This is a genomic window from Luteimonas sp. A611, assembly GCF_054072715.1.
Genome location: NZ_JBSVRP010000002.1, coordinates 1 through 54,530, shown reverse-complemented (window position 1 = coordinate 54,530; position 54,530 = coordinate 1). Strand labels below are relative to the sequence as shown.

Annotated in this window: 54 protein-coding genes and 4 tRNA genes; 29 read left to right on the top strand and 29 right to left on the bottom strand. The window is 69.9% G+C overall.

The window, feature by feature from the left end; translation table 11 throughout:
- Positions 1-48: 48 nt before the first annotated feature.
- Both ubiH and ACW5EG_RS10640 read left to right on the top strand, forming a co-directional pair.
- Positions 49-1,266, top strand: a complete 1,218-nt coding sequence (gene ubiH / locus ACW5EG_RS10645) for a 2-octaprenyl-6-methoxyphenyl hydroxylase (protein ID WP_457021792.1) — start codon at positions 49-51, stop codon at positions 1,264-1,266.
- The gene (locus tag ACW5EG_RS10640; RefSeq protein ID WP_457021442.1) at positions 1,263-2,441 is read left to right on the top strand and encodes an FAD-dependent oxidoreductase; all 1,179 of its coding nucleotides are present in this window, start codon (positions 1,263-1,265) and stop codon (positions 2,439-2,441) included. The genes ubiH and ACW5EG_RS10640 overlap by 4 nt, the downstream gene beginning before the upstream one ends.
- Positions 2,442-2,468: 27 nt before the next feature.
- Here the strand turns inward: ACW5EG_RS10640 and ACW5EG_RS10635 are convergent, their stop codons facing one another.
- From ACW5EG_RS10635 to ACW5EG_RS10610, 6 genes are all read right to left on the bottom strand, one after another.
- Positions 2,469-3,410 (bottom strand): DUF808 domain-containing protein, encoded by a 942-nt coding sequence (locus ACW5EG_RS10635; RefSeq protein ID WP_457019496.1) that lies wholly within the window; start codon positions 3,408-3,410, stop codon positions 2,469-2,471.
- A 159-nt stretch (positions 3,411-3,569) separates the two neighbouring features.
- The gene (locus tag ACW5EG_RS10630; RefSeq protein WP_457021441.1) at positions 3,570-4,319 is read right to left on the bottom strand and encodes a hypothetical protein; all 750 of its coding nucleotides are present in this window, start codon (positions 4,317-4,319) and stop codon (positions 3,570-3,572) included.
- Positions 4,320-4,416: 97 nt separating this feature from the next.
- A complete protein-coding gene (gene rlmM / locus ACW5EG_RS10625) occupies positions 4,417-5,487 on the bottom strand; it encodes a 23S rRNA (cytidine(2498)-2'-O)-methyltransferase RlmM (protein WP_457021440.1) in 1,071 nt (356 codons plus the stop codon).
- Positions 5,488-5,538: 51 nt separating this feature from the next.
- Entirely contained in the window at positions 5,539-6,117 is a 579-nt protein-coding gene (locus tag ACW5EG_RS10620) for a nucleoside deaminase (RefSeq protein WP_457019501.1), read from the bottom strand.
- Complete coding sequence (locus tag ACW5EG_RS10615) at positions 6,117-6,494, bottom strand: hypothetical protein (protein ID WP_457021439.1); 378 nt, start codon at positions 6,492-6,494, stop codon at positions 6,117-6,119. The genes ACW5EG_RS10620 and ACW5EG_RS10615 overlap by 1 nt, the downstream gene beginning before the upstream one ends.
- Before the next feature lie 11 nt (positions 6,495-6,505).
- Positions 6,506-8,269, bottom strand: coding sequence for a glutamine--tRNA ligase/YqeY domain fusion protein (locus tag ACW5EG_RS10610; RefSeq protein WP_457021438.1), 1,764 nt, complete (start codon positions 8,267-8,269; stop codon positions 6,506-6,508).
- A gap of 450 nt (positions 8,270-8,719) precedes the next feature.
- Here ACW5EG_RS10610 and ACW5EG_RS10605 point away from each other — a divergent pair, with 450 nt between their 5' ends.
- On the top strand, positions 8,720-10,699 hold the full coding sequence (locus ACW5EG_RS10605; protein ID WP_457021437.1) for a diguanylate cyclase: 1,980 nt from the start codon (positions 8,720-8,722) through the stop codon (positions 10,697-10,699).
- Positions 10,700-10,768: 69 nt separating this feature from the next.
- Positions 10,769-11,422: a peptide-methionine (S)-S-oxide reductase MsrA gene (msrA, locus tag ACW5EG_RS10600; protein WP_457021436.1), complete on the top strand. Its 654-nt coding sequence runs from the start codon at positions 10,769-10,771 to the stop codon at positions 11,420-11,422.
- A 120-nt stretch (positions 11,423-11,542) separates the two neighbouring features.
- Here msrA and ACW5EG_RS10595 read toward each other — a convergent pair whose 3' ends face one another.
- The 5 genes from ACW5EG_RS10595 to ahpC form a co-directional block, all read right to left on the bottom strand.
- Positions 11,543-12,190, bottom strand: coding sequence for a hypothetical protein (locus ACW5EG_RS10595; protein ID WP_457021435.1), 648 nt, complete (start codon positions 12,188-12,190; stop codon positions 11,543-11,545).
- Between the two features lie 6 nt (positions 12,191-12,196).
- Positions 12,197-12,607, bottom strand: coding sequence for a nucleoside diphosphate kinase regulator (rnk, locus tag ACW5EG_RS10590; protein ID WP_457019510.1), 411 nt, complete (start codon positions 12,605-12,607; stop codon positions 12,197-12,199).
- A 145-nt stretch (positions 12,608-12,752) separates the two neighbouring features.
- The gene (locus ACW5EG_RS10585; protein ID WP_457021434.1) at positions 12,753-13,706 is read right to left on the bottom strand and encodes a LysR substrate-binding domain-containing protein; all 954 of its coding nucleotides are present in this window, start codon (positions 13,704-13,706) and stop codon (positions 12,753-12,755) included.
- A 4-nt stretch (positions 13,707-13,710) separates the two neighbouring features.
- Entirely contained in the window at positions 13,711-15,309 is a 1,599-nt protein-coding gene (ahpF, locus tag ACW5EG_RS10580) for an alkyl hydroperoxide reductase subunit F (protein WP_457019513.1), read from the bottom strand.
- Between the two features lie 190 nt (positions 15,310-15,499).
- Positions 15,500-16,063, bottom strand: a complete 564-nt coding sequence (ahpC, locus tag ACW5EG_RS10575; protein ID WP_457019515.1) for an alkyl hydroperoxide reductase subunit C — start codon at positions 16,061-16,063, stop codon at positions 15,500-15,502.
- A 403-nt stretch (positions 16,064-16,466) separates the two neighbouring features.
- On the opposite strand from ahpC, the gene prmC reads away from it, so the two are divergent.
- Both prmC and pip read left to right on the top strand, forming a co-directional pair.
- Positions 16,467-17,327, top strand: coding sequence for a peptide chain release factor N(5)-glutamine methyltransferase (gene prmC / locus ACW5EG_RS10570; RefSeq protein ID WP_457019517.1), 861 nt, complete (start codon positions 16,467-16,469; stop codon positions 17,325-17,327).
- 198 nt (positions 17,328-17,525) lie between these two features.
- Complete coding sequence (pip, locus tag ACW5EG_RS10565) at positions 17,526-18,467, top strand: prolyl aminopeptidase (protein WP_457019518.1); 942 nt, start codon at positions 17,526-17,528, stop codon at positions 18,465-18,467.
- Positions 18,468-18,489: 22 nt separating this feature from the next.
- On the opposite strand, the gene ACW5EG_RS10560 is transcribed toward pip, so the two are convergent.
- The 4 genes from ACW5EG_RS10560 to ACW5EG_RS10545 are packed head-to-tail and all read right to left on the bottom strand — an operon-like array spanning position 18,490 to position 21,395.
- Entirely contained in the window at positions 18,490-19,290 is an 801-nt protein-coding gene (locus tag ACW5EG_RS10560) for an N-formylglutamate amidohydrolase (RefSeq protein ID WP_457019588.1), read from the bottom strand.
- Positions 19,271-19,825: an NUDIX hydrolase gene (locus ACW5EG_RS10555; RefSeq protein WP_457019519.1), complete on the bottom strand. Its 555-nt coding sequence runs from the start codon at positions 19,823-19,825 to the stop codon at positions 19,271-19,273. Before ACW5EG_RS10555 ends, ACW5EG_RS10560 begins: the two co-directional genes overlap by 20 nt.
- On the bottom strand, positions 19,822-20,805 hold the full coding sequence (locus ACW5EG_RS10550; protein ID WP_457019521.1) for a 5'-3' exonuclease: 984 nt from the start codon (positions 20,803-20,805) through the stop codon (positions 19,822-19,824). Before ACW5EG_RS10550 ends, ACW5EG_RS10555 begins: the two co-directional genes overlap by 4 nt.
- Entirely contained in the window at positions 20,802-21,395 is a 594-nt protein-coding gene (locus ACW5EG_RS10545; RefSeq protein ID WP_457019522.1) for a nitroreductase family protein, read from the bottom strand. The genes ACW5EG_RS10550 and ACW5EG_RS10545 overlap by 4 nt, the downstream gene beginning before the upstream one ends.
- 67 nt (positions 21,396-21,462) lie before the next feature.
- Between ACW5EG_RS10545 and ACW5EG_RS10540 the strand changes: the two genes are divergently transcribed.
- Positions 21,463-23,910: a DUF1631 family protein gene (locus ACW5EG_RS10540; RefSeq protein ID WP_457019524.1), complete on the top strand. Its 2,448-nt coding sequence runs from the start codon at positions 21,463-21,465 to the stop codon at positions 23,908-23,910.
- Between the two features lie 119 nt (positions 23,911-24,029).
- Positions 24,030-25,124 (top strand): NAD(P) transhydrogenase subunit alpha, encoded by a 1,095-nt coding sequence (locus ACW5EG_RS10535; protein WP_457019526.1) that lies wholly within the window; start codon positions 24,030-24,032, stop codon positions 25,122-25,124.
- Between the two features lie 165 nt (positions 25,125-25,289).
- On the opposite strand, the gene ACW5EG_RS10530 is transcribed toward ACW5EG_RS10535, so the two are convergent.
- The 3 genes from ACW5EG_RS10530 to ACW5EG_RS10520 are packed head-to-tail and all read right to left on the bottom strand — an operon-like array spanning position 25,290 to position 26,616.
- Entirely contained in the window at positions 25,290-25,730 is a 441-nt protein-coding gene (locus ACW5EG_RS10530) for a DUF3106 domain-containing protein (protein WP_457019528.1), read from the bottom strand.
- A gap of 5 nt (positions 25,731-25,735) precedes the next feature.
- Complete coding sequence (locus tag ACW5EG_RS10525) at positions 25,736-26,113, bottom strand: hypothetical protein (RefSeq protein ID WP_457019529.1); 378 nt, start codon at positions 26,111-26,113, stop codon at positions 25,736-25,738.
- A complete protein-coding gene (locus ACW5EG_RS10520) occupies positions 26,110-26,616 on the bottom strand; it encodes an RNA polymerase sigma factor (protein ID WP_457019590.1) in 507 nt (168 codons plus the stop codon). Before ACW5EG_RS10520 ends, ACW5EG_RS10525 begins: the two co-directional genes overlap by 4 nt.
- A 257-nt stretch (positions 26,617-26,873) precedes the next feature.
- Between ACW5EG_RS10520 and ACW5EG_RS10515 the strand changes: the two genes are divergently transcribed.
- Positions 26,874-27,173: an NAD(P) transhydrogenase subunit alpha gene (locus ACW5EG_RS10515; protein ID WP_457019531.1), complete on the top strand. Its 300-nt coding sequence runs from the start codon at positions 26,874-26,876 to the stop codon at positions 27,171-27,173.
- Positions 27,170-28,570, top strand: a complete 1,401-nt coding sequence (locus tag ACW5EG_RS10510; protein WP_457019533.1) for an NAD(P)(+) transhydrogenase (Re/Si-specific) subunit beta — start codon at positions 27,170-27,172, stop codon at positions 28,568-28,570. The genes ACW5EG_RS10515 and ACW5EG_RS10510 overlap by 4 nt, the downstream gene beginning before the upstream one ends.
- Positions 28,571-28,576: 6 nt before the next feature.
- On the opposite strand, the gene ACW5EG_RS10505 is transcribed toward ACW5EG_RS10510, so the two are convergent.
- Positions 28,577-28,942: a hypothetical protein gene (locus ACW5EG_RS10505; protein WP_457021433.1), complete on the bottom strand. Its 366-nt coding sequence runs from the start codon at positions 28,940-28,942 to the stop codon at positions 28,577-28,579.
- A gap of 143 nt (positions 28,943-29,085) precedes the next feature.
- Here ACW5EG_RS10505 and sufT point away from each other — a divergent pair, with 143 nt between their 5' ends.
- The 4 genes from sufT (at position 29,086) to ACW5EG_RS10485 (ending at position 35,693) form a co-directional block, all read left to right on the top strand.
- Entirely contained in the window at positions 29,086-29,637 is a 552-nt protein-coding gene (gene sufT / locus ACW5EG_RS10500) for a putative Fe-S cluster assembly protein SufT (RefSeq protein WP_457019537.1), read from the top strand.
- A gap of 254 nt (positions 29,638-29,891) precedes the next feature.
- Positions 29,892-32,243 (top strand): S8 family serine peptidase, encoded by a 2,352-nt coding sequence (locus ACW5EG_RS10495; protein ID WP_457019538.1) that lies wholly within the window; start codon positions 29,892-29,894, stop codon positions 32,241-32,243.
- 234 nt (positions 32,244-32,477) lie between these two features.
- Complete coding sequence (locus ACW5EG_RS10490) at positions 32,478-34,676, top strand: proprotein convertase P-domain-containing protein (protein ID WP_457019540.1); 2,199 nt, start codon at positions 32,478-32,480, stop codon at positions 34,674-34,676.
- A gap of 588 nt (positions 34,677-35,264) precedes the next feature.
- Positions 35,265-35,693, top strand: a complete 429-nt coding sequence (locus tag ACW5EG_RS10485; protein ID WP_457019542.1) for a hypothetical protein — start codon at positions 35,265-35,267, stop codon at positions 35,691-35,693.
- A 15-nt stretch (positions 35,694-35,708) separates the two neighbouring features.
- On the opposite strand, the gene ACW5EG_RS10480 is transcribed toward ACW5EG_RS10485, so the two are convergent.
- The 3 genes from ACW5EG_RS10480 to wrbA all read right to left on the bottom strand — a co-directional run bounded on the left by ACW5EG_RS10480 (position 35,709) and on the right by wrbA (position 37,211).
- Entirely contained in the window at positions 35,709-36,197 is a 489-nt protein-coding gene (locus ACW5EG_RS10480) for an asparaginase domain-containing protein (RefSeq protein WP_457019544.1), read from the bottom strand.
- A gap of 79 nt (positions 36,198-36,276) precedes the next feature.
- Positions 36,277-36,621, bottom strand: coding sequence for a DUF2069 domain-containing protein (locus ACW5EG_RS10475; RefSeq protein ID WP_457019545.1), 345 nt, complete (start codon positions 36,619-36,621; stop codon positions 36,277-36,279).
- Positions 36,621-37,211 carry an NAD(P)H:quinone oxidoreductase gene (gene wrbA, locus ACW5EG_RS10470; protein WP_457019547.1) on the bottom strand — a complete coding sequence of 197 codons (591 nt, stop codon included), beginning with the start codon at positions 37,209-37,211 and terminating at the stop codon, positions 36,621-36,623. The genes ACW5EG_RS10475 and wrbA overlap by 1 nt, the downstream gene beginning before the upstream one ends.
- Positions 37,212-37,296: 85 nt before the next feature.
- Between wrbA and ACW5EG_RS10465 the strand changes: the two genes are divergently transcribed.
- The 3 genes from ACW5EG_RS10465 to ACW5EG_RS10455 are packed head-to-tail and all read left to right on the top strand — an operon-like array spanning position 37,297 to position 39,460.
- Positions 37,297-38,571 carry a YihY family inner membrane protein gene (locus tag ACW5EG_RS10465; protein ID WP_457019548.1) on the top strand — a complete coding sequence of 425 codons (1,275 nt, stop codon included), beginning with the start codon at positions 37,297-37,299 and terminating at the stop codon, positions 38,569-38,571.
- Positions 38,568-39,194, top strand: a complete 627-nt coding sequence (locus ACW5EG_RS10460) for a TlpA family protein disulfide reductase (protein ID WP_457019550.1) — start codon at positions 38,568-38,570, stop codon at positions 39,192-39,194. Before ACW5EG_RS10465 ends, ACW5EG_RS10460 begins: the two co-directional genes overlap by 4 nt.
- Positions 39,194-39,460 (top strand): acylphosphatase, encoded by a 267-nt coding sequence (locus ACW5EG_RS10455; protein WP_457019551.1) that lies wholly within the window; start codon positions 39,194-39,196, stop codon positions 39,458-39,460. The genes ACW5EG_RS10460 and ACW5EG_RS10455 overlap by 1 nt, the downstream gene beginning before the upstream one ends.
- A gap of 230 nt (positions 39,461-39,690) precedes the next feature.
- Here ACW5EG_RS10455 and ACW5EG_RS10450 read toward each other — a convergent pair whose 3' ends face one another.
- The 7 genes from ACW5EG_RS10450 to hemA are packed head-to-tail and all read right to left on the bottom strand — an operon-like array spanning position 39,691 to position 46,055.
- On the bottom strand, positions 39,691-40,134 hold the full coding sequence (locus tag ACW5EG_RS10450) for a hypothetical protein (protein ID WP_457019552.1): 444 nt from the start codon (positions 40,132-40,134) through the stop codon (positions 39,691-39,693).
- 3 nt (positions 40,135-40,137) lie between these two features.
- Entirely contained in the window at positions 40,138-40,935 is a 798-nt protein-coding gene (ppk2, locus tag ACW5EG_RS10445) for a polyphosphate kinase 2 (RefSeq protein ID WP_457019554.1), read from the bottom strand.
- Positions 40,932-41,456 carry a molybdenum cofactor biosynthesis protein B gene (gene moaB, locus ACW5EG_RS10440; RefSeq protein WP_457019556.1) on the bottom strand — a complete coding sequence of 175 codons (525 nt, stop codon included), beginning with the start codon at positions 41,454-41,456 and terminating at the stop codon, positions 40,932-40,934. The genes ppk2 and moaB overlap by 4 nt, the downstream gene beginning before the upstream one ends.
- A gap of 34 nt (positions 41,457-41,490) precedes the next feature.
- Positions 41,491-43,212 carry an O-linked N-acetylglucosamine transferase, SPINDLY family protein gene (locus tag ACW5EG_RS10435; protein ID WP_457019557.1) on the bottom strand — a complete coding sequence of 574 codons (1,722 nt, stop codon included), beginning with the start codon at positions 43,210-43,212 and terminating at the stop codon, positions 41,491-41,493.
- Between the two features lie 34 nt (positions 43,213-43,246).
- Complete coding sequence (locus ACW5EG_RS10430; RefSeq protein ID WP_457021432.1) at positions 43,247-43,693, bottom strand: N-acetyltransferase family protein; 447 nt, start codon at positions 43,691-43,693, stop codon at positions 43,247-43,249.
- 3 nt (positions 43,694-43,696) lie between these two features.
- Positions 43,697-44,782: a peptide chain release factor 1 gene (gene prfA / locus ACW5EG_RS10425; protein ID WP_457021431.1), complete on the bottom strand. Its 1,086-nt coding sequence runs from the start codon at positions 44,780-44,782 to the stop codon at positions 43,697-43,699.
- A complete protein-coding gene (gene hemA / locus ACW5EG_RS10420; protein WP_457021430.1) occupies positions 44,760-46,055 on the bottom strand; it encodes a glutamyl-tRNA reductase in 1,296 nt (431 codons plus the stop codon). The genes prfA and hemA overlap by 23 nt, the downstream gene beginning before the upstream one ends.
- A gap of 98 nt (positions 46,056-46,153) precedes the next feature.
- On the opposite strand from hemA, the gene ACW5EG_RS10415 reads away from it, so the two are divergent.
- The 12 genes from ACW5EG_RS10415 to ACW5EG_RS10360 form a co-directional block, all read left to right on the top strand.
- Positions 46,154-47,833: a tetratricopeptide repeat protein gene (locus ACW5EG_RS10415; protein ID WP_457021429.1), complete on the top strand. Its 1,680-nt coding sequence runs from the start codon at positions 46,154-46,156 to the stop codon at positions 47,831-47,833.
- Positions 47,830-48,816 (top strand): lipoprotein insertase outer membrane protein LolB, encoded by a 987-nt coding sequence (gene lolB, locus ACW5EG_RS10410; protein WP_457021428.1) that lies wholly within the window; start codon positions 47,830-47,832, stop codon positions 48,814-48,816. Before ACW5EG_RS10415 ends, lolB begins: the two co-directional genes overlap by 4 nt.
- Positions 48,817-48,820: 4 nt before the next feature.
- The gene (ispE, locus tag ACW5EG_RS10405; RefSeq protein WP_457021427.1) at positions 48,821-49,696 is read left to right on the top strand and encodes a 4-(cytidine 5'-diphospho)-2-C-methyl-D-erythritol kinase; all 876 of its coding nucleotides are present in this window, start codon (positions 48,821-48,823) and stop codon (positions 49,694-49,696) included.
- Positions 49,695-49,770, top strand: a tRNA-Gln gene (locus tag ACW5EG_RS10400). The genes ispE and ACW5EG_RS10400 overlap by 2 nt, the downstream gene beginning before the upstream one ends.
- A gap of 127 nt (positions 49,771-49,897) precedes the next feature.
- A complete protein-coding gene (locus tag ACW5EG_RS10395; protein ID WP_457019564.1) occupies positions 49,898-50,857 on the top strand; it encodes a ribose-phosphate diphosphokinase in 960 nt (319 codons plus the stop codon).
- Positions 50,858-50,936: 79 nt separating this feature from the next.
- Complete coding sequence (locus ACW5EG_RS10390) at positions 50,937-51,593, top strand: 50S ribosomal protein L25/general stress protein Ctc (protein WP_457019565.1); 657 nt, start codon at positions 50,937-50,939, stop codon at positions 51,591-51,593.
- Positions 51,594-51,715: 122 nt separating this feature from the next.
- The gene (gene pth / locus ACW5EG_RS10385) at positions 51,716-52,300 is read left to right on the top strand and encodes an aminoacyl-tRNA hydrolase (RefSeq protein ID WP_457019566.1); all 585 of its coding nucleotides are present in this window, start codon (positions 51,716-51,718) and stop codon (positions 52,298-52,300) included.
- A 149-nt stretch (positions 52,301-52,449) separates the two neighbouring features.
- A complete protein-coding gene (gene ychF, locus ACW5EG_RS10380) occupies positions 52,450-53,541 on the top strand; it encodes a redox-regulated ATPase YchF (protein WP_457019568.1) in 1,092 nt (363 codons plus the stop codon).
- A gap of 135 nt (positions 53,542-53,676) precedes the next feature.
- Positions 53,677-53,762: transfer RNA gene (locus tag ACW5EG_RS10375), tRNA-Tyr, on the top strand.
- Positions 53,763-53,797: 35 nt separating this feature from the next.
- Positions 53,798-53,871 (top strand) — tRNA-Gly (locus tag ACW5EG_RS10370).
- Positions 53,872-53,903: 32 nt separating this feature from the next.
- Positions 53,904-53,979 (top strand) — tRNA-Thr (locus ACW5EG_RS10365).
- 88 nt (positions 53,980-54,067) lie between these two features.
- The coding region (locus tag ACW5EG_RS10360; RefSeq protein ID WP_457021426.1) for a GTP-binding protein at positions 54,068-54,530 on the top strand (463 nt) is incomplete at its 3' end.

Below are 54,530 nucleotides of genomic sequence, written 5' to 3'. Positions count from 1 at the left end.
CCGGCCTTCGCGCTGGCGGCCTGGCCGCTGCCGGTATCATGCCGCGGCATGACAGACCCGCAGATCCACGACGTGCTGATCATCGGCGGCGGCCTCGTCGGCGCCAGCCTGGCGCTTGCGCTCGACCGTGCCGGCGTGCCCGCCACCCTGCTCGAAGCCACGCCGCCGGTCGCGATGCCGGAGGTGTTCGACCAGCGCAACCTCAGCTTCGCCGAGGCCACCGTCAACGCGCTCGGCGCGTTGGGCGTGATGGCGCGCCTGCAGCGGCCCGCCGGCGTGATCCGCCGCATCCACATCAGTCGCGAGGGGGACTTCGGGCAGGCCTGTCTGCAGGCGCCGGACTTCGGGCGTGACGCGTTCGGGCAGGTGGTGGTGGCGCGCGATTTCGGCGAAGCGCTGGAGTCGCGGCTCTCCGAATCAGGCCACCTCACGCGCCTGCGGCCGGCGCGCTTCCTTGGTTTCGACGGCTCACGGGACGAAGCGGTGCAGCGGGTGCGCGTGGCCGATGCCGACGGCGAGCGCGTGCTGGCCGCGCGCCTGGTGGTGGCGGCCGATGGGGCCGCCAGCCTGGTGCGCCAGAACTTGGGCATCGAGGCGGCGACGCACGACTACGGCCAGCGCCTGTTCGTGGCGCGCCTGCGCACGCAACGGGCGCCCGATGGCACCGCCTACGAGCGCCTGCGCGATGCCGGTCCCACGGCGCTGCTGCCGCGCGGCGACCGCTGCTACGGCATCGTCCACGGCGTGGCGACGGAGGAGGCCACCGCGGTGGCGGCGCTGGATGCGCGCGGGTTTCTCGCGCGCGTGCAGGAGGCATTCGGCTGGCGCGCGGGACGTTTCCTGGAGGTGGGCGAACGCAGCGTGTATCCCGCGCTGCGCGTCGTCGCCGAGCGCACCATCGCGCGCCGCGTGGTCCTGGTCGGCAACGCGGCCCAGGCCCTGCATCCGATCGGCGCGCAGGGCTTCAACCTCGGGCTGCGCGATGCCCTCACCCTGGCCGAACTGGTGGCCGGCGCGGAGGACCCCGGCGCCGAAGCGCTGCTCGAGGTCTACGTACGGCGTCGACACGAGGACCGCAGCCGCACCCTTGCGTTTTCCGACGGACTGGCGCGGATCACCGCCAATCCCGCGCCCCTGCTGCGGCCGCTGCGCAGCCTGGGCCTGATGGCGATCGGGGCGGTGCCTTCGTTGCAATCGCTGCTGGCCGGCGGCGCGATGGGCTATCGCGGCGATTTGCCGGCCCTGTGCCGCGGCAGCGCCGCATGAGCCGCCGCGATCCGCACGACGTGGTGGTGGTGGGCGGCGGCGTCGTCGGCGCTGCCTGCGCGCTGGCGCTGACGCAGATGGGGCTGGACACCTGCCTGGTCGAATCCAGGCGTCCGCCGGACTGGTCGCGCGACACGCCCGACCTGCGCGTCTACGCGCTCGCGCCCGACAACGCCGCGCTGCTCGATTCGCTCGGTGCATGGCGGGCGGTGCGCGAGGCGCGCGCGCATCCCTACCGCCGCATGCACGTCTGGGACGCGGCCGCCGGCAGTCCCATCGTGTTCGATGTCGATGCACTGGCCCGCACCAGCCTGGGCTGGATCGTCGAGCACGGCCTGCTGGTGGACGCGCTTTGGCAGCGGCTGGAGCAGGCAGGCGTACGCCTGCGCTGTCCAGCGGCGGTCGAAACGCTGGAGGACGACGCCGACGGCGTGCGCCTGCGCCTGGACGACGGCAGCCGCGTCGACGCGCGCATCGCGGTCGCCGCCGACGGCGCGGCCTCGCGCCTGCGATCCCTTGCAGGCATCGAGGTGGACGCACGCGACTATGCCCAGCAGGGCGTGGTCGCCTACGTGCGCACGCAGCAGCCCCACGAAGACACCGCCTGGCAGCGCTTCCTGCCGACCGGACCGCTGGCGCTGCTGCCCTGCGCCGACGGCAGCTGTTCGATCGTCTGGACGCTGCCCGATGACGAGGCTGCGCGCGTGCTGGCGCTGGATGACGACGCGTTCGGGCGCGAACTCACCACCGCCTTCGAGGCGCGCCTTGGAGCCATCGTGGCGCTGGGTCGTCGCGTCGCCTTCCCGCTGCGGCGCCAGCTCGCGGCGAGCCAGCAGCGAGGCCGCGTGCTGGTGATCGGGGATGCGGCCCATGCCGTGCATCCGCTTGCGGGGCAGGGCGTGAACCTCGGCCTGCGTGACGTCGCCGCGCTGCGCGCGAGCGTGCTGGAGGCGCGCGATCGCCGCGCCGCCTGGGATGCGCCGCAGCGGCTGGCGCGCTGGGCGCGTACCCGGCGCAGCGAGAACGCGGTCGCTGCCTACACCTTCGAAGGCATCAACCGGCTGTTCTCCAACGACGCGCTCGCGCCGACCCTGCTGCGCGGGCAGCTGCTCGGCATCGCCGGGCGCATGCCGCCGCTGCTGGACCTGTTCTGGCGCCGCGCCGCGGGCGGATGACCCGCTGCTGCAGGCCTGGCGGCAGCCTCAGTGCGCCGCCGGTGCCGTGCTGCCGCGCAGCCGCTGGACCAGCGTGACCACGCCGACCACCAGGGCACCTGCCACGATGCCGACCGCCGCGTTGATCAGCATCGGCGTGAGCGCGCCCAGCACCACGCCTACGCCAGGCACATGCGTGGCCTCGACCGCTGCGTCGCCGATCCACTCGCTGACCGCATGGAAACCGTGTGTCAGGATGCCGCCGCCCACCAGGAACATCGCCGCGGTGCCGGCCACTGCAAGGCCCTTCATCAGCCATGGCGCCATGCGCAGGATGCCGGTGCCCACTGCGCGTGAAAAGCCGCTATTGCCGCGGCTCAGGTACAGGCCGAGGTCGTCGAGCTTGACGATGCCGGCGACCAGTCCGTAGACGCCGACCGTCATCAGCACCGCGATGCCGATCAGTACGCCCACCTGCACCGAGAACGGCTGGTTGGTGACGGTGCCCAGCGAGATGACGATGATCTCGGCCGACAGGATGAAGTCGGTCCGCACCGCACCCTTGATTTTGCCCTTCTCGATGGCGACCAGTTCGGTGTCGGTTTGTTCCAGGGCCGCCGCGTGTGCCACGTGGCGCTGCTGGTCTTCATCGCGGCTGTGCAGGAACCGGTGCAGCAGTTTCTCCGCGCCCTCGTAGCAGAGGAATAGCCCGCCGACCATGAGCAGCGGGGTCACCAGCCAGGGCAGGAAGGTGCTGATCGCCAGCGCCGCGGGCACCAGGATCAGTTTGTTGCGCGCCGAGCCCTTCGCCACGGCCCAGACCACCGGCAGCTCGCGGTCGGCGCGCACGCCACTGACCTGTTCGGCGTTGAGCGCCAGATCGTCGCCGAGCACGCCGGCGGTTTTCCTGGCTGCCACCTTGGTCATCACCGACACGTCGTCGAGGATGGTGGCGATGTCGTCGAGCAGGACAAGCAGGCTGGAGGCCATGGAGGGTGCCGGAACCGGGGAGGGCGATTGTAGGGCCGCGCGCGTATCGGGAAGGGTGATGGGCGGCAGGCTGACGGCATGACGCCGCCGGATGCCGGCGGCGTCGGTCACGGTATGGCGCTGGAAGCCTGTCTCGCAGCCTCGACGCCAGGCGGGATGTCAGCGCAGGCGCGCGGTGTACTCGTCGCGATCGATGCGGCCGTCGCGATTGCTGTCCACCGCCTCGAATCCGCTGGCGAGCGCGGACTCCGCCGCCGCCTCGGCAGCGGATACCGCACCGTCACCGTCGACATCGAGCTGCTCGAAAGCGCGGCTTGCCGCGACCATGGCTGGATCCGATACGTGCGAGATGACGGTGACGTCCGGCTCAAGCTGGGCGGCGGTCGGCGTGCGCGGCTGCGGCGGCGGTGCGGGCGGCGCGTTGACCGCTTCGACCGCCGCGCGCGAAGACACCACTGCCTCGGCTGCCGCCTGCTGCGCGATCAGCCCCGCCGCCTGCGCGCGCTGGCTCTGGACCCGGGCATCGACCAGGGCGTCGACCGGCTGGGCAGTGCCGCCATGCGCGACGCTGCGCGCGGCGCCGGTATCGTTGGCTGCCTCGGCGGCCAGCTGCGCCGATTGCTGCGCCTGGACGGACGCCTGATGGGCGACGTGGGCGTGATATTCGGCGCTCGCCTCCCCGCGTGCCGTCATCGCATCTGCCTGCGCGGCCATTGCGGCATGCGAAGCCGCCTCGCGGGCTTCCTGCGCGACTTCTTGCGCTGCTGCGGCCTCGGCGCGTGCCGATTCCGTCGCCCCATCGCTCACGGCCTTTGCCTGGGCAGTGCCCACGGCCTGGGCGCCCGCGGCGGCGGTCGCCAGCGCCAGCGCAGTGGTCAGCACGCTACGGTGCAGGATGGATCGGTTCATGGTGGACTCCGGTGTGGTACGGGGGTCCATCCTCGACAGGCACGCATGAAACACGCGTCAATCGTCGCCGACTCGCGGCTGAATGCGCTGGTCGGGTTCAGCTGCCGCCCGTGCGTCGCGCGAAGACGGTGATTTCTTCCCGGTCGTGATACAGCTGGCGCGCATGCACCGTGACCGGCGTTGCGGCCGCTTCCATGAAACCGTCCAGGCTGCGGCGCGTTTCCAGCCAGCGCTTCTTCATCGGCAGCTTGAGGTTGAAGATCGACTGCCGGCACCAGCCTTCGCGGAACCAGTCGCCCATGCGCCGCGCGACGCGCGATGGCTGTTCGACCATGTCGCAGACCATCCAGTCGAGCGGACGCGACGGCTGCCAGCGGAATCCGTCCGCGCGCAAGTGTTCCACCAGCCCGGTGTCGAACAGGTGTTCGCGCAACGGGCCATTGTCGATGGCGATGACGCGCAGACCCTGCCGCGCCAGCACCCAGGTCCAGCCGCCGGGCGCGGCGCCAAGGTCGGCCGCGGTCATGCCCGGGCGCAGCAGGTCGCGCCGCTGCACTGGATCAAGCAGCACATGCAGCGCTTCCTCGAGCTTGAGCGCCGAGCGCGATGGCGCGTCCGCATGCAGCTTCAGCCGCGGCACGCCGAGCGGCCAGGGCGAGCTGTGCGCGGGGTCGGCGCTGGCGAGCAGGGCGTGGTCGCCGTCGAGGAAGCACACGTGCAGCCGCGGCAGCGCCGGATCCTCGACCTGGCTGAGCAGGCCGCGCTTGCGCAACGCCGGACGCAGGGCATTGCCGAAGCTGCGCGCCAGACCCGACAACGGCTTGCCGGCATCGGAATCGGGATGCTCCACCCACAGCGTGCCATGGCGCCGCCAAGCCCGGTTCTCGTCTACAGCCGCCTCGATCGCCTCGATCATGGGGGCGATGCGGTCCTTCGGGTCGAGCCCACGCAGTTCCGCGAACAGCGGCAACGACTGCCTGGCGAACACCAGCGATCGCCACGGCAGGCGCTTGGCCATCGCCTCGTCGTCGCCGAGGAAAAGCACGTAGCCGCTGCCTCGCTCGGCGCGCGCATAGCCGACGACGCCCGCCTCCGCGGCACGCTCGCCGAGTTCGGCGGCCAGATCGGGTTCGAAGCCGGCACGGCAATAGCAGAGCAGGCCGTTCATGGACCGCAGGCGCCCGGGCTGCATCGCGCGCGGTCTAGCGGGTGGCCGGATTCAGTAGCGGCCGGCATTGGACTCGCCGTAGCTGCGCAGCACGTCGCAGGCGGCGCTGCGGTGGATGTCGCGCACCACCTCGATGCCGCGCCGCTGCAGCTCGCCGGTCCAGTCGGTCGGGAGCGGGCCTTCGTCGAAGGGCGTCAGCGCCTCCACGTCTTCCGAGCGCGCGCCGATCAGCAACCGGTCGATGCCGGCCCAGACCGTCGCGCCGTAGCACTGGCAGCAGGGCTGGGCGGAAGTAGCCAGCACGAATCTTCCGACCACGTTGTCGTCCAGGTCGCGGTTCAGGCGCGAGCGCTGCAGGCGCTGCTGCGCGAGCATGTACGCCATCGTCTCGGCGTGCGCCACCGAGCAGCTCTGCGGCAGCACACGGTTGACGCCGATCGAGACGATGCGATCGTTGTCGGCGTTGAACACCGCCGCGCCGAACGGTCCGCCGCTGCCGGCGTCGACGTTCATGCGTGACAGTTCGATCGCGAACGCGACCTTGTCTTCGTCGCCCGCATACGCGCGCGAGATATCGACGTGCTCATGCACCCACGCCGGCAGGGTCAGGTGGACCTGTGCGTACAGCATCAGCGCTCCACCGGCAGCGTGCCGCCGACCGCGCGGCACTGGTTCTGCACGCAGTCGCAGGACTGGATGTCCTGCCAGCCGCAGACCGAAGCCATGCCGTTGCGTTCGCACTGCGCGCGCACGGCGTCCGGGTCCACCGTCGCGTCCTTGTTCACGCAGGCAGGAAAATGGCCGCAGCAGTTGCCGACGTTCTTGACCTCGCAGTCGCTGGCGACGCGGCAGGACGCGTCCGGCGTCCCGGGCACAGTCGGCGCTGCCGGGGAAGACACCGGCGCCGGCGTGGGCACAGGCGCCGGACTCGCCGCCACGTCTGCGCGCGGCGCGCAGGCCACAAGCAACAGCGCGAGGCAGGTGCCGACCAGACAGCGCAAGCGCACGGTCGCCATGCTCAGGCCTTCGCCGCCCAGGTGTCGCGCAGCGAGACGCTGCGGTTGAACACCGGTGCATCGCCGCCGTGGTCGCGGCGGTCCGCGACGAAGTAACCCAGGCGTTCGAACTGGAGTGGTTGTTCGGATGCCACGACCGCTGCCCCGGGCTCGACGTAGCCGCGCACGCTGCGCTTCGAATCCGGGTTGATGTGGTCGCGGTAGCCCTTGCCCTCGCGCTCGTCGTCCGGATCGGCGACCGAGAACAGGCGGTCGTACAGCCGGATCTCCGCCTCCACCGCATGCCGTGCGCTGACCCAGTGGATCGTGCCCTTGACCTTGCGGTTGGCACCTTCCATGCCCGGCCGCGATTCCGGATCCAGCCAGCCGCGCAGTTCGACGATGTTGCCGTCGGCGTCCTTCACCACCTCGTCCACGCGGGCGATGCCGGCGCCGCGCAGGCGCACTTCCCCGCCAGGAACCAGCCGCTTCCAGCCCTTGGGCGGGATCTCGGCGAAATCCTCGCGTTCGATCCACAGCTCGCGCGAGAACGGCACTTCGCGCATGCCGAAGGACTCGTCCTTGGGATGGTTGGAGAACGACAGCGTTTCCTCGTGGGCGTCGGGCAGGTTGGCCAGTACCAGCTTGAGCGGATCGACCACCGCCATGCGCCGCGGCGCGGAGGCGTCGAGATCCTCGCGCAGCGCGCCCTCGAGCACAGAGAAGTCGATCACCGAGTTCTGCTTGCTGATGCCGATCCGGTCCACGAACAGGCGCAGCGCGGACGGCGTGTAGCCGCGCCGGCGCAGGCCCTGCAGGGTGTACATGCGCGGATCGTCCCAGCCATCCACCAGGCCGTCGGCCACCAGCTGGGTGAGCTTGCGCTTGCTCATCACCGTGTAGTTGATGTTGAGCCGCGAGAACTCGATCTGGCGCGGCCGCGCGGCCACGTTCGGCACGCCCGTGGCGACCAGTGGTGCCAGCAGCTCCGGCGAACCAGCCAGGTCCACCTTGTCCACGCACCAGTCGTACAGCGGCCGGTGGTCCTCGAACTCCAGCGTGCACAGCGAGTGGGTGATGCCTTCCACCGCATCACCCAGCGCATGGGCGATGTCGTACATCGGATAGATGCACCAGCCGGCGCCCGCGATCGGATGCGGCATGTGCTTGATCCGGTACAGGGCCGGGTCGCGCAGGTTGATGTTGCCGCTGGCCATGTCGATCTTGGCGCGCAGGGTGCGCGCCCCGTCGGGGAACTCGCCGGCGCGCATGCGGCGGAACAGGTCGAGGTTCTCCTCGACCGACCTGTCGCGGAAGGGCGAATTGCGACCCGGTTCGGTCAGGCTGCCGCGGTACTCGCGCACCTGCTCGGCGGTGAGGTCGCAGACGAAGGCGTCGCCCTGGGCGATCAGCTTCTCCGCTGCCAGGTAATAGACCTCGAAATAGTCCGAAGCGTGGCGCAGCTCGGCCCAGTCGAAGCCCAGCCAGCGCACGTCGTCCTGGATGGCCTGGACGAACTCGGGGTCTTCCTTCGCCGGGTTGGTGTCGTCGAATCGCAGGTTGCACACCCCGCCGAACTCTTCGGCAATGCCGAAGTCCAGGCAGATCGCCTTGGCGTGGCCGATGTGCAGGTAGCCGTTGGGCTCGGGCGGGAAGCGGGTGCGGATCGCGCTGTGCCTGCCGCTGGCCAGGTCATCGCGGACGATCTGGCGGATGAAATCCTGGCGGGCCGCGATGGGCTCGGCGGTCGGCGGCGTTGCGGCCGCGGCCGGGTCTGGAGGGGTCATGACGCGCATCGGGGGAAAACGCCAGTGTAGCCGAGCGGCCAACACGACCCGAGCGCCCCGGCTACCCCCGCAAGCCAATGCGGGCAGCGCTATTCTCACCGGCACGATGCTTGCTTACCATTCGGGAGCGCACTGAGCGCAGGAGAAGCCCGGCATGTCCGCTGTCCGACCCTTCGCGGCGTCATCGCCCCCTTCGCGGCACCGCCCTGCCCGGCAGCCGTCGCGCGGTGCGGGGGGCGTGCCCTGACCGTCCCCCGCGAAGCAGGCCCGCGTCACGAAGGACTGGTCACGGTCTGCCTGGCGCTGCTGCTGGGGCTGTTTGCCGCGGCGGTGGCCAGCGGCGTGCCGCAGCCGCAGGGCGTGTCGGTCGCACTGTCGCCACTGCCCGAGGCGACGGCGGCTGCGGACCCTGGCGCTTTGTCGCAGCCGCAGGCGGCAGGACACTCGTCGGTGCGGCTGCGGTTCGAGTTGCCGCCGCCGGCTGAAGGCGAGCGCTGGGTCGTGCGCCTGGAGCGCGACGCCCTCGAAGAGGTGTGGCTGCAGCGCGGCCAGTGGCAGAGCCCGACGCAGCGCTTCTTCGTGCCGGGGGAGGGTGCCGGCACCCTGCCCAGCAGCTTCCTGTTCCCGCTGCCCGCGCACTGGCAGGGACCGGTCGAACTCGAACTGCACGCCCATGGCGCCGGCGGCCGTGCGCTGCGTCCGGAGGTGATGGGCCAGGCCCAGGCCATGCACCTGGAGCATTACGGCGTCGCCGCCAGCGCGATGATCTACGCCAGCCTGTTCACCATCGGCCTGCTGGCGCTGGCCCTGTACTCGGCCGCGCGCGACCGGCTGTTCCTGGGGCTGTTCGGCTTCACCCTGGTCGTCCTGCTCACCCTCTCGGCCGGCAACGGCCATCTCTACCAGCTGCCCGGCCTGCGGCTGTTCGCGTTCTGGCGCGGCCAGGGCGTGATCGCGCTGTCGCTGCTGCTGTGCGCGGCCTGGCTGCAGATGCTGCTGAAGTACGCGGGGACGCGGCAGGGGGTCACGGCCTGGAAGACCTGGGTCGACGGCGTGTCGCTGGGCGTGGCGGCGCTGGCGGCCCTGTGCCTGCTCAACCTGGCGCCGATTGCGGGGGTGATGGAGCAACTTCAGCTCCTGCCCTACGGGATCTCGCTGCTGCTGGGCGTGGCGCTGCTGGTCGATGCGGGCAGGCGGCGGATCGCCATGGCCTGGCCGCTGGCGGCGCTGGCCCTGCTGACGTTTGCCGGCGTGGTCCTGGCCGACCTGGCAACCCGCGGCCACCTGCTCGACACCGTGGTGGTGCGCTATGGCTACCAGCTGGCGATCGCGATGGGCGTGGCGTTCCTCGCGGTGGGCCTAGTCGGCAGGATCCGCGAATATCGATACCAGCGCGACCGCGATCTGCTCGCGCGTGCCGACAGCGAACGCCGGATGGCACGCGAGGCCGCGCGCTCGGACCTGGCCTCGGAGCTGCAGGCACAGCTGCGGACGCTGCCGGTGGCCGAAATCCAGGCCACCGCCTTCCGCCTGCTGATCGAGCGGCTGATGCCGCTGCTTCCGGTGCAGTCCTGTATCGCGGTGGTGCAGGGCTACCACGGCCACGACCTGGTGCTGGTCGAGCCATCGCACCAGCTGGTGGCCATGCAGCCGCAGTTGGCCAGGCGCCAGCTGGCGCTCAAGCGGCAGGCGGCCAGCGGCATTCCCCTGCAACAGCCGGTGACCGAGGAAGGGCACCAGTCGATCGTGGCGATGGAGGCGGTTGTGCCGCTGCAGATCCGTGCGCCGGCCTGGGGCGCGCTGCTGCTGCGACGCACGGGTGGCGACGGCTTTGCCACCGAGGAGCTGACCTTGGCGGGCGAGTTCGTGCGGCTGGCGGTACAGCATGTCGACCAGGCCATCGCTGCAGTCCACCTGCGCCGCTCGGCCGAGCTCGACGCGCTGACCGGCAGCCTCAACAGGCGCACCATCGACCATTGGCTGGCGCGCGCCTTCAGCGAGGCCGCCAGCGAACAGCAGCCGGTCTCGTTGCTGTTCATCGATCTCGACCACTTCAAGGCCGTCAACGACCGCCACGGCCACGCCGGCGGCGACTTCTGCCTGCGCCACGTCGCCGTCGCCCTGCGCGGCGCGCTGGACGAAGGCGACCTGTTCGGCCGCTACGGCGGCGAAGAATTCATCGCCATCCTGCCGGGGCGCAGCGGGGCCGCCGCGCGCGTGACGGCCGAGCGGCTGCGCATGGCGGTTGAGAACCTCGGGCCGGTCTGGAACGGCCAGCAGCTGCGCCTGACCGTGAGCGTGGGCGTGGCCACGCGGCTGGAGGCCGAGGACACGCCCGAAGGCGCGCTGGCGCGGGCCGATCGCGCCCTGTACGCCGCGAAATCCCACGGGCGCAATTGCGTGCAGGTGGCGCCCGCGGTATTCAGCTGACCTCGCGCCGACGGGTTGAAGACGCGCCGCAAGGCCGCACATTCCCAGGTCCCCATCGGAGTTGCGGCAATGACTGGAATCGGAGCCTGGAAACAACGCCTGCCCCAGCCCGGCGAGGCACTGCCGGGGCGGTCCACGGCCATGCCGCTGCACGAGAACCGCCACCACGTGCTCGGCACGCCGCTGCGCGAAACCTTCGACGGGCTCGCCCAGGTGCAGTTCGGCATGGGCTGCTTCTGGGGGGCGGAGCGCAAGTTCTGGTCGCTGCCGGGCGTGTTCTCGACGGCGGCCGGCTATGCCGGGGGGCAGACGCCGAACCCGACCTATCGTGAAGCGTGTTCCGGCCAGACCGGCCACGCCGAAGTGGTGCTGGTGGTCCACGACGAGGCGAAGCTGCCGTTCGCGACCCTGCTGCAGACCTTCTGGGAAAACCACGATCCCACCCAGGGCATGCGCCAGGGCAACGACGTCGGCAGCCAGTACCGCTCCGCGATCCACTGCCGGACCGAAGCCCAGTACGCGGAGGCGCTGCGCAGCCGCGACGCCTTCCAGCACCGCCTGCGGGACGCGGGCCATGGCGAGATCACCACCGACATCGTGTTCCCGGGCCCGGCCTTCTACTACGCCGAGGACGAACACCAGCAGTACCTGTCGAAGAATCCGGGGGGTTATTGCGGACTGGGTGGGACGGGGGTGAGTTGCGCGGTCGGAATTGCCGGCTAGTCGAGGCGGGAGCGAGGCGGGGGGCTTGGTCGGGCCTTGTTGAGCATCTGTCGCGGCTGAAGCCGCTCCTACAGAGGCGTATTCGAGCCGAACAGGATCTGTTCGCGGCTGCCGCTGCGCCTATGGCGTGGCGTGGATCGCGCAGACGTAGACCAGTTCGCAGGCGCCGTTGCCGGTGTCTTCGCGGGTCAGGGAACTGCGCCAGCGCCAGCCGTCAGGCGCTTGCGCCTGCACCAGCCAGCCGTCGATCCGGATGCGGTCGTCCCTGCGCACGGCGCGCAGCGCACGCGCCACCTCGGGGCTGGACGGGATCATGTGCATGTTGGCGCTGCTGCGGATGATCTCGCGCGGTGGCAGCGGCGGTGCGTCCCGCCAGCGGTAGCGGTACCAGCGCGCCGACTGGGCGACCTCGAGGTGCGCCAGCACCGCATCCTCGCGCATGCGCTGCCAGCCCAGGGCGAGGTCGGTCGGTGAGAAGTGGGCCTCGCGGCCCAGCATGTAGTCCTCGCGCGACAGCACGCGCGCATCGATGCGAAAGCCCGCCAGCGGCACCAGCGTCCCGGCTTCCAGGCTGAATGGCGCCAGCCCCGGCGGGACTTCGGTCTGTTGTGCGCCATCGGAGGGCGGCGTGCCGGCGGGCGTTGGACACCGCTGCGTCGTGCCGACGGCAGGTGCTGGCGCGTCCGGCGTGCGCGGGGACCAGGGCGAATACCACCAGCCCAGGCCCCCAAGCAGCAGGCCGGCAAGCGCCAGCGTGCGCAGCGACACGCGGGATCAGGCGGCGGCGGGGTGCACGTCGGTGACGCGCAGCTTCAGCGGACGGCCCTGCGGCGTGCTCCAGTCGATCGACTGCCCGACCGACAGGCCAAGCAGGGCAGAGCCCACGGGGGCCATGATCGAGATCCGCCCGGCGCCGGCGTCGGCCTCGTGCGGGAACACCAGGGTCAGCGTGTGCTTCTCGCCGCTGTTCTCGTCCACGCACTCGACCCGCGAATGCATGCCGACCACGTCGGTGGGCATGGCGTCGTTGTCGACGACCTCGGCACGGGTCAACTCGCCCATCAGCGCCGCGGCGGTCGCGTCGTTCTGCCAGCGCGGCGAATCAAGCAGGGCGTCCAGCCGCGCCGCGTCGCGGCGTGAGACGACGATCGGGGGCGGCAGGCCGCCGCTGGATTGGGGGGTCATCTCGGTCTTGCTCCATGGCAGGTCGGGGCGGCGGCGAATGCCGAGGCCCAAAGAAAAACGGACGGCGCGTCCAGCGCGTCGCCCGCTCGTGGTGCCGCTAACGTAGCGCTCCCGGCGGCCCGCATCAAGTGGGCGGGCCGGGCCTTCAGAGCATATCGGGAGGCGGTGGCGTCGCTGCCCGCCCGGTGTCGGGGTCCGGCGGGGCGAGCAGGGAGGGCGGCAGGGCGCGGAACACGGTCGCCAGCCCGGCCAGGAACCCGGACATGGCCGAACTGCGCCGCCAGAACATGGCGATCTGGCGGCTGGGCTGCGCGCCGGTGAACGGCAGCAGGCGGATATGGCGCGGCTGCGCCACCGGCGGCTGCACGGCCAGCGCCGGCAGCAGGGTGATGCCGACGTTCGCCGCGACCATCTGCCGCAGCGTCTCCAGGCTGGTGGCGCGGAACTCGCTCTTCTCTTGGGCGCCCGCAAGGTGGCAGACGTCCAGCGTCTGCCGGCGCAGGCAGTGGCCGTCCTCGAGCAGCAGCAGGTCCTCGCTGGCGAGTTCGTCGATGCCCAGCGTGGCCTGCGCAGCGAGGCGATGGCTTTCCGGCACCGCCAGCAGGAACGGCTCCTCGAACAGGAATTCGTGGTGCAGCTGGTCGTCGTGCACCGGTAGCGCCAGGATCGCCGCGTCCAGGCGTCCGTCGCGCAGGCGCGCCAGCAATTCGTCGCTCTTTTCCTCCACCAGCAGCAGCTGCAGGTCGGGATAGCGCTCGCGGATTGGCGGAATGACGTGCGGCAGCAGGTACGGGCCCAACGTGGGGAAGATGCCCAGCCGCACCACGCCGGCCTCGGGCCGCTGGCTGCGCCGCGCGGCCTCCTTCATCTGTTCGATCTCGGACACGACCCGGCGCGCACGCTCGACCATCTCCACGCCGATCGGGGTGAGCATCACCTTGCGCGGCGCGCGCTCGATCAGCGACACGCCCAGCTCGTCCTCGAGCTTGCGCACCTGGGTCGAAAGCGTGGGCTGGCTGACGAAACTGGCCGCGGCGGCGCGGCCGAAGTGGCGATGGTCGGCGACCGCAATCAGGTACTTGAGGTCGCGCAGGTTCACCCGGTCAGGCCGTATGGGCTTCGAGCGCAGCTGGCGCCGGCGCCGGCGCCGAAGCCCGGATCAGGTGGTCGAACGCGGCCAGCGCCGCCTTCGAACCCTCGCCCATCGCGATCACGATCTGCTTGTACGGCACGGTGGTGCAGTCGCCGGCGGCGAACACGCCCGGCACGTTGGTCTGGCCACGGTCGTCGACGAGGATCTCGCCGCGCGGCGACAGGCCAATCGTGCCCTTGAGCCATTCGGTGTTGGGCAACAGGCCGATCTGCACGAACACGCCCTCCAGTTCGATCCGGTGCACATCGCCGCCGCTGCGGTCGCGGTACACCAGGGCGGTCACCCTGCTGCCGTCGCCCAGCACTTCGGTGGTCTGCGCGCTGATGATGATGCGCACGTTGTCCAGGCTGCGCAGCTTGCGCTGCAGCACTTCGTCGGCGCGCAGCTCCGAATCGAACTCGATCAGGGTGACGTGGGCGACGATGCCGGCCAGGTCGATGGCCGCTTCGACGCCGGAGTTGCCGCCGCCGACCACCGCCACGCGCTTGCCCTTGAACAGCGGGCCGTCGCAGTGCGGGCAGTAGGCCACGCCCTTGTTGCGGTACTGGTCCTCGCCGGGCACGCCCATCTGCCGCCAGCGCGCGCCGGTCGACAGGATGACGGTCTTCGACTTCAGCGAGGCGCCGCTTTCGAGCTTCAGCTCGACCAGGCCATCGGCACCGGCCGGCACCAGCTGCGTCGCGCGCTGCAGGTTCATCACGTCCACGTCGTAGTCGCGCACGTGCTGCTCGAGCTGCGCGGCCAGTTTCGGGCCCTCGGTGTGCGGCACCGAGATGAAGTTCTCGATCGACATGGTGTCGAGCACCTGGCCACCAAAGCGCTCGGCCGCCACGCCGGTGCGGATGCCCTTGCGCGCGGCGTACACCGCGGCGGCGGCACCTGCAGGACCGCCACCGACGACCAGCACGTCGAACGGATCCTTGCCCGCGATCTTCGCCGCCTCGCGCTTCGCGGCGCCGGTGTCCAGGCGCGCGACGATCTGCTCCAGGCTCATGCGGCCCTGGTCGAAGACTTCGCCGTTGAGGAAGATGGTCGGCACCGACATCACCTGGCGCGCCTCGACTTCGTCCTGGAACAGCGCGCCGTCGATCGCGACATGCGAGATGCCGGGGTTCAGCACCGCGGCGAGGTTCAGCGCCTGCACCACGTCCGGGCAGTTCTGGCAGCTCAGCGAGTAATAGGTTTCGAAGCGGAACTCGCCTTCCAGCCCGCGCACCTGCTCGAGCAGCTCGGCCGCGGCCTTGGACGGATGCCCGCCCACCTGCAGCAGCGCCAGCACCAGCGAGGTGAACTCGTGGCCCATCGGCAGGCCGGCGAAGCGCAACGAGATGTCGTGGCCCGGGGAGGTCAGCGCGAACGACGGCTTGCGATGCGCATCGTCGTGGCGCACCTCCACGGTGACCATGTCGGACTGGCTGCGGATGTCTTCCAGCAGCTCCAGCATTTCCTTCGAGCTGTCGCCATCGTCAACCGAGGCGATGATCGCGACGGGGCGCTGCAGCCGTTCGAGATAGGCCTTGAGCTGGGCCTTGAGGTCGTTGTCGAGCACGGAAACTCCTGGGGGAGGCAATGCGGAAGCGGATCGGAACCGACGCCGGCTGGCTTGCGGAGGGGAGGGGAGGGAGGACTTCCACCCGCTGGCTGGCCGGCATCGGCTCCGATCCGCTCCCGCGCCGCACAAGCGGCACGGGGCGGGGTGGAGCGTGGAGCAGTGACTCAGGCGATCACGCGCTGCGTGGTCAGATCTTGCCGACCAGGTCGAGCGACGGCTTGAGCGTCTTCTCGCCTTCCTTCCACTTGGCCGGGCAGACCTCGTTGGGATGCGCGGCGACGAACTGCGCGGCCTTGAGCTTGCGCAAGGTCTCGGAGACGTCGCGGGCGATCGCGTTGTCGTGGATCTCAGCGGTCTTGATCACGCCTTCGGGGTTGATCACGAAGGTGCCGCGCAGGGCCAGGCCTTCTTCCTCGATGTGCACGCCGAAGGCGCGGGTCAGCTTGTGGGTCGGGTCTCCGACCAGCGGGAACTGGGCCTTGCCCACCGCGGGCGAGGTCTCGTGCCACACCTTGTGCGAGAAGTGCGTGTCGGTGGTGACGATGTAGACCTCGGCACCGGCCTTCTGGAACTCGGCGTAGCTGTTGGCGGCGTCCTCGACCTCGGTCGGGCAGTTGAAGGTGAAGGCAGCCGGCATGAAGATCAGGACCGACCACTTGCCCTTCAGGCTCGCGTCGGTGACTTCGATAAACTCACCGTTCTGGTAGGCGGAGGCCTTGAACGGCTGGATTTCGGTATTGATCAGGGACATGGACACCTCTGTGGTTGGCAGGACTGGCTTGATCCGACCCGTAGGCGGGTCGACGGAAGAATCATAGGCACGGGCTATCGATATGTAAAATCGATTGGATTAATCGAAACGATAGTTATTATCTATCAAACTAGGCGGAATTTCCACCTGTTTGCACTGCGGAAACGCTTGCATCCGGTTTTGCAGTGCAGCATATTTCGATCACGCACTGCAGTCCGCGGCAGTCGAAAGTTCGAACCGCGGGGCAGGGCCGGGCATCGGACCTGGCGTCGCAATGGCGCTGGTCCTGTCGAGTTCCGTATCCGTTCCTCCCTCCCACACGCATACGGAATCTTTGAAGGCGGCCTCGGCCGCCTTCATTTTTGGTCCCGCGGCGGCGGGCTGCGGAGGTGCAGCCGCTACGATGCCCGCGATGACCGATCCTCGACCCGTACCCACCGTCCGCAGCCTCCTCGACTCCGCCCGCGGGCGGATCGCTCCTGACGAGGCCGGGCTGCTGCTGGCCCACGTGCTGGGCCAGTCCCGCGGCTGGCTGTTTGCCCACGACAGCGATGCCATCGAGGCCGGGGCAGAGGCCAGGTTCGAGGTCTTGCTGGCCCGTCGCGAAGGCGGAGAGCCGGTGGCCTATCTATGCGGGCAGCGAGGATTCTGGACGCTGGACCTGGCGGTCACGCCCGATACGTTGATCCCGCGGCCGGAAACGGAACTGCTGGTCGAACTGGCCCTGGCGCGCCTGCCGCGCGATCGCGAGCTGCACATCGCCGACCTTGGCACCGGCAGCGGCGCGATCGCGCTGGCCCTGGCCAGCGAGCGCCCGCGCGCACGGGTGTTGGCCACCGACGCCAGCCCCGGCGCGCTCGGGGTGGCACGTGCCAACGCGGGCCGGCTCGGGCTGGGCAACTTGGAGTTCCGTCGCGGCGACTGGTTCGACGCGCTGCCGGGCCTCCGCTTCGACCTGATCGCCAGCAACCCGCCCTATATCGCCGCGGACGATCCGCACCTGGTGCAGGGCGACCTGCGCTACGAGCCACCGGGCGCACTGGCCTCCGGAGCGGATGGCCTCGATGCCATCCGCACCATCGTCGCCGGCGCAGCAGCGCACCTGCTGCCCGGCGGCTGGCTGCTGCTCGAACACGGCTGGACCCAGGGCGCCGCGGTGCGGGAGCTGCTGGAGGCGGCCGGGTTGTCCGAGGTCTCCACGCACCGCGACCTCGAGGAGCGCGACCGGGTGAGCCTCGGGCGCTCTGCTGGACTGCGGGGATGACGGTCTGGTCCGGAGGAAGGCTTCAGGCCCAACGCGAGGCCGAGGCGGCGTGCTGTCATCTGGACCGCAGCTAGAACTCTGCCCGATGCGGATCGGACCCGGCGTTGGCCCGGAATGAGACGGTGTCGTCCAGATCACGGTGTCGCACCCATGCGACGGCCCCACTAGACTGGCACGACTCTTTACCGGAGGCGCCGCATGCGCACGCTTTACCCCGAAATCGCGCCGTACGACACCGGCAGCCTGCAGGTCGACGACCGCCACACGCTGTACTTCGAGCAGTGCGGCAACCCGAAGGGCAAGCCGGTAGTGCTGTTGCACGGCGGCCCCGGCGGCGGCTGCAACGCGAAGATGCGCCGCTTCCACGACCCGTCGAAGTACCGCATCGTGCTGTTCGACCAGCGCGGCTCGGGCCGCTCGAGGCCGCATGCAGACCTGGTCGACAACACCACCTGGCACCTGGTCGCCGACATCGAGGCGCTGCGTGAGCACCTGGGCATCGAACGTTGGCAGGTGTTCGGCGGCTCCTGGGGGTCCACGCTCGCGCTGGCATACGCCCAGGCGCACTGCCTGCGCGTGACCGAACTGGTGCTGCGCGGCATCTTCATGCTGCGCCACTGGGAGCTGCAGTGGTTCTACCAGGAGGGCGCCTCGCGCCTGTTCCCCGAGGCCTGGGACCACTACATCGCCGCGATCCCGGAAGACGAGCGCGACGACCTCGTCGGTGCCTTCCATCGTCGCCTGACCTCGGATGACGAAGCCACGCGCCTGGCCGCCGCGCGCGCATGGAGCGTGTGGGAAGGCGCGACCTCGTTCCTGCACGTCGACCAGGATTTCGTCAGCGGCCACGAGGACGCGCAGTTCGCGCTCGCGTTCGCGTGCATCGAGAACCACTACTTCACCAACAAGGGCTTCTTCGAGGTCGACGACCAACTTCTGCGCGATGCCTACCGCATCGCCGGCATCCCCGGCGTGATCGTGCATGGCCGCTACGACGTGGTCTGCCCGGTGCAGAACGCCTGGGACCTGCACAAGGTCTGGCCCAAGGCCGAACTGGTGATCACAGCCGCGTCGGGTCACTCGGCCTTCGAGGCGGAAAACATCGACGCGCTGGTGCGCGCGACCGACGGCTTCGCCTGAGGCGCGCCACCGGCGTTGGTGCTCAGCGCGCGGCGAACCGCTCCTGCAGCGCGCCGAACAGGCGCGCCAGCCGCTCGGCCCAGGCCTGCTGTCCGGCCGCATCGGCGATCAGATCCTGGCGGATTTCAAGCTCAACGTGCGGCAGGCCGCGCCGTTCGGCGTGGACTGGAATCGCGTAGTCGGTGGCGTCGCTGACGGCATAGGGTTCGTTGTCGCCGACTACCAGGTCGCCTTCCTCGCGCAGCATGTCGCGCAGCGCGTGCGCCAACCGCGCGTCGCGCTGGTACAGCACGCCCGCGTGCCACGGCCGCGCGATCCCGGACATCTCCGGGGTGAAGCTGTGCATCGCGACCAGGATCGTCGGCTGGCCGGCGTGCGCACGCCGATCGAGCTCGGCCTCGATGCGCGCGTGGTAGGGCGCGAAGATCTCGCCGATGCGGCTGTCGCGTGCATCGGCATCCAGCGCGGCATTGCCCGGGACATCGGTGCCGTCGCTGCGGGCCACGATCGAGCCCGGCGCGTCGAGCGGGCGGTTGCAGTCGATCACCAGGCGCGAATACGCCTGCAGGATCGCGCAGGCATCCAGGCGTTCGGCCAGGCCTGTGGTGACGCCGGCGATGCCGATGTCCCAGCCGATGTGGCGGTCGAGCTCGTGCTGCGGCAGGCCGAGCCGGTCGAGCTTCGCCGGAACCGCCTGGCCCGCGTGGTCGGAGATCAGCAGCCAGGGCGAACTGGCGCCCGCGCGCAACACCTGCACCGGTGGCGGATCGCCTGCGGCCAGCAGGGAGGGTGCGCGCACGGGCTCAGCGGCGCGGCGAGCCATCGGGCTCATGGTCGATCATCCACAGTCCGGCCCAAAGCTTGAGGTCGAGTTCGTAGCCTTCGGCATGCTTGCGCATCAGCCAGGCCGGTGCCTGCGTCCGCGGCACGGCGTGGACGATGATGTCCTCGTCGCCCACGCCGCCACCTTCGCCGACCTTGCGCAGGTCGAGCGCGCGGGCAAACGCAATGCGCTCGTTGCTCATGCCAGACGAGGTCGGCCCGACCAGCAGCACGTCCACGCGCCCGGCCTCCCAGCCGGTTTCCTCGATCAGCTCACGCCGCGCAGCGGATTCAAGCGTGTCGTGGCTGTGGTCGTCGCCGACCAGGCCGGCCGGCATCTCGATGGTGCGTGCGCCCAGCGGCACGCGGTACTGGTCGACGAACAGCACCTCGTCGTCCGGCGTCACCGCGATCACCAGCACCGCCAGGCCGTCGCGGCCGTGGGTGCGCTCGCATGATTCCCAGTGGCCGCGGCGTACCAGCCGCAGCCATTGGCCTTCGTACAGCAGCTCGGCGTCCTGCGCAGGCGTGTTCATGCCGGCATGGTACCTGCGATGGCCGCATCCATCGGATCGGCGTCGGCCTGCGGCGGCTGGTACTCCAGCCCCGCCGCGGCGTATAGCCGCCGGCGCGTGAGCGGGCCGAACCGCAGCCGTTCGCACAGCGCGGCGACCGCTGCGCCGTCGGCGGCCGCGCGCGCGAACGCCGGCGCCGCATCGCCCACCGGCGCGTCGCAGGCGATGGTCGCCAGGCGCCGGCACAACAGCGCCTGCTCGCGATGCTGGCGCAAGCGCACCGCCGCCTGCGCGGCACCGCGAAAGCGCAGGAACTGGACCTCGTCGATACGTGCAAGCAGCGCATCGAGCGTGCCGAAATGCGCCAGCAGCACCGCTGCGGTCTTTGCACCGATGCCCGGCACGCCCGGGATGTTGTCCACCGCGTCCCCGCACAGCCCCAGGTAGTCGGCGACCTGTCGCGCCTCGACACCTTGGCGCGCCTTCACCCCGGCCGCGCCCCAGCGCTGGCCGCGGGCGAAGTCCCACTGCTCGTCGTGTGCGTCGAGCAACTGCGACAGGTCCTTGTCGGCAGAGACGATCACCCCGCGATGTCCCTGCGCACGCGCGTGGTGCAGCGCGCTGCCGATCAGGTCGTCGGCCTCGTATTCGCCGTGGGCGAGCACGTTCAGGCCAAGCGCGTCGGCCAGCGCCTTGCAGTGGGTGAACTGGTGGCGCAGCTCGTCCGGCGCGGGCGGGCGATTGGCCTTGTAGGCCGGATACAGGGCGTTGCGGAAGCAACTGTCGAGCGCCTCGTCGAAGGCCACGGCGATATGCCGCGGGCGCTCGCGCTCGAGCAGCTCCAGCAGGAAGCGCGCGAAACCGTGCACGGCGTTGCTGGGCCGGCCGTCGGCATCGTGGAACTGGTCGGGCATCGAATGCCATGCGCGGAACACGTACAGGCTGGCGTCGACCAGATAGACCGGCGTTCCCGGCTTCAGGTTGTCTGCGGGAACGTTCATGGCGTGAAATCGGTGAGCAGCGCGGCCGGATCGGGGCGGCCGCGTTCGGGCGCCTCCAGCAGTGGCGTGCCGATATGGATGAAACCAGCCACGCTCTCGTCCGCGCCCAGGCCCAGCAGCGCGCCAACCTCCGCGTCATAGGCCGGCCAGCCGGTCAGCCAGCAGGCGCCGAAGCCCAGCGACTGCGCGGCCTGCAGCAGGGCGAAGCAAGCGCAGCCCGCGGTCAGCAGCCGTTCCTGCGGCGGGATCTGCCGGTCCTCCGGGTCCTGCACCGTGACCACGGCGATCACCAGCGGCGCGTGGCTGAAACGCTGGCGGTCCTTGTCCAGCGCCGCTTCCGCAGCGTCGGGATCGCGCTCCAGCGTCATCTGCGCCAGCGCCTCGCCCAGGCGCTGCCGTGCGCCACCGGCGATGCGCAGGAAGCGGAACGGCACGCGCTTGCCGTGGTCGGGCACGCGCACCGCCGAACGCAGCATGCGCAGCAGGGTGGCGTCGTCGGGTCCAGGCTCACTGAGCTGGCGGGCCGGGACGGAGCGGCGCTGATCCAGCGGGATCGGGCCGGTGGGGGAGCTATTTGCGGAGGCAGTCACAGACTCTGGCCGGTTAAAACTGAATGATGTGATGGCGATTCAACTCTGCAGTATTGTCCCCTAGATCATGCCTCGTTCCGTTCCGACAGGTCAGTCAGCCAGCCGGGCAGGTCCCGCGCGCGCCCCTGCTCGCGTTTTGGAGACGCTGAAGCACGACGCCATGACCGAACTGGGCGGGGTCCTGTCCGGGTTCTGGAGCTCGATCGAGGAGCAGGTGCGACTGGCCGCGCTGGCCGGGCACGACTACGTCGCCGCGCAGGAAGACCGGGTCTCGGTCATGGCGCTCAGCCATCGCGCGCTGGAACTCGCAACGCGGTTCCGCGAATCGATCGAAAAAGAGTTCGCGCGCTGGCAGGATCCGGACGACACGCCGCAGCGGGAGCGCTCGCTGACGCTGATGTCCGAGTCGGAGTTGGAGATCCACCTGGCCGGGCAACAGATCGCCGAACTGCTCGACCACCAGTTCCTGCACCCGCTGGCCCAGCTCGACGAACGCCTGGGCCAGCTGTCCGAGGCGCTGGGCGTTCGCCGCCGCCGCCCGAACCCGATGCGTCCGGAAGTGGCGGTGACTGCGTTCGTGGCGCTGTTCGAACCCGACGACCTCACCGCCGGGCTGCGCTCGATGGTGTTCCAGCAGTTCGACAAGCGCCTGCCCAAGGTGCTGGGCGAGCTGTACGACAAGGCCAACGCGGTCCTGGACGCCGCCGCATTCAGCGCCGGCGCGCCGGTCCGCCGGCAACGCGGTGCGCCCGCGTCGGCTACGTCGCAGGCTCCGGCCAGCACGGCCGGGTCCGGCGAATCCGGCGAATGGGTCCCGGACGGCGGGGTGGTGCCGCACGCCGGGGCAGCCTTCGCGTCCGGCGCGACCGCCGCGCAGGCGGCAGGCGACTTCCATGCCGATCATCCCGGCGCGGCGGCTTTCTCCGGCGCGTGGGCGGACTCCCCGGCTGCCGACCATGGTGGCGAGAGCGCGGCGACCAGCCGCGTGCGCGAGCAGGTTGTCGCCGAGGCGCTGGCCAGCGGCCGCCCCCTGCGCTACCGCGACCTGGTGCGCGACCAGTTGCGCGCCTGGCGTGCACGCGCGCCAGCGCCTGACGTCGGGCCGCGCATGCAGGGGCGTTCCGGACTGCCGGACGATCCAGTGGACACGTCCCGATCGGGCGGCCACGTACTGGACACCCATGAGCTGGTCAGCCTCGCCTCGCTGCTGCAGGGCGATGATCCGGCGCCGTTCGAGAAGGTCCTGGCCGGCGAGGACACACGGCGCCTGGCCGACGTGATCCGCCATTCGCTGCTCGACGGCGTGCGCCAGATCGGCTTCGATCCGGCCAATACGCATTTCAGCGGCGACGAGGAGGACGCGATCGACCTGATCGGGATCCTGTTCCAGTCGCTGTTCGACGCCAACGACCTGGTCGGCGACGCGCGCCAGCTCTACGGCAAGCTGGTGGTGCCGTACCTGAAGGTGGCGCTCACCGACGATTCGCTGTTCAACCGCCGCAGCCATCCCGCGCGGCGCCTGCTGGATGCGGTCACCGAGGCCTGCGACGGCAACGCCGGCAGGACCCCGCAGGACCAGGAGACGCTCAACCAGGCCGGGCACGCGGTCGACCGGGTGGTCGAGGAATACCAGGACGACCAGGCGATCTTCGAACTGGCTGCTGCCGAACTGCGCGACCACCTCGACCAGCAGCGGCGCCGCGCCGAACTGACCGAAAAGCGCGCCGCCGAGGCCATCCACGGCCGCGAGCGCCTGCAGCAGGCGCGGCGCAGTGCGGCCGACCTGGTCGCCTCGCGCCTGTCCGGTCGGCCGTTGACCGCGGCGGTCGCGCATTTCCTCGACCGCCACTGGCGCCACCACCTCACCCAGACCTGGCTGCGCGACGGCGCCGATTCCCAGCGCCACCTGGCCGCCGTCAACCTCGGCGACGCGATGGTGCAGGTGGACGCCGACGCGGCGGAAGTGCGCGGCGCGGTCGTCGCCCGGCAGTTGCTGGCGCTGCAGGTGCCGCTGGGCGAGTGCTACACCAGCTGCGGCATGGAGGCGGGCGCCGCCAGCGACGCGATGGCCCGCATCATCTCGGCGCTTGCGCTGCCCGACACGTCTCGCACCGTGCACCAGCCCCAGCTCGAGGACGTGGCGGGCGAGGCCGACGGCGTGCTGCGCGTGGCCGGCGGCAGCGCCCAGATCGAGTTCGACCCGGGCATCGCCACGCGCATGCGTCGCCTGCGCGTGGGCCAAGGCCTGCGCCTGGTCGACGAGGAAGGCCAGGACAGCGCCGGGCGCGTGGCCTGGATCAGCCCGCTGACCGGCCGCTTCCTGATCGTCAACCGCCGCGGCCTGCGCAAGACGGTGGTCTCGCCGGAGGAGCTCGCGGTGATGGTGGCCGAAGGCCGCGCCCAGGTCCGCTCGGTGGATTCGCCGTTCGACGAGGCGATGAAGCAGCTGTGGCAGCGGATCAACGTCGCCTCCGACGAGGTATCCGCCGTGAAGCAGGAACGCAGGCACGGCTGAGCAGCCGGGCGTCGCGCCTGGGCGAACTGTCCTCGCTGTCGCGCGCCAGGCGGCGCGCGCACATCGCGCCCGCGGTGTCGATTCGCTACGATGGCGCGACTTTCGCAGGGGATGGATGCATGGCGGTGATCATTGCGGTCGCGCGCGAAAGCGCGCCTGGCGAACGGCGTGTGGCGCTGACCCCCGAAACGACGAAGAAGCTGGTGGGCGCCGGTGCCACGGTGCGCGTGCAGCAGGGCCTGGGCGCGCTGGCGCACTTCCCCGACCAGGCCTATGCCGATGCAGGCGCGGCGCTCGTCGATGGCGACGGCTTCGAAGAGGCCGACATCGTGCTGTGCGTGCAGCCGCCGCCGCCCGCGGCGATCGCGCGGATGCAGCGCGGGGCGGTGCTGGTCGGCGCGCTGCAGCCGCAGGCCGACGAAGCGCGTGCCGAAGCCATCCGCACGGCCGGCGTGCTCGCCTTCCCGCTCGAGCGACTGCCGCGCACCACGCGCGCGCAAGCCATGGACATCCTCAGCTCCCAGGCCGGTATCGCCGGCTACAAGGCGGTGCTGATCGCGGCGCAGCTGGTGCCGCGCTACTTCCCGATGCTCACCACCGCGGCCGGGACCATCCGGCCCTCCAAGGTGCTCATCATCGGCGCCGGCGTCGCGGGCCTGCAGGCGGTGGCGACAGCGAAGCGGCTGGGCGCGCAGGTCGAGTGCTTCGACGTGCGTCCGGAGACGCGCGAGCAGATCGAATCGCTGGGCGGCAAGTTCCTCGATCTCGGCGTCAGCGCCGCAGGCGAGGGCGGCTACGCCCGCCAGCTCACCGAAGAGGAGCGCGCGCTGCAGCAGCAGCGGCTGGCCGAACACCTCAAGGGCATCGACGTGATCGTCTGCACCGCGGCCGTGCCGGGTCGCCCGGCGCCGAAGATCATCACCGCGGCGATGGTGGCCGGCATGAAGCCCGGCAGCGTGATCGTCGACCTCGCTGCCGAGACCGGCGGCAACTGCGAGCTGACCGTTCCTGGCAAGACGATCGAAAGCGGCGGCGTGACCATCGCCGGTCCGCTCGACCTCGCCAGCCAGGGTGCGCTGCACGCCAGCGAGATGTATGCGCGCAACCTCTACAACTTCGTGTCGCTGCTGCTCAAGGACGGCGCGGTCGCCTTCGACTGGGACGACGAACTGCTGGCCAGGACGGTGTGGCCGGAGCGGAGCGGGACGGACTGAGGCCGGCGTCTGGCGTTTCGAACGGAGCCAGTCATTTGACCGAAATCTGTCATTTCGACCGAAGGGAGAAATCTCTGGCCGACCCTGGCGACAACGCCGTCTGACTCGCGACACTGCGGCCGGCGCGCCGCACCATGATCGACGGGCCGAAGGACTGCGGCAGGACTACCTCGGGCGTTCCAGCGCCTGCGGCGGATGCGCGTCCACCCACTCCTTGCGCTGGTCTGGCGTCATCGCCTTCCAGCGCTGGATCATTGCCTTGCGTTCGGCTTCGGGCATCTCGCGGGTGTGTTCGAACAGGGCGCGAGCCTGCTCGCGCTTTTCCGGCGGAAGGTCGCGCCAGCGCTTCATGCCGTGCCGCGCGTGCTCGCGCTGTTCCGGAGTCATCGACTGCCAGCGGCGCGCGTGCTCGAGCATGTGCGTGCGCTTTCCGGGTTCGCTGCGGTTCCAGCGTTCGCGCACGGGCGCGAGCAGCAGTTCACGCTGTTCGCTGCTGAGCTGATCCCAGGCCGGCAGCGGTGCAGGGGCGGTGGACTGGGCCTGTGCAACGGCCGCAAAGAGGGCCAGGGCAAGGAGCAGGGCAAGCAGGCGGGTACGGGGCGACATTCGTCTTACTCCATCGCGATCAGGTCGGCATCGCCCGAGGCGAGCCAGACGTAGAAGTCGGGGTTCTGGGCAAGGTCGTCGAGCACGGCCTCGATGCCGGGCTCCGCGCCGGCCGCGGCGAGTGCCGGCGCGGCGGGGATCGGTGGTGCCTCGTCGGCCATGCGCAGGCCGAAGCCGAGTCCGACCGCGACCACCAGCAGCGAAGCGAACGCCGCCGCCGGCAGCGGCCAGCGCCATCCGCGCGCCGGCGTCGATGCCAGCGCGGCATGGCGACGGCGATGCAGCTGGGCCATGGTTGCGGCGGACACATGGGCCAGCGCATCGGCATGCGCGGCACGTGCGGCCTGGTCGAAACGGTCGTGGCCCGGGTCGGGGGTGTTCATCGGAAATCCTCCAGTTGTTTCTGCAGGGCCTCGCGGGCGCGGAACAGGTGGGTTTTCACCGATCCGGCGCTGCAGCCCATCACTTTTGCGGTCGCCTCGACGTCCAGCTCCTCCAGCACCCGCAGCGTGAACGCCTCGCGCTGGCGCGTCGGCAGGCCGCGCAGTGCGGACGACAGCTGGCCCCAGGCTTCGCGGCCGTCGTGGGCGCGGGACGGGTCGGGCGTTGATTCATCGGCCCAGTCGATCTCGCCGCCATCCGGGTCACGCGCATCGGTCAGCCATTTCAGCCGGAACGTGCGCCTGCGCTGCACGTCGATGATCCGGCTGCGCAGCACCGACCAGAACAGCGGTGTCCACTCCGCCGGGCTGCGGTCGCGATAGCCCAGCATCTTCGCCATCGCGTCCTGCACGGCATCCAGCGCATCCTCGCGGTGGCGCAGACCCAGCTCGGCGAAGCGGAAGGCACGGGTCGAAACGCCGGCAAGGAACGCCTCGAGCGTCATGGCGACCGCGGGCGGAGGTGCGGCGGCGGGTGCTGGGCTGTCCACGCCGTCCAGCCTAACCGCTGCCGCATCCGCGGGCGCGGCCTGCGCCGTCGCGTTCCGCCTCATGTCGTATCCGCCATCGCTCATCTGGTTGCAGCCGGAACTCCCGAAGGGTCGGGGATGACAACGCGCAAGGCGCGGTCCGGTTGACCGCCGCCCGCCGGGTTCAGCCGCGGTTATGATGCTGACCTCACGCAGCGGTTCCGGGGGACGGGATGATCGACGGGTTCGTGGCCTTGTACATCTTCATGCTGGCGGCGATCGCCGGCCACGTGATCATCTCGCGGGTGCCGGTGATCCTGCACACGCCGTTGATGTCGGGCAGCAACTTCATCCACGGCATCGTGCTGATCGGCGCGATGGTGGTGCTGGGCCACGCCGACACCACGCTGGAGAAGGCGATCGGCTTCATCGCCGTGCTGATGGGCGCGGGCAACGCGGCCGGCGGCTACGTGGTTACCGAGCGCATGCTGGACATGTTCAAGTCGTCCAGGAAGCCGGGGTCGAAGGCATGAGCGGCGCGGACATCCTCGACCTCGTGGTCAAGACCAGCTACCTGGTCGCGGCCACCCTGTTCCTGCTTGGCCTGCAGCGCATGGCTTCGCCGATGACCGCGCGCAGCGGCATCCGCTGGGCTGGCCTGGGCATGGTGATCGCCACCGTCGCCACCTTCTTCCTGCCCGACCTGCACAACATTCCGCTGATCCTCGCCGCGCTCGCGATCGGTACCACACTGGCCTGGGTGTCGGGCAAGCGGGTGGCGATCACCGACATGCCGCAGATGGTGGCGCTGTACAACGGCCTGGGCGGCGGCTCGGCCGCGGCCATCGGCGCGGTCGAGCTGTTGCGCTGGTCGGCGCTCGGCCAGGCCAGCGGGCCGGTGCCGCTGACGCTGGCGGTGCTCGGTGCGCTGATCGGCTCGGTGGCGCTGTCGGGTTCGATCATCGCCTGGGCCAAGCTCGACGGGCGCATGGACAAACGCTACTCCTTCCCCGGCATGCAGGCCTTCAACGCGCTGGTGGCGCTGGGCACGGTGGTGCTGGGCGGGCTGGTGATCTGGTCGCTGGGCGTGCCTTGGATCGTGGCGTTCTTCGTTGCGGCGCTCGCGCTGGGCGTGCTGATGACGCTGCCCATCGGTGGCGCCGACATGCCGGTCGTGATCTCGCTGTACAACGCGATGACCGGCCTGGCGGTGGCCTTCGAGGGCTATGTGCTCGGCAACGAGGCACTGATCATCGCCGGCATGATGGTCGGCGCGGCCGGCATCCTGCTGACGCGACTGATGGCCAAGGCGATGAACCGCTCGATCAAGAGCGTGCTGTTCTCCAACTTCGGCGGCGGCGGCGGCGAGGCGCAGGCGATCGAGGGCGCGCAGAAGCCGATCGAGGCCGGCGACGTCGCGGCGATGATGGCCTACGCCGAGCGCGTGGTGATCGTGCCCGGCTACGGCATGGCCGTGGCCCAGGCGCAGCACAAGATCTGGGAGCTGACCCAGCGGCTGACCGAGCGCGGGGTCAAGGTGAAATTCGCCATCCATCCGGTCGCCGGGCGCATGCCCGGGCACATGAACGTGCTGCTGGCCGAGGCCGGCGTGCCCTACGACCTGATCGCCGACATGGACGACATCAACCCCGAGTTCGCCAACACCGACGTTGCGCTGGTGATCGGCGCCAACGACGTGGTCAATCCGGTGGCCAAGACCGATCCGGCCAGTCCGATCTACGGCATGCCGATCCTGGACGTGGTGAACTCGAAGAACACCATCGTCATCAAGCGCGGCAAGGGCACGGGATTTGCCGGCATCGAGAACGCGCTGTTCTATGCCGACAACACGCGCATGCTCTACGGCGACGGCGCGGAGATGGCCAGCGCGCTGGTGAGCGAACTCAAGGCGCTCGACAGCGGGCACTGAGCCGCATCAGCGCGAGGCAACGGCGGCCACCACGAGGGCCGCCGCCATCCAGGCCAGGTCGGCGGGGCTGTTGGACAGGCGCACCAGCAGCGTGCCGAACCCCGGGCCCAGCTTGACCATCGATTCCCACGGCAGCAGGCCCATGTGCCGGCCCAGCCAGCTCGCCACGATCAGCCAGTTCGCCGCGAGGATCGCCACCAGCGTCGCCAGCACGCCCAGCAGCATGCGCAGTGTGCCCGGACGCATCCGCAGCAGTCGCACCACCAGGGCGGCGTCGGCCGCGGCGACCACCGCCATCCAGCTGCACTGGCTATCCAGGCGCATCGACAGCAGCACCCAGACCGCGGCCACGCCGAGGCTCGCCAGGGTCAACACTGCTGCGGCCAACACGGGGGAAACAGGACGGCGCGATGGCGGCATCGGGAGGCTGCGTTGCGGACGGTCGCACAGGATACCGGGCGCGCGGCGGTACAATGGCGCATTGCACTTCGGGCCGGCGGCCCCATCTTCCCAACATGTATTCCCGCAGCAGTGAACCCGTGCGCTTCGAGCGCGATTGCGATGCCGTCCTTGTCCCGCAGGGCGACGAGGTGACCCTGCCCGCGGGCAGCGTCGGCTACATCACCCAGGCGCTGGGCGGCAGCTGGACGGTATTCGTGGAGGGCAACCTGTTCCGGATCGCGGGCAGGGACGGCGACGCCATCGGCAAGGAGCCGCCCGAGCCACTGGCGCTGCCGGAGGGCGCCGACGATGCCGCGGTCGAGCAACTGGTGTGGAAGCAGCTGCGCACCTGCTTCGACCCGGAAATCCCGATCAACGTGGTCGACCTGGGCCTGGTGTACGAAGCCCAGGTGCGCCCGCTGGGAGACGAGCGGCGGGCCGTGGACGTACGCATGACCCTGACCGCACCCGGCTGCGGCATGGGCGACATCCTGGTCGAGGACGTGCGCAGCAAGCTCGAGCTGATCCCCACGGTCGAAGAGGCCGATGTCGAGCTGGTGTTCGATCCGCCGTGGAACCGTTCGATGATGTCGGAAGCCGCGCGCCTCGAAACCGGGATGCTGTAGGGCAGCAGACAGCGCACGACATTTTGGATTCGTGACGGTAGTCTCGATTTCACATGCAACTGATTCTCGTCATCCCGTTGCGGCACGGTTCAGCTGTCGTGTAGCGTCAGTTTGCGGACGATTTTGTCAGTCCGCACACGTCCGACTGACGCGAGAGACACAGGGATGTTCCACGCATCGTCCATCTATCTGGTCCCGTGCCCGCCGGCATTTCGCCGCACAGGCGGCTTGCTCCGTTTCCGGGGGTCATCCAGATGAATCACTCTTCCAGGCGGCAGATCCGCCTGCATGCGCTCGCGGCCGCGACCGCCGTCGCCCTGTCCGCCCTCGCGATGGCACCGGCGTCCGCCGGCCAGGCCAATCTCGAGGGCCTGCAGTCGGACGTCGCGTTCGACCAGTTCATCGTCAAGTACCGCGCCGGGGCGCCCGAACACGCCGATGCGGCGCTGCGCAGCCGTGGCCTCGACAACGCCGCCGCTTCGCTGGTCGGCATCTCGTCCAGCCTGCAGCGGCAGGGCGTGCGCGCCGGCGCGCTGCGCGTGGCGCATGAGCGGCGGCTGGCGGTCGGCGCCGACGTGGTCCGCGTCAACCGCAAGCTCGACCGGGCCGACGCCGAGATCCTGATGCGGCAGCTCGCGGCCGACCCGAACGTCGAGTACGTCGAGGTCGACCAGCTCATGCGTGCGCTGATGACGCCCAACGATCCGCGCTACGCCGAGCAGTGGGGCTTCCACAGCAGCGCCGGCGGCATCCGTGGGCCGGCTGCGTGGGACAAGTCCACCGGCGCCGGCGTGGTGGTGGCGATCGTCGACAGCGGCATCATCGCCCACCCCGACCTGGACGCGAACTCGGTCGGCGGCTATGACTTCGTCAGCTCGACCAGCTCCGGCAATGCAGGCTCGGGTGACGGCAATGGCCGCGACCCGGACCCGACCGACGCGTCCGGCGTGCTGCACGGCACGCACGTGGCCGGCACGGTGGCGGCGGTGACCAACAACAGCACCGGCGTGGCCGGCACCGCGCCCAACGCGAAGCTGCTGCACCTGCGCGTGCTTGGCAACAGCGGCTACGGCAATACTTCGGACATCGTGGATGCGCTGGTCTGGGCCTCGGGCGGCAGCGTGTCCGGCGTGCCGGCCAATGCCAATCCCGCCGAGGTGATCAACCTCAGCCTGGGCGGCAGCGGCTCGTGCAGCGCCACCTACCAGAACGCGATCAACAGCGCGGTCTCGCGCGGCAGCACGGTGGTCATCGCCGCAGGCAACAGCAACGTCAACGTCTCCGGCGCGTCTCCGGCCAATTGCAACAGCATCCTCTCGGTGGCGGCCAACGACCAGAACGGCGCGCGCTCGATCTGGACCAGTGGACAGGCGTCCAACTACGGCGCGCTGATCGACATCGCCGCGCCCGGCACCAGCATCCTGTCGACCTACCGTTCCGGCTCCACGCCTTCGTATGCCAACAACAGCGGCACATCGATGGCGACGCCGCACGTGGCTGGCGTGGTGGCGCTGATGCAGGCCGCAGCGCCCTCGCCGAAGACGCCGGCGGAGATCGAAACAATCATCAAGCAGACCGCGCGTGCGTTCCCGTCGACGCCGAGCCAGCCAATCGGCGCGGGCATCATCGACGCGAACGCGGCAGTGACGGCGGTGATGGGCGGTACGCCCGGCAACACGCCGCCGACTGCGGGCTTCACCTCGACGGTCAACGGCCTCAGCGTCCAGTTCACCGACACCTCCACCGACAGCGACGGTTCGATCGCCTCGCGCAGCTGGAACTTCGGCGATGGCACCAGCTCGACCGCCACCAACCCAGGCAAGACCTACGCGGCGGCCGGCACCTACAGCGTGTCGCTGACCGTGACCGACGACGACGCGGCGAGCAATACCCGCACCCAGTCGGTGACGGTGAGCAGCGGCGGGGGCGGCGGCAGCGTGCTGCAGAACGGCGTACCCGTGACCGGACTGTCGGCCAGCAGCGGCAACTGGCTGCACTACACGATCAACGTCCCGGCCGGTGCGTCGAACCTCACCGTCGCCGCCTCGGGTGGCAGCGGCGATGCCGACCTGTACGTGCGCTCCGGCAGCCAGCCCACGACCAGCGCCTACAACTGCCGCCCGTACCAGTCGGGCAATGCCGAAACCTGCAGCTTCGCCACGCCGCAGGCCGGGACGTACCATGTCTCGCTGCGCGCCTACAGCACGTTCTCCGGCGTGAGCCTGGTGGCCAGCTACGGCAGCGGCGGCGGTGGCGGCAGCCAGACCTACAGCAACGGCACCGACTACGCCATCCCCGACAACAACGCCACCGGCATCCGCAGCCCGATCACCGTGTCCGGACGCAGCGGCAACGCCGGCAGCAGCGTGCCCGCGGCGGTGAACATCGTGCACACCTACCGCGGCGACCTGGTCGTCGACCTGGTGGCGCCGGACGGGTCGGTCTACAACCTCAGCAACCGCAGCGGCGGCAGCGCCGACAACATCAACTCGACGTACACGCTGAACCTGTCGAGCGAACCCTTGAACGGCACCTGGAACCTGCGCGCCAGCGACCGCGCCGGCGCCGACACCGGCTACATCAACAGCTGGAGCATCACATTTTGATGCGCGCGCGCAGGCACTACCGAAAGGCGAAGTGACAGGGCGGCACGCCGGGCAACCGGCGTGCCGTCTTTCTTATCCGGGGCGAAGCCCTCCGCAAGAGGAGTCGATGGAATGAAACGGTTCACCGGTTGGATCATCGCGAGCTTGCTCGCAGCGGGAGCGGCGCAGGCCGCGACCGGGGATGCACGGCCCGCAGCGTTCAGTCACAGGCTGCCGGCAGAGCACACCGTGGACATGCGGAGCATGCCCGGCGTGGATGTGGCACGGCTCAGGGCGGAGGATGCGAGGCGCTCGGCCAAGCTCGCCGAGGCCCCGGTGCGGTTCGCCGCGCCGCTGGCAGTCGACATCACACCGGCCACCGACGGCGACTGGGACGAGGCCGGCGAGATGCTGGTCTGGCGCCTGCGCGTGCAGTCGAAGGGCGCGCTGACCCTCAACTTCGGCTTCAGCCAGTACCACATGCCCGAGGGCGGGCACATGCTGGTCTATCCGGCCGGCCTGCGCAGCAACGCCAGCCCGGAGCTGATCCGCAGTTTCACCAGCGCCGACAACAAGGCCCATGGCCGGCTGTGGACGCCGGTGGTGCCGGGCGACCATGCGGTGATCGAGGTGGCCGTGCCCAAGGCGCGCGCGGGCGAACTCAAGCTGCGCCTGACCAGCGTCAACCATGACTACGTCGGCTTCGACCGGCTGGCTCGGACCGGGCTGGTGCAGCCGCAGGGCGTGTCCGGCAGCTGCAACATCGACGTGGCGTGCCCGGCCGGCGACGGCTGGCGCGAGCAGATCCGCTCGGCCGGCGCGTATTCGCGCTTCGGCACGTTCTACTGCTCCGGCTCGCTGGTCAACAACACCGCCAACGACCAGAGCATGTACTTCCTGACCGCGAACCACTGCAGCATGGGAACGGCCGACGCGGCCGCGAGCATCGTGGTGTACTGGAACTACCAGAACTCCTACTGCCGCACCCCGGGCAGCGCGGAAAGCGGCCAGAACGGCGATGGCAGCCTGGCGCAAAACCAGACCGGCGCGACGCCGCTGGCGAGCTTCTCCGGCTCCGACTTCACCCTGCTCGAACTGGACGACCCGGCCAACGAGGAGTTCAACCTGTACTGGTCGGGCTGGGACCGCCGCGACATCGCCTTCGCCGGCGCGACCGGCATCCACCATCCGCGCGTGGCCGAGAAGCGCATCACCCATTCGAGCAATCCGCTGCGCATCGAGGGCTACCTCGGCGCCGCCGGCAGCAACCACCTGTACGTGTACTGGAACCAGCCGGGCACGACCGAAGGCGGTTCGTCCGGCTCGCCGCTGTACAGCCCCGACGGCCGCGTGATCGGCCAGCTGCACGGCGGCTACGCCTCGTGCTCGACCTCCGGCCCGACCGACCACGCCGACTGGTACGGCCGCGTGTTCACCTCGTGGACCGGCGGCGGCAGCGACAGCACCCGCCTGAGCAACTGGCTGGATCCGGCCACCACCGGCGCGGAGTTCATCGACGGCCTGGATTCGACCCCGACCGACCCGACCCTGCCGGTCGCCGGCTTCACGTGGACGGCCGAGGAGCTGATGGTCAGCTTCAGCAACACCTCGGCCGACGATGGCGCAACGCTGACCTACGCGTGGGACTTCGGCGACGGCAACAGCTCGACAGACGAGAACCCGGTCCACACCTATGCCGCCGACGGCAGCTACACGGTGACCCTGACGGTGACCGATGGCGACGCCAATACCGATACGCACACCGCGACGGTGGACGTGGAGGCCACGCCCGACGCGACCGACCTGGTCAATGGCGTGGTGAGCATCGTCTCGGGCGCAGCCGGCAGCGACACGCTGTATCGGCTGGAAGTGCCGGAGAACGGCACCGGCCCGCTCAGCTTCCGCAGCTACACCGGCAGCGGCAATGTCTCGCTGTACGTGAGCCACGGGGAAGTGCCGACCACCACCGACTACGACTGGCGCTCGACCCGTCCCGGCAACAACGAGACGATCGTCATCGTCGACCCGGAGCCGGGCATCTACTACGTGCTGGTGCGCGGTGAGACGGCGTACTCGGGCGTGCGCCTGGTCGCGTCGCACGGGCTGAGCGAGACCTACAGCAACAACACCGCGTTCCCGATCCCGGACAACAGCAGCGCGGGCGTGGAGAGCCCGATCACGGTGTCGGGCGCCAACGGCAACGCATCGACGCAGACCCAGGTGCATGTCAACATCACCCACACCTGGATCGGTGATCTCATCGTCACCCTGCGTGCGCCGGACGGCTCGGCCTACGTGCTACACAACCGCACCGGCGGCAGCACCGACAACATCAACGCGACCTACACGGTCGACCTGTCGAGCGAGCCGAAGAACGGCAGCTGGCGCCTGCACGTGTCCGACAACGCCGGCGCCGACACCGGCACGCTGAACCAGTGGAGCATCACCTTCTGATCGATGCGTGCCACCCAACGGCAACAGTTGCCCCGGACCCCGGCTTTTGCCGGGGTCTTTTTTGGTTCTTCTCTCAGCTGAGGCGAGGTTGGGCGTAGTTGAAGAAGGCCAGGCTTCGAATGGACGCCACGCCCTGTCGGCCGGGGATCGCTTTTCGCTCGGTCAGGGCATCCTGCCCTGACTCGCGCGCAAAACATCCATGTTTTGCTTTCCGCGATCCCCGACCGCCAGGACGTGGCTCCTCGCTGCTTTGGCTGTGATGCTTCGATGGTCAGTTCTTCGAAGCGACGTCGGTGACTGGGCATGGTCGTTCCGGGCCGGGGGTTGCGGAAAGCAGCGCATGGATGCGCTGCGGCGGCGAGTCAGCCATGGATGGCTGACCGAGCCGAAGAGCAACCCCCGGCCCGGGACGACCCCCCCGCCGTAAGGACTGAATCCGACCCATTCCACCTTGTCCAGACTCTCCCCTCGAACCAGAGAACAGCCTTTTCGCCGAAGGCAGGGAGCGACCGGGAGCGATGCATCATTCACCCTCCGCAAACCCGGCACCGCCCAGGATCGCGAGATGTCCACGAGCGGAACCAGGCGATGACGAGCACGCTGCAATACCGGCTGGCCGTGCTGCTTTTGCTGCCCTGGTTGCTCGTGGGAGCATGTGCGACGGCGACCGGGGAGGACGCGATGGCACCCTTTGAACTGCAGGGCGATGGCCCGTTCCAGCGCTTCATCGTCCGCTATCGCGACGATAGCGCGCCGGCCCGTGACAAGGCCGAGGTGCCGGACCGCCTCGCGCGCACGGCCGCGGAGGCGAAGCTGTCGCCCACGCCCGTACTGCGCTGGCAAAGACGCCTGGCGGTGGAGGCCGACGTGTTTGCCGCGGACCGGCCGCTCGATCGCGAGGCCGCCTCGGCGCTGATGCAAGCGTTCCGCCGCGACCCCGACGTCGAGTACATCGAGGTCGACCGGATGATGGGAATCGGGCCGATGCCGCAGGCGCGCATGCGCGACGGCGACTGAAGCTTCGCGTCGCTGTCAGTCGGCCGCTTCGAAGCGGTTGGCGTCCACGTTCTTGCGCACCTTGGTCGGGTTCCAGATGCGGCCGTTCATCGCGATGTAGACGCCCGCGGGCAGCGACTGCACCGCGCCGACGGCAGTGCCGACGTTGAACTCGGCGTCCGATCCGCGGAAGCGGGCAGGATTGAGTGCACCGGTGAGTACGATGGTCTTGTCGGCGATCGAGGCCAGCACGCGCGCGGTCTCGACCATCGAGTCGGTGCCGTGGGTGAGCAGCACGTGGCGCGCCGGCTGCGCTGCAATCGTGTCGCGCACGAGTTCGCGATCGGCCTCGGTGATGTGCAGCGAATCCTTGCGCAGGATCGGGATCACCCGGAAGCGGAACGCCACGCCCAGCTCTTCCAGGATGCGCGCGATCTGCGGGTCTCCGACCTGATAGTCCGACTTGTCGTCGAAGTAGATCTTGTCGATCGTGCCACCGGTGGTGACGATCAGAAGTTCTTCCATTTTCGTACTCCTGCCCGCGCGTCGACGCGTGGGCTCAAATGCAGTCAGCGCGGATGCCGCGACGCCATGTCGGCGCGGCTCATCCCCGTCCGCCAAAGCGTGCGCGCAGCCCGTCCCAGCTCGATGCGAACACCGCCAGTACCGACAGTACGATGCCGCCGACGGCGAACCAGCGCTGCGCCGGATCGGCCCAGGCCGTCATCACCCCGTGGCAGAACAGCAGCAGGCCCAGAACGCCGGCCCAGAATGCGGCCCGGGCGCTGCCCGCCAGCGCACCGGCGAGCAGCAGCAGCACCGGCAGCACGAACACAAGCATCGCGGCGAGCGCATTGCGGTCGTCATGGAACCACGCCACGTACAGCGCGGCCTGCGCGAGGAGGACCGCGGACAGCATGCGCCGCGGCGTGCGCGTGGATCTGGCCATCAGGCCAGCCTCGCCGCCAGCATCGCCACGCGCCGGCCCAGCGCACGCGCCAGCGTTGCTTCCTCGTCGGTCAGCGTCGGGTCGTCCGATTGGCCCGCCACGTGGCTGGCACCATAGGGCGTCCCGCCGCTGCGGGTACTCGAGAGCGCGTGTTCGGTGAAGGGAATCCCCGCGATCACACAGCCGTGGTGCAGCAACGGCACCAGCATGGTCAGCAGGGTGGATTCCTGCCCGCCGTGCATCGACGCGGTCGAGGTGAACACCCCCGCGGGCTTGCCGACCAGGGTGCCGCTGGCCCACTGCGCGCCCAGCCCGTCGAGGAAATGCTTGAGCGGCGCGGCCATGTTGCCGAAGCGGGTGGGGCTGCCGAGCAGCAGGCCGGCGCACTCGTCCAGGTCGGCTGCTTCGACGTAGGGCGCGCCACTTTCCGGCACCGGCGGCTCGGCGGTCCGGGTCACGGCGGCGACCGGGGGGACGGTGCGCAGGCGTGCATTCATGCCCGGCACTTCGCCGACCCCGCGCGCGACCTGCCGCGCCAGCTGCGCGACCGAGCCGTTGCGGCTGTAGTAGAGCACCAGGATGTCGGGCATGTGCAGCTCCGCGGGACAGGCCGGCAATTCTGACAGGCTTTGCCGCATGGCTCACCGGCGGGCGCGGCTTTGCTACGCTGCGTCGATGCAATCGCTGGCAACGCTCGAACACTGGATCCACCGCGTGCGCGACCGTGAGCGCGTGGGCACGTTCGCGCGTTTCCTGGCGCGGCGCTTCCTCGACGACCGACTGTTCCAGGCCGCGGCCGCGCTGGCCTACACCACGATCTTCGCGCTGGTGCCGTTGGCGATCGTGGTGCTGGGCGTGCTCTCGGCCTTCCCGATGTTCGGCGAATGGCGCGACCAGCTCACCGAGTACATTTTCTCCAACTTCGTGCCCAGCGCGGCCAGCACCGTCAAGGAAACCCTGCTGCGCCTGGTAAGCGACGCCACCACGCTCACCGTGGCCGGTGCGATCGGCCTGATCGCCTCGCTGCTGATCACGCTCAACAGCGTCGAGGCGACCTTCAACCAGATCTGGCGCGTGCCTTCGTCGCGGCCGCAGCTGGGCCGCTTCCTCGTGTACTGGACGGTGCTCACGCTCGGCGCGCTGCTGGCCGCGGCCTCGCTGGCGATGTCGGCCTGGGTGTTCGCGCTGCCCGTGTTCAGCACCAGCGAGGGGCAGGTGCTTTCGGGCTTCGCGCTGCGGCTGGCGCCGTTCACGATCGAACTGCTGCTGGTCACCGCGCTCTACCGCGTGGTGCCGCACCGCTCGGTGGCGCTGCGCCACGCCTTCGCGGGCGCGTTGCTGGCGACTTTCCTGCTGGAGCTGGTGAAGTGGGGCCTGGGCGTGTACCTCGGCATGTTCACCACCTACCAGCGCCTGTACGGCGCGCTGGCGGCGCTGCCGATCCTGATGATCTGGATCTACCTGGGCTGGGTGGCGGTGCTGCTGGGTGCCTCGTTCGCCTCGGCGGTCTCTGCCTTCCGCTACCAGCCGGCCGCGATGCGCCTGCCGGAAGGCTACGAGGTGTACGGGCTGTTGCGCCTGCTCGGCCGCTTCACCCAAGCGCGCAGCGAGGGCCGCGGGCTGCATACCGAACAGATGCTCGACCTCGAGCCGATGCTGACCGACAGCCAGCTGCAGCAGTTCCTGTGTCAACTGACCGAGATCCAGCTGCTGCAGCGCGCCGAAACCGGCGAATGGCTGCTGGCGCGCGACCTCGACACGCTGACCATGGCCGACCTCTACGAGGCCTGTCAGCTGCGTGTACCGGTCTCCGAAGCCTGGCTGCCGTGCCGCGACGATGCGCTTGGCACCGCTGCGATCGCGGCGCTCGACGAGCTCCGCCTGCCGATGCGCAACCTCCTCAAGCGCAACGTCGCCCACGTCTACCCATCTGCCGGGAATTCCGCATGAATCGCGTCGCCTTTGCCGCCATCCTCCTAGCACTGCTGCTGACCGCCTGCCGGCCGGCATCCGACGCGCCGACCGATGCCGCATCGGAACCTGCGGACGGCACTCCTGCGCTGACCGCACCCGACGTGGCGCAGCCCGATCCCGCCGCCGGCGACAGCACCGAACCCGAGCGCCCGGACCAGCCGGGTCTCAACGTCACCACCATCGACGGCAGCCAGTACGACCTGGCCGAGCTCCGCGGCCAGTGGGTGGTGGTCAACTTCTGGGCGACCTGGTGCTCGCCCTGCCTGAAGGAAATGCCGGAGCTCTCCGCGTTGCACACCATGCGCGAACACATCAGCGTGGTCGGTCTGGCCTACGAGGAGATCGACGTGCCGGCCATGCAGTCGTTCCTGACCGAGCACCCGGTGGCGTACCCGATCGCGATCATCGACGTGTACGAGCCGCCGGCCGACTTCGAAACCCCGCGCGGCCTGCCAATGACCTACCTGATCGCGCCCGACGGCAAGGTCGCGCGCCAGTTCCTGGGCCCGGTCACGGCGAAGGAGATCGAGACCGCGATCGAGGTCAGCGGCGGGCCCAAGCTCGACACGCTGTCGGCCGCGGAGCCGGATCCGGCCTGATGGCGGCGGCACGCTTCCTGGTCAGCGGGCGCGTGCAGGGGGTGTATTTTCGCGCCTCGACGCGCGAGCAGGCGCTGCGCCTGCAGTTGGCTGGGCATGCGCGCAACCTCGATGACGGCCGCGTCGAAGTACTCGCCGTCGGCGAAGCGCAGGCGATCGAGGCACTGGCGCGATGGCTGGAGGACGGGCCGCCAGCGGCCCGGGTGTCGGCGGTGGGGCGTTTCACGCATGCCGGACAGTGCCCGGACGGCTTCGCCGTTCTCTGATCACGCGGCCTCCGGGGCAAGGTGGCGATTGTCACTCGACCGCAGGGAGAAGTGCTTTACAACGGCGAAGCCGGTAAATCTGCGTCCCCCGCGGCCGGACGGGATTTCTCCCTGCGGTCGAAATGACAGCGTTCTCCGGTCGAAATGAAAGCGATGGGCGCTCCCGTCGCTTCCGCGCGCCCACCCGGCCGCCGGGGCGGTCTGGGCGACGGTCATGAGTCCGACGGCGCCTACCGGGGAGGCTCCTGGCCGGTGCGCGGCGGTGCGCGCTCTTCGTGCAGCCGGATCGCGCGCTCGAGCTGCGCCTGGTCCAGCGGTGGCGGCCGCGCTTCCGCGTCGACGATCTGGTTCTGCCAGCCGGGCAGCTTGCGGATGCCTTTTGCGGTCAGCTCCAGGCCCTTGTTGATGCCGATCTGCACGATGCCGCCGCGCATCCCGATTTCCTCCATGCTCGGCGGCTCGTCCCAGCTGCGGCTGAACACCGTGGCTTCGGCCTCGACCGGGTTGCGGAACGCGAATGGATCGACGGGCTGGCGCCTTCCCACCACGCGCACCGGTGCCAGGTCGGTGGCCTGGCTCTTGCCGATACCACCGGCTGCGTCGCCCTGGTCCGCGCCCTGCGCACGGGCAGCAGGGGCAAGCACGCAGAACGCGGCCAGGAGCATCGCGCGCATCGTTCAGGCCTCGAACGGCGCCAGTGGGGCGAGCACGCCGTAGCGTTCCTGCAGTGGCTGGCCCGGCAGCGCTGGCAGTTCAATTGCGGACGGCGGCACGCAGCTCTCGGGCAGCCGGTCGAGCAGGTCGCGGATCAGCGTCAGCCGCCCGCGCCGCTGGTCGTTGAAGTCGACCAGGGTCCACGGCGCATGCGCGGTATGCGTGACCGCCAGCATCTCCTCGCGCGCCCGGGTGTAGTCGGCGTAGCGCGTGCGCGCGGCCAGGTCGACCGGCGACAGCTTCCAGCGCTTGAGCGGATCGTCCAGCCGCTCCTGGAAACGCTCTTCCTGCCGCGCCTGGTCGCAGCACAGCCAGTACTTGAACAGCAGGATGCCATCGTCGACCAACTGCTTTTCGAACACCGGCGCCTGCGCGAGGAACGCCTGCACCTGCGCCTCGCTCGCGTAGCCCATCACCTTCTCCACGCCGGCGCGGTTGTACCAGCTGCGGTCGAACAGCACGATCTCGCCGGCCGCCGGCAGGTGCGGCACGTAGCGCTGGAAATACCACTGCGCGGATTCGCGCTCGGTGGGCTTGGGCAACGCGGCGATCCGGCACTGGCGCGGGTTCAGGCGCTCGGCGATGGCGCCGATCGTGCCGCCCTTGCCCGCGGTGTCGCGGCCCTCAAGCACCACCACCAGCCGCTGCCCGCTGTACTGCACCCATCGCGCCATCGCCACCAGCACGTGCTGCATCGGTTCGAGCGCGGCCTCGTAGGGTTTGCGTTTGAGCGGTTCGGGGCCGGCGTCCGGCCCGCTCACGTGGTCTCCGCCAGCCGCGGCCTCAGCGTGGCCAGGTTGCAGGGCCGGGTGCGCGCATCGAGCTGGCTGCGGATGATCTTTCCCCAGGCCGTGCGGCAGGCCGAGGTCGAGCCGGGCAGGGCGAACAGGAAGGTCGAGTTGGCCAGGCCAGCGAACGCGCGTGACTGCAGCGAGGAGGTGCCGATCTCCTCGAACGAGATCGCGCGGAACAGCTCGCCGAATCCGGGCATTTGCTTGTCCAGCAGCGGCAGCAGCGCCTCGGGCGTGGAATCACGGCCGGTGAAGCCGGTGCCGCCGGTGACCAGGATGCCGTCCACGGCCGGGTCGGCGATCCACTTCGACACCAGCGCACGCATCGCGTAGCGATCGTCCGGCAGCAGCGCGCGCTCGTGCAGTCGGTGGCCCTCGGCCTGCAGCGAGGCGGCCAGGTATTCGCCCGACCCGTCCTCGGCCAGCGTGCGTGAATCGGACACCGTCAGCACGCACAGCGCGAGCGGGATCCTGTCGTTGATGGCGGTCATGGCGAAAGCCTACCGCAAGCGCGGGCGTGCCGGATCACGCGGCCGGCGCGCCATCGGCCAGGCGTAGCGCCAGTGCCGCGAAGTCGCGCGCGAATCCAGCCATGTCGAACACACCCGACACCCGGCGGGCGCGGGCCAGCCGCTCGCGCAGCGCGGCGCGTTCGTCGGCGTTGTGCGCCAGGCGCACGGCAGTTGCGATGAAGGCCTCGTTGCTGGCGACGTTCATCGCGTCGAGGCCGAGGTGGTGGTTGAGGCTGCCGGCCACGCGCGAGGCAAAGGTCGCGCCGGGCCGCGTCAGCACCGGGCACCCGGCCCACAGTGCGTCGGAGGCCGTGGTGTGCGCGTTGTAGGGATTGGTGTCGAGGAACAGGTCGGCCAGCTGCAGCCGCGCCAGGTAGGCCTCGTGCGGTTGCTTGGCCATGAACACCAGGCGCGCCGGATCCAGCCCCTGTGCCATCGCCGCTTCGCGCAGGCGTTGATCGGCGCGGCCCGGGCCCGACAGCAGCCACAGCACGCTGTCCGGCGCTCCCCGCAAAACCGAGAGCAGCCGCGCGAAGCTGGCGGGATTGAGCTTGTAGCTGTTGTTGAAGCAGCACAGCACGGTTGTCCCATCCGGCAACCCGCACTGGCTGCGCGCCGGCGGCGCCGGCAGCGCACGGGTCGTGTCGGAAGGCTGGAAGCAGCGCGGCAGCCAGGCCACGCGCTCGGAGAAGTGCGGCACCAGCGCTTCGGGCAGCACGAAGCGGTCGGCGATGACATGGTCGAGCCAGGGCGCGCCGCTGGTGCCGGGGTAGGCAAGCCAGCCGACCTGCACCTTGGCCGGCCGCAGTGCCAGCACCTCGGGGCGGCCGCCGCCGCCCCAGCCGCGCAGGTCGAACAGCACGTCGATGCCGGCCGCCCGGATACGCGCCGCCGCTTCCACGTGGCGCAGGTTTGCCACGTCGTGCCAGTGCGCCGACGCGCGCAGTCGCTTTGCAATCGGGCTGCCGTCGTCGCGCGCCAACGCGAACAGGTGCGTCTCGATGCCGGGTTGGGTGCGCAGGGCCTCGAGGAAGGCGACCGTCAGCAGGCCCGTGGGATGCGCGCCGAAGCCGTTGGACATGAAGCCCAGTCGCAGCGGTCCGGCCGCGCGTGGCGGCGGTGGTGGCAACGGCCGGACCGCTGCGGCGATCGCACTGGCGCGCAGGCGCGCGCATTGCAGCTGTTCGGCGGCGCTGGTGTCCTCGCTCAGGAAGGCGAAAGGCTCGACCGCCGCGCGCCCGGCGGCGACGGCGGCGCGCACCTGCGCCGACAGCGCATCGAGTCCGCGCCAGTCGCACAGCCGGCGTCGCCAGGCCAGCAGATAGGCGGCGATCTCCGGCGATGCGGGGGCCAGCGCATGGGCGTGGGCATAGGTGTCGTTGGCGCCTTCCGCGTCGCCCGCATCCTCGAGTATGTGCGCCAGCCACACTGCGATGCCCGGATGCGCGGGCGCATTGCGCGCGGCCGCGCGCAGGCTGGCTACGGCGTCCTGGATGCGGCCGAGCATCCACTGTGCACGCCCCAGTCGCGCCAGCGCCTCAGGGTGACCGGGGGCCAGCTGCAGCGCGCGCTGTGCGGCATCGATGCAGGCCTGCGCTGCGCCGGCCTCGATCTCGGCATCGGCAAGCAGGATCCAGGCGAAGGCGTTGCGCGGGTCGCGCTGCACCGCCTCGCGGGCCTGGGCGCGCGGGTCGCGCCCGCCGGGAAAGGACCCGACGCCGCCCTGGTCGTTCATCGACCGGCGATCCCGGTGTCGCCGGCCGGAGAGGTCAGGTGAACGACAGCGAATACCACTGCGTCGCATCCTCCTGCCAGCCGGCGGCGCGGTAGGTGGCGCGGGCGGCGGCGTTGTCTTGCGTGGTTTCCAGCTGGATCCCCGTGGCGCCGTCCTCGCGCGCGAACGCGGCCGCGGCATCCAGCAGGCTGCGTGCGACGCCCTGCCGCCGCGTGGCCGGCAGCACGAACAGGTCGTTGAGGATCCAGATGCGCGCCATCCGCAGCGACGAGAACATCGGATAGAGCTGGGCGAAGCCGACGGGCACGCCGTCGCGGCGCGCCAGCAACACCCTGGATTCGCCGAAGCGCAGGCGGTTGCGCAGCCAGTCACGCGCGGCGGCGACATCGGGGGGCTGGTCGTAGAACTGGCGATACGCGTCGAACAGGACCGCGAGCGCGTCGAGGTCGGCAGGCTGCGCGTGGGTGACGGTGGTGCTCATCGGTCAGGTTCCCTGGGTCAGCCGCGCAAGTTCATCGGCCTGGTGCTCGCGCGAGAGGCGGTCGACCAGGGCGTCGACGTTGCCTTCCAGCACGTTCGGCAGGTCGTACAGGGTCAGGCCTTCGACGCGGTGGTCGGTGATCCGGCCCTGCGGGTAGTTGTAGGTGCGGATGCGCTGGCTGCGGTCGCCGCTGCCGACCTGCAGCTTGCGGTTGGCGGCGGTGGCGGCGGCGCGGCGCTCGGCCTCGGCGTCGGCCAGGGTGGCGCGCAGGCGCTTCATCGCCTTGTCGCGGTTGGCGTGCTGGCTGCGCTCGGTCTGCGATTCGACCACCACGCCGCTGGGCAGGTGGGTGATGCGGATCGCCGAGTCGGTCTTGTTGACGTGCTGGCCGCCGGCGCCGGAGGAGCGGAACGTATCCACACGCAGGTCGGCCGGGTTGATCTCGATGGGCTCGCCGTCCTCTTCCACCGGGATGATCGCCACGGTCGCGGCCGAGGTGTGGATGCGGCCCTGCGATTCGGTTTCCGGCACGCGCTGCACGCGGTGGGCGCCCGATTCGAACTTGAGCCTGGCGTAGGCGCCTTCGCCGTCGACGCGCGCGATCACCTCGCGGAAGCCGCCGTGCTCGCCCGGGCTGGCCGATTCGACCTCCACCCGCCAGCCCTGACGCTCGGCGTAACGGGTGTACATGCGCAGCAGGTCGCCGGCGAAGATCGCCGCTTCGTCGCCACCGGTGCCGGCACGGATCTCCAGGTACAGGCCGCCATCGTCGCGCGCGTCGCGCGGCACCAGCAGCGCCATCAGCGTGTCGTCGAGCGCGACCAGGCGCGCCTGCGCAGCGGTGATCTCTTCTTCGGCCAGATCGCGCAGTTCGGCATCGACGCGCATGGCCTCGGCTGCGGCCAGGTCGGCGCGTGCGCGGCCCTCGTCGGCCAGGGCGGCCGCGAGCGGCGCAAGCTGCGAGAACTCGCGCGACAGCGCCCGAAAGCGGGTCTGGTCGCCGGCCACCCCGGGATCCGAGAGCAGGCGTTCCAGTTCGTCGCGGCGTTCGGCCAGCGCTTCGAGCTTACGGCGCAGGGTCGGCAGCATCGTCGTCGCGCGGGACAGGCGGCAGCAGGGGTTCGAAGGCGCGCAGCAGGTCGAGGTTGCCGCGTGCGGCGGCGTCGCGCATCGCCGCGGTGGGTACGTGCAGCAGGCGATTGGTCAGCGTGTGGGCGAGCTGGTCGATCACGGCGCCGGGATCCTGGCCGGCGGCGATCTGCTGGCGCGCGCGGGCGACCAGTTCGACCCTTGCGGCCTCGCCATGCGCGCGCAGGCGCTTGAGCGGCTCGTTGCGTGCGCCCAGCGCCAGCGCCTGGGCATAGCGCCCGACCTGCAGGTCGACGATGGTCTCGGCTTGTTGGGCGGCGTCGCCGCGGCTGCGGCGGTTCTGCTCGACCACGCGGTCGAGGTCGTCGACGGTGTAGAGGAAGGCGTCCTCGAGCTCGGCAACGTCAGGCTCGATGTCGCGCGGCACCGCCAGGTCCATCAGCAGCATCGGCCGCCGCTTGCGCAGCGACAGCGCCTGCGCGACCTGCGGACGGGTGAGGATCGGCGACTGGCTGGCGGTGGCCGAGAACACCACGTCGGCCAGGAACAGGTGGCGTTCGAGTTCATCCAGCGGCAGCGCGACCGCGCCATGGCGTTCGGCCAGCTCCTGGGCGTGGCGATAGGTGCGGTTGGCGATCAGCAGCCGCTTCACCCGTGCCTGGGTGAGGTGGCGCGCGGTCAGTTCGATGGTCTCGCCGGCACCGATCAGCAGCACCACCGAATCGTCCGGCCGGGCGAAGGACTCCTGCGCGAGGCGCACGGCGAGCGAGGCGACCGACACCGGGCTGGAGCCGATGCGGGTTTCGGTGCGCGCGCGCTTGGCGGTGACAAAGGCGTGCTGGAACAGGCGGTCGAGCTCGCCGCCGATTGCGCTGGACGCGCGCGCCATCGACCAGGCCTGCTTCACCTGCCCGAGGATCTGCGGCTCACCCAGCACCATCGAATCCAGGCCGCAGGCGACGCGGAACAGGTGTCGCGCGGCTTCGTCGCCCGAACGCCGGTACAGGTAGGCATGCAGGGCCTGCCCCGGATCCGCGTCGTCGTCGCCTTCCCGCGGATGCGAGCCCAGCCAGTTGGCGAGCACCTGATCGTCGTCCGCCGACGCGTACAGCTCGGTGCGGTTGCAGGTCGACAGCAGCGCCACTTCGCGCACTCCCGGCAACGCGCGCAGTTCGGCGAGCGCGGCGGGAACCGCGCTGTCGGCGAAGGCGACGCGTTCGCGCAGGGCGACCGGTGCGGTCTGGTGGTTGATGCCGAGGGCGTACAGGGTCATTGCGTGTTGGCTGGCGGTCCGTCCGGCGTTTGCCGTTCAGGCGCTTGCGATAAGCTTCCGGGTCGTCAGGACATCATTTTAAGGCCCGGCCGACGTCGATGCCCGCTTTTCCGAAATTCGCCCGCCGGATCACCCTGTTCTGCCTGCTTCTGGCGCTGCCGCTGGCGCCCGCCAGCGCGGTTGACGCCCCGCTGCGCGAGGACGTGCTCGGCGCGACCATGGCCGGCGAATTCGCGCTGCAGGCCGGGCGCCTGGACGAGGCCGCAGCCTGGTACCTGGACGCCGCCCGCGCCGCCGGCGAGGGCGAAGCGGGGCTGGCCGAGCGCGCCACGCGCATTGCCCTGCTGGGCAAGGACGACCGGCTTGGCGCCCGCGCGCTGGCGCTGTGGAGCGAACGCGCGCCCGGTTCGCTGGCGATGCGCGCCGCCGAGGCGACCCTGGCCTTGCGCCAGGGGCGCGAGCGCGCGGCCTTGCGCAAGCTGCGCGCGCTGATCGCCGATCCCGATCCGGCCGGCTGGCGCCATGCGCTGTTGGTGATCGCCACCGGGCCGCGCGATCCCGAGGTCTCCGGACGGATCATGCGACGCCTGTTCGCCGCCGGCGCCGTGCCGGACCAACTGCAGGCCTGGCTGGCGTTCGGTGACCTGGCGCAGCGGCTGGAGCAGGGCGAACTGGCCCGCGACGTGGTCGAGCGCATCGTCGAGCGCTTCCCCGGCGAGCCGCGCATCGCCCTGCTGCGGGCGTCCCTGCTGCGCGAGTCCGGCGATCTGGACGGTGCGCGTGATGCGCTGGCCGGGGCTCGCGACGCGATGGCCATCGTGCCCGAGCTGCGCCTGGCGATGGCGGCCGAATACGATGCCCTCGGCGATCCCGCGGCCGCCGAACAGGTGCTGGCCCAGGGCCCGCAGGACCGCCGCAGCTACGCGCTGCGCGCCTCGCTGCTGGCGCGTGCGGACGACAAGGAGACGCTCGCGGCGCTGTACGACGAGCTGCGCCGTGATGCCGCCAATCCCGACCCGCAGCAGCGCCTGCTGCTTGGCCAGGTGGCCGAATTCCTGGATCGCGATGCCGAAGCTCTGGACTGGTACGACAGCGTGCCCGGCGGCGAGCCGCGGCTGCAGGCGCGGCTGCGCGCGGCCAACGTGCTGCACGAACTGGAGCGTCGGGACGAGGCCTTCGCCGCGCTCCGGCGCCTGCAGGTGGACGCCGCGATCGACGAGAACGCGCGCCGCGCGGCCTACCTGCTCGAAGGCGAGCTGCACGCCAAGGACCAGGACTTCGAGGCCGAGAACGAGACCTACGCACGCGGCCTGGGCGACTGGCCGGACGAACCCTCGCTGCTCTACGCCCGCGCGCTGATGTGGGAGCGCCGCGACGACATCGGCCGTGCCGAGGCCGACCTGCGCCGGATCCTGGTGGCCGAACCGGAAAACGTCGCCGCACTCAACGCGCTGGGCTACACCCTGGCCGACCGCACCGATCGCTACGCCGAGGCGCTGGAGCTGATCGACCGCGCCCGCGTGGCCGAGCCGGGCAACGCCGCGATCGTCGACAGCTACGGCTGGGTGCTCTACCGGCTGGGGCGTCTGGACGAGGCGCTGGTCGAGCTGCGCCGTGCCTACAGCCTGCAGAAGGATGCCGAAATCGCCGCCCACATCGCCGAGGTGCTGTGGAAGCTCGGCCGCCGCGACGAGGCGCGACGCTACTTCGACGACGCGCGCCGGCTCGATCCGGACAACCGCTCGCTGCAGCGCGCGCTGGAGAACACCGGGGCATGACCCATTTGCGCATCCACGCCGCGGCCGTGATCGCGGCGCTGTTGCTCTCGGCCTGCGCCTCGCAGCCGCTGCGCACGCCGGTGCCGGTCGATCCGCAGCAGGCACGGCAGTCCGCTGCCCACCGCGCCGCGATCGCCGACTGGAACCTGTCGGGTCGGGTCGCGATTTCCGGTGGCCGCCAGGGCGGCAGTGGCCGCATCGACTGGACCCAGCGCGGTGACCGCTACGACATCACCCTGTCCGCGCCGGTGACGCGCCAGGGCTGGCGCCTCAGCGGGGACGCGGCCTCGGCCCTGCTCGAGGGCATCGAGGGCGGACCCCGCGAAAGCGCGGATGTCGAGGACCTGCTGCGCGCCGCCACCGGCTGGGAGGTCCCGGTCCGGGCGATGGTCGACTGGGCCCGCGCCGTGGTCGCGCCCGAGGCCGCATACGGACCGGCGCAGGTCAGCCACGGCGCCGGCAACCTGCCTGCGCTGATCGGGCAGGCCGGATGGCAGGTCGAATACCGGGACTGGTACGAGGCCGGCCCCGGCCAGCCGGCGTTGCCGCGGCGGATCGAAGCGACGCGCGACGATGCGCGGGTGCGGCTGATCGTCGACAGCTGGACCTTGGTGCCGGGCGCAGTCCCGCCTCCCGGGGATGCCGGCACGGATTCCCCGGACCAGGCGCTTGCGCGGACGCTGCAGACCCTGCGTCTGGACGATGCCGGCGCCGACATGCGCGAGCGGGCCGCCGCCGGCGACCTGCGTCCGGTGGCGGTCTGCGGCTTTGCCTGCCTCGCGCCCGGCTTCGGGCCCGAAGGCGCGGCGGTCGCGCAGGGCGTGGAGATGCGCATCATCGACGGCAGCGGCGATGCCATCATCGGCGACCGGCACATGGCGCTGAAGCTGCAGGCCCAGGCCTATGCAGAGACCTACAACCGCGCACTCGCGGCCTGGTTGCGGGCGCGTGCGGACGCTGGCGACGCCGCGTCGGCGGACTGAGGGCATGCTCTCGCGTTCCGAGGGCGATGGCTGGTCGTCCTGGCCGGCGCCGGCCAAGCTGAACCTGTTCCTGCACATTCCCCGGCGCCGGGCCGATGGCTATCACGAGCTGCAGACCGTGTTCCGGATCCTCGACTGGGGCGACACGGTCCGCCTGCGGCCTCGCGCCGACGGCGTGATACGCCGTGTCGGCATCTCCGTGAGTGGGGTCGCGGAAGCCGACGATTTGGGCATTCTGGCTGCCAACTTGCTCCAAAAATCCGGCAAGATCGCGCAAGGTGTCGATATCTGCATCGAAAAGCGCATTCCCGCCGGCGCCGGGTTCGGCGGGGGATCGTCGGACGCCGCCACCGTCCTGCGTGCGCTGAACCAGCTCTGGGATGTGGGTTTCGATACCGATGAGCTCGCTGCCCTGGGGCTGACACTCGGTGCCGACGTGCCGGTGTTTGTCCGTGGCCATCACGCCTGGGCCGAAGGGGTGGGCGAACTGCTGACCCCGGTCCAGCTGCCGCCGGCCTGGTACGTGCTGGTCGATCCGGGCGTGCACGTGAACACGGCTGTCCTGTTCCAAGCGCCTGAATTGACGCGAAATGCTGCACCCGCGACAATATCGGACTTCGTTTCGGGAGCTGGGCTCGGCAATGCGTTCGAGCCGGTGCTGCGCCGCCGCGAACCCGCCGTCGAGGCGGCGTTCGTTGCGCTGGCGCGGATCGGCACGCCGCGGTTGACCGGCTCGGGCAGCGGCTGTTTCGTCGAGTTCGCCACGCGCGAATCCGCCGAAGCCGCGCTCGCCGCGTTGCCATCGGGCCTTCGTGCCTGGGTGGCGGCCGGCGTTGTGCGTTCGCCGCTGCTGGATGCGCTGGAAGCAAGAACACAATAGGGGCGTCGCCAAGCGGTTAAGGCACCAGGTTTTGATCCTGGCATGCGTAGGTTCGAATCCTTCCGCCCCTGCCATATGCCATCGAGGAGTGATCAGGCTGGTTGGTCGAAACGCGGGAGCGGCACGCTCCGCTTTTCCATCGCCGCCGTGATTGCGAATCATGGAACCACCGCAAGGTCAGAGCGAAGCGGAGTAGTCGAGATGAGAGAGGATCGGAACCTGTTGATCTTCTCGGGCAACGCGAACAGACCGCTGGCGCAGTCGGTGTGTCGCGAGCTCGGGGTGCGGCAGGGCAGGGCGCAGGTTTCGACGTTCTCCGACGGCGAGGCGCAGGTCGAGATCGAGGAGAACGTGCGGCGGCAGGACGTGTTCGTCATCCAGCCGACCTCCGCACCCTCGGCCGAGCACCTGATGGAGCTGCTGGCGCTGATCGACGCGCTCAAGCGCGCCTCGGCCTCCTCGGTGACCGCGGTGGTGCCGTACTTCGGCTATGCGCGGCAGGACCGGCGCATGCGCTCCTCGCGCGTGCCGATCACCGCCAAGCTGGTGGCAAAGATGTTCACCGCCGCCGGCGCCGACGGCGTGCTGACGGTCGACCTGCACGCCGACCAGATCCAGGGCTTCTTCGATATCCCGGTCGACAACGTCTACGCCTCGCCGCTGCTGCTGGCCGATATCTGGCGCGCGCACGGCACCGACAACATGGTGGTGGTCTCACCCGACGTCGGCGGCGTGGTCCGCGCCCGCGCGCTGGCCAAGCGCCTGGACGACGCGGACCTCGCGATCATCGACAAGCGCCGCCCGAAGGCCAATGTCGCCACGGTGATGAACATCATCGGCGACGTCGCCGGCAAGACCTGCGTGCTGGTCGACGACATCGTCGACACCGCCGGCACCCTGTGTGCCGCAGCCGGCGCGCTCAAGTCCAGCGGTGCCGAGAAGGTCGTCGCCTACTGCACCCATCCGGTGCTCTCGGGCGCGGCGATCGACAACATCACCCGTTCGCAGCTGGACGAACTGGTGGTGACCGATACCATCCCGTTGGCTGAAGCGGCCCGCGCCTGTGGCCGCATCCGCCAGCTCAGCGTCGCCGAGATGCTGGCCGAGACGATCCGCCGGATCGCCTTCGGAGAATCCGTCAGTTCGCTCTACCTGGACTGACACTGCCGCTCACCTGGTCGCGGGTGAGCGTTTCCAACCGCCGCGAGGCGGTAATCCTACGTAAACAAGAGAAGCAAACATGGCAACGACACATCAAATGAAGGTCGAGCGCCGCGCAGACGAAGGTAAGGGTGCGAGCCGCCGCCTTCGCCACGCGGGCAAGATCCCGGCCATCGTCTACGGTGGCGACAACGATCCGGTCAGCATCCAGCTCGACCACGAGCCGGTGTGGCTGGCCAGCCAGAACGACTGGTTCTATTCGTCGATCCTCGACCTGAGCCTGGGCGGCGACATCCAGCGGGTGCTGCTGCGCGACATCCAGCGCCACCCGTACAAGCAGCTGATCATGCACCTGGACTTCCAGCGCGTGAACGAGAAGGAACTGCTGCGTACCTCGGTGCCGCTGCACTTCACCAACGAGGACACCTCGCCCGCCGGCAAGTCCGCCGACGTGGTGGTGACCCACGAGCTGAAGGAAGTCGCGGTCGAGTGCCTGCCGTCCGCCCTGCCCGAGATGATCGAAGTCGACCTGTCGGAGCTGAAGCTCGGCGACATCATCTACCTGTCCGACCTCAAGCTGCCCGAAGGCGTGGAAATCCCGCAGCTCAAGGTTGGCAAGGACCATGACGACGCCGTCGTGATCGCCAAGCTTGGCCGCGAGGAGCCGGCTGAAGAAGAGGGCGAAGACGGTGAAGGCGGCGACGTGCCTGCCACCAAGGCCGGCGACGACAAGTGACCTTCGCGTAGCGAAGGTCATCCCGAGCCGCAGGCGAGGGATCCCGTCCAGGATCGGCGCAGCGCGTTGCGCGCCCGCCGGTCCTGCAGTCGGGTCCTGCCTTGCGGCCCGGATACGTCACGATGGAAGGATTGCGACTCATCGTCGGCCTCGGCAACCCGGGGCCGGAACATGCGCGGACCCGGCACAACGCCGGGTTCCGCTTCGTCGACGCGCTCGCCGAGCGGGCGGGTGCGCGGTTTGGCCTGGAGGCCAGGCTGTTCGGTGAGGCGGCGAAGATCGATATTGACGGGCGCCCGGTCTGGCTGCTGCGGCCGGCGACCTTCATGAACCTCAGCGGCAAATCGGTGACCGCGGCGCTGCGCTACTGGAAGATCGAGCCCGAACAGGCGCTGCTGGCGCACGACGAGCTGGACCTGCCGCCCGGCGTGGCCCGGCTCAAGTTCGACGGTGGCCATGGCGGCCAGAACGGCCTGCGCGACACCATGAAGCTGCTTGGCCACGGACGTTTCCACCGCCTGCGCGTCGGTATCGGCCACCCTGGCCACAAGGACCGCGTGGTGTCCTGGGTACTGGGCCGGCCTGGAAGCGGCGACGACATCATGATCAACCGCGCCGTCGACGACGCCATCGACGTGCTGCCGCTGGCGGTCCAGGGCGACTTCAACGAGGCGATGAAGCGGCTGCACACGGTGGCGCCGCAGTGAGTGGCTCGCGTGCTCGCTGTCAGCCGCGCCTGTGGCGCGGGTAGCCGTCAGACGCTCTCGGTCACACCCTTACCCCCTGACAGACGGTGCAACCGCCGACTGACTCAACCCCTTACAGGCGGCGCAACCGCCGACTGACGGATCAAAACATGGGCATCCAATGTGGCATCGTCGGCCTGCCGAACGTGGGCAAGTCGACCCTTTTCAATGCGCTGACCAAGGCGGGCATCGCCGCGGCCAATTTCCCCTTCTGCACGATCGAACCGAACCTGGGCGTGGTGCCGGTGCCGGACCCGCGGCTGGGCGCGCTGGCGGAAATCGTCAAGCCAGAGAGGGTGGTGCCGACGGCGGTGGAGTTCGTCGACATCGCCGGACTGGTCGCCGGCGCTGCCAGCGGCGAGGGCCTGGGCAACAAGTTCCTGGCGCACATCCGCGAGGTCGATGCGATCGCACACGTGGTGCGCTGCTTCGAGAATCCCGACGTCATCCACGTCAACAATCGGGTCGACCCGCTCGCCGACATCGACACCATCGACACCGAGCTGGCGCTGGCCGACCTGGAGTCGGTGGACAAGTCGATCGCGCGCTACGAGCGCGTGGCCAAGAGCGGCGACAAGGACGCCAAGGCCCGCATCGAGATCCTGCAGAAGCTGCGCACCGCGCTCGATGACGGCAAGCCGGCGCGCTCGGTGTCGCTGGACGACGAGGAGCGGGTGCTGGTGCGCGAGTTGTTCCTGCTGACCATGAAGCCGGTGTTGTACATCGCCAACGTGCTCGAGGACGGTTTCGAGGGCAATCCGCACCTGGACGCGGTGCGCGCACGCGCGGCCGGGGAGGGCGCCGAGGTGGTGCCGGTTTCGGCCGCGATCGAGGAGGAGCTCAGCCAGCTCGAGGACGCCGACCGCGACGAGATGCTGTCCAGCTATGGCCTGGAGGAGCCGGGATTGAACCGGGTGATCCGCGCGGCCTACCGGCTGCTCGGCCTGCAGACGTACTTCACCGCTGGCGTGAAGGAGGTCCGCGCATGGACGGTGAAGGCGGGCGCCACCGCGCCCCAGGCCGCCGCAGTGATCCATACCGATTTCGAGAAGGGCTTCATCCGCGCAGAAACCATGGCTTACGACGATTTCATCCGCTACCGCGGCGAGTCGGGCGCGCGGGACGCCGGTCGACTGCGCCTGGAGGGCAAGGAATACCGGGTCCAGGAGGGCGATATCCTGCATTTCCGGTTCAACGTCTGAGTCCTGGCCCGGGTGCCGAGCGGGTGGGCGTCGGGTACCGTGGCGGGCGATTCCGATACCCGCTTCCGGAATGCGTTGACATGCCCGTCCCCGACCTCCAAAATAACGGGCTGTTTCACCGGCTCTTCGATGACCGGAGGGATACCCAAGCGGCCAACGGGGGCAGACTGTAAATCTGCTGGCTTACGCCTTCGGTGGTTCGAATCCACCTCCCTCCACCAGTCATCAATCGGTAAAATCCAGGCAACCGCGCGGCGCGGGAGTAGTTCAATGGTAGAACCTCAGCCTTCCAAGCTGATGGTGCGGGTTCGATCCCCGTCTCCCGCTCCATTGCACCTTGCGACACGCAAACCAGTTCCAGCGCTCACGTAGCTCAGTCGGTAGAGCACCTCCTTGGTAAGGAGGAGGTCGAAGGTTCGATTCCTTTCGTGAGCACCATTCAGGCGGGTCTTCCCGCAAGCGTCCGGCTCCCCCCAGCCGGGACGTCCACCACCAGCAGTCACAACCGTCAGCGAGAGTCACAGTCATGGCAAAGGGTAAGTTCGAGCGCACCAAGCCCCACGTGAACGTGGGCACGATTGGTCACGTGGACCACGGCAAGACGACGCTGACGGCGGCGCTGACGAAGATCGGTGCGGAGCGTTTCGGCGGCGAGTTCCGCGCCTACGACCAGATCGACATGGCGCCGGAAGAGAAGGCGCGCGGCATCACGATCTCGACCTCGCACGTCGAGTACGAGAGCGCGAACCGCCACTACGCGCACGTCGACTGCCCCGGGCACGCCGACTACGTGAAGAACATGATCACCGGTGCGGCGCAGATGGACGGCGCGATCCTGGTGTGCTCGGCCGCTGACGGCCCGATGCCGCAGACGCGCGAGCACATCCTGCTGGCGCGTCAGGTGGGCGTGCCGTACATCGTGGTCTACCTGAACAAGGCGGACATGGTGGACGACGCCGAGCTGCTGGAGCTGGTGGAGATGGAAGTGC

Excerpts from the sequence above, each read along its gene's own strand:
- pip (WP_457019518.1), top strand. The coding sequence starts at position 17,526 with ATGCGCACGCTTTACCCCGAAATCGCGCCGTACGACACCGGCAGCCTG.
- ACW5EG_RS10635 (WP_457019496.1), bottom strand. The coding sequence starts at position 3,410 with ATGGCCTCCAGCCTGCTTGTCCTGCTCGACGACATCGCCACCATCCTC.
- rnk (WP_457019510.1), bottom strand. The coding sequence starts at position 12,607 with ATGACCCCCCAATCCAGCGGCGGCCTGCCGCCCCCGATCGTCGTCTCA.
- sufT (WP_457019537.1), top strand. The coding sequence starts at position 29,086 with ATGTATTCCCGCAGCAGTGAACCCGTGCGCTTCGAGCGCGATTGCGAT.
- rlmM (WP_457021440.1), bottom strand. The coding sequence starts at position 5,487 with ATGAACGGCCTGCTCTGCTATTGCCGTGCCGGCTTCGAACCCGATCTG.
- ACW5EG_RS10460 (WP_457019550.1), top strand. The coding sequence starts at position 38,568 with ATGAATCGCGTCGCCTTTGCCGCCATCCTCCTAGCACTGCTGCTGACC.
- ACW5EG_RS10630 (WP_457021441.1), bottom strand. The coding sequence starts at position 4,319 with ATGAACCGATCCATCCTGCACCGTAGCGTGCTGACCACTGCGCTGGCG.
- ubiH (WP_457021792.1), top strand. The coding sequence starts at position 49 with ATGACAGACCCGCAGATCCACGACGTGCTGATCATCGGCGGCGGCCTC.
- ACW5EG_RS10395 (WP_457019564.1), top strand. The coding sequence starts at position 49,898 with ATGAGAGAGGATCGGAACCTGTTGATCTTCTCGGGCAACGCGAACAGA.
- ACW5EG_RS10515 (WP_457019531.1), top strand. The coding sequence starts at position 26,874 with ATGATCGACGGGTTCGTGGCCTTGTACATCTTCATGCTGGCGGCGATC.
- ACW5EG_RS10620 (WP_457019501.1), bottom strand. The coding sequence starts at position 6,117 with ATGCTGTACGCACAGGTCCACCTGACCCTGCCGGCGTGGGTGCATGAG.
- ACW5EG_RS10415 (WP_457021429.1), top strand. The coding sequence starts at position 46,154 with ATGCCCGCTTTTCCGAAATTCGCCCGCCGGATCACCCTGTTCTGCCTG.
- ACW5EG_RS10510 (WP_457019533.1), top strand. The coding sequence starts at position 27,170 with ATGAGCGGCGCGGACATCCTCGACCTCGTGGTCAAGACCAGCTACCTG.
- ahpC (WP_457019515.1), bottom strand. The coding sequence starts at position 16,063 with ATGTCCCTGATCAATACCGAAATCCAGCCGTTCAAGGCCTCCGCCTAC.
- ACW5EG_RS10550 (WP_457019521.1), bottom strand. The coding sequence starts at position 20,805 with ATGAACGTTCCCGCAGACAACCTGAAGCCGGGAACGCCGGTCTATCTG.
- ACW5EG_RS10450 (WP_457019552.1), bottom strand. The coding sequence starts at position 40,134 with ATGCGCGCGATGCTCCTGGCCGCGTTCTGCGTGCTTGCCCCTGCTGCC.
- moaB (WP_457019556.1), bottom strand. The coding sequence starts at position 41,456 with ATGACCGCCATCAACGACAGGATCCCGCTCGCGCTGTGCGTGCTGACG.
- ACW5EG_RS10525 (WP_457019529.1), bottom strand. The coding sequence starts at position 26,113 with ATGAACACCCCCGACCCGGGCCACGACCGTTTCGACCAGGCCGCACGT.
- ACW5EG_RS10430 (WP_457021432.1), bottom strand. The coding sequence starts at position 43,693 with ATGAGCACCACCGTCACCCACGCGCAGCCTGCCGACCTCGACGCGCTC.
- ACW5EG_RS10560 (WP_457019588.1), bottom strand. The coding sequence starts at position 19,290 with ATGGCTCGCCGCGCCGCTGAGCCCGTGCGCGCACCCTCCCTGCTGGCC.
- ACW5EG_RS10495 (WP_457019538.1), top strand. The coding sequence starts at position 29,892 with ATGAATCACTCTTCCAGGCGGCAGATCCGCCTGCATGCGCTCGCGGCC.
- ACW5EG_RS10480 (WP_457019544.1), bottom strand. The coding sequence starts at position 36,197 with ATGGAAGAACTTCTGATCGTCACCACCGGTGGCACGATCGACAAGATC.
- ACW5EG_RS10475 (WP_457019545.1), bottom strand. The coding sequence starts at position 36,621 with ATGGCCAGATCCACGCGCACGCCGCGGCGCATGCTGTCCGCGGTCCTC.
- wrbA (WP_457019547.1), bottom strand. The coding sequence starts at position 37,211 with ATGCCCGACATCCTGGTGCTCTACTACAGCCGCAACGGCTCGGTCGCG.
- ACW5EG_RS10610 (WP_457021438.1), bottom strand. The coding sequence starts at position 8,269 with ATGACCCCTCCAGACCCGGCCGCGGCCGCAACGCCGCCGACCGCCGAG.
- hemA (WP_457021430.1), bottom strand. The coding sequence starts at position 46,055 with ATGACCCTGTACGCCCTCGGCATCAACCACCAGACCGCACCGGTCGCC.
- ychF (WP_457019568.1), top strand. The coding sequence starts at position 52,450 with ATGGGCATCCAATGTGGCATCGTCGGCCTGCCGAACGTGGGCAAGTCG.
- prmC (WP_457019517.1), top strand. The coding sequence starts at position 16,467 with ATGCCCGCGATGACCGATCCTCGACCCGTACCCACCGTCCGCAGCCTC.
- lolB (WP_457021428.1), top strand. The coding sequence starts at position 47,830 with ATGACCCATTTGCGCATCCACGCCGCGGCCGTGATCGCGGCGCTGTTG.
- ispE (WP_457021427.1), top strand. The coding sequence starts at position 48,821 with ATGCTCTCGCGTTCCGAGGGCGATGGCTGGTCGTCCTGGCCGGCGCCG.
- ACW5EG_RS10540 (WP_457019524.1), top strand. The coding sequence starts at position 21,463 with ATGCCTCGTTCCGTTCCGACAGGTCAGTCAGCCAGCCGGGCAGGTCCC.
- ACW5EG_RS10555 (WP_457019519.1), bottom strand. The coding sequence starts at position 19,825 with ATGAACACGCCTGCGCAGGACGCCGAGCTGCTGTACGAAGGCCAATGG.
- ACW5EG_RS10390 (WP_457019565.1), top strand. The coding sequence starts at position 50,937 with ATGGCAACGACACATCAAATGAAGGTCGAGCGCCGCGCAGACGAAGGT.
- ACW5EG_RS10640 (WP_457021442.1), top strand. The coding sequence starts at position 1,263 with ATGAGCCGCCGCGATCCGCACGACGTGGTGGTGGTGGGCGGCGGCGTC.
- ACW5EG_RS10455 (WP_457019551.1), top strand. The coding sequence starts at position 39,194 with ATGGCGGCGGCACGCTTCCTGGTCAGCGGGCGCGTGCAGGGGGTGTAT.
- ACW5EG_RS10535 (WP_457019526.1), top strand. The coding sequence starts at position 24,030 with ATGGCGGTGATCATTGCGGTCGCGCGCGAAAGCGCGCCTGGCGAACGG.
- msrA (WP_457021436.1), top strand. The coding sequence starts at position 10,769 with ATGACTGGAATCGGAGCCTGGAAACAACGCCTGCCCCAGCCCGGCGAG.
- ACW5EG_RS10435 (WP_457019557.1), bottom strand. The coding sequence starts at position 43,212 with ATGAACGACCAGGGCGGCGTCGGGTCCTTTCCCGGCGGGCGCGACCCG.
- prfA (WP_457021431.1), bottom strand. The coding sequence starts at position 44,782 with ATGCTGCCGACCCTGCGCCGTAAGCTCGAAGCGCTGGCCGAACGCCGC.
- ACW5EG_RS10465 (WP_457019548.1), top strand. The coding sequence starts at position 37,297 with ATGCAATCGCTGGCAACGCTCGAACACTGGATCCACCGCGTGCGCGAC.
- pth (WP_457019566.1), top strand. The coding sequence starts at position 51,716 with ATGGAAGGATTGCGACTCATCGTCGGCCTCGGCAACCCGGGGCCGGAA.
- ACW5EG_RS10490 (WP_457019540.1), top strand. The coding sequence starts at position 32,478 with ATGCGGAGCATGCCCGGCGTGGATGTGGCACGGCTCAGGGCGGAGGAT.
- ACW5EG_RS10485 (WP_457019542.1), top strand. The coding sequence starts at position 35,265 with ATGACGAGCACGCTGCAATACCGGCTGGCCGTGCTGCTTTTGCTGCCC.
- ACW5EG_RS10530 (WP_457019528.1), bottom strand. The coding sequence starts at position 25,730 with ATGTCGCCCCGTACCCGCCTGCTTGCCCTGCTCCTTGCCCTGGCCCTC.
- ACW5EG_RS10520 (WP_457019590.1), bottom strand. The coding sequence starts at position 26,616 with ATGACGCTCGAGGCGTTCCTTGCCGGCGTTTCGACCCGTGCCTTCCGC.